This is a genomic window from Prosthecobacter sp., assembly GCF_044227185.1.
GTDB lineage: Bacteria > Verrucomicrobiota > Verrucomicrobiia > Verrucomicrobiales > Verrucomicrobiaceae > Prosthecobacter.
The window spans coordinates 515719-573389 of record NZ_JBGAFO010000004.1 but is presented as its reverse complement, the minus strand read 5'-3'; the positions used below and the strand labels follow the sequence as shown (position 1 = coordinate 573389).

Annotated in this window: 38 protein-coding genes, 1 tRNA gene and 2 pseudogenes (2 of these 41 only partly in view); 29 read left to right on the top strand and 12 right to left on the bottom strand. The window is 62.3% G+C overall.

The window, feature by feature from the left end:
- The 4 genes from ACILSQ_RS12820 to ACILSQ_RS12805 all read left to right on the top strand — a co-directional run.
- On the top strand, positions 1–2712 hold the 3' portion of the coding sequence (locus ACILSQ_RS12820) for a hypothetical protein (RefSeq protein ID WP_395744029.1). The gene continues 720 nt to the left of window position 1, outside the view; only the last 2712 of its 3432 coding nucleotides appear in the window; its start codon lies beyond the left edge, outside the window; the stop codon is at positions 2710–2712.
- 81 nt (positions 2713–2793) lie between these two features.
- Complete coding sequence (locus tag ACILSQ_RS12815; RefSeq protein WP_395744028.1) at positions 2794–3042, top strand: AbrB/MazE/SpoVT family DNA-binding domain-containing protein; 249 nt, start codon at positions 2794–2796, stop codon at positions 3040–3042.
- 41 nt (positions 3043–3083) lie between these two features.
- Positions 3084–5537, top strand: a complete 2454-nt coding sequence (locus tag ACILSQ_RS12810) for a DUF3656 domain-containing protein (protein WP_395744027.1) — start codon at positions 3084–3086, stop codon at positions 5535–5537.
- Positions 5538–5624: 87 nt separating this feature from the next.
- On the top strand, positions 5625–7394 hold the full coding sequence (locus ACILSQ_RS12805; protein WP_395744026.1) for a hypothetical protein: 1770 nt from the start codon (positions 5625–5627) through the stop codon (positions 7392–7394).
- 10 nt (positions 7395–7404) lie between these two features.
- Here the strand turns inward: ACILSQ_RS12805 and ACILSQ_RS12800 are convergent, their stop codons facing one another.
- Positions 7405–7974, bottom strand: coding sequence for a Maf family protein (locus ACILSQ_RS12800; protein WP_395744025.1), 570 nt, complete (start codon positions 7972–7974; stop codon positions 7405–7407).
- The gene (locus ACILSQ_RS12795) at positions 7971–8207 is read right to left on the bottom strand and encodes a YgdI/YgdR family lipoprotein (RefSeq protein ID WP_395744024.1); all 237 of its coding nucleotides are present in this window, start codon (positions 8205–8207) and stop codon (positions 7971–7973) included. The genes ACILSQ_RS12800 and ACILSQ_RS12795 overlap by 4 nt, the downstream gene beginning before the upstream one ends.
- Before the next feature lie 143 nt (positions 8208–8350).
- Between ACILSQ_RS12795 and mtnP the strand changes: the two genes are divergently transcribed.
- Together mtnP and ACILSQ_RS12785 are read left to right on the top strand one after the other, a co-directional pair.
- On the top strand, positions 8351–9223 hold the full coding sequence (mtnP, locus tag ACILSQ_RS12790) for an S-methyl-5'-thioadenosine phosphorylase (protein WP_395744023.1): 873 nt from the start codon (positions 8351–8353) through the stop codon (positions 9221–9223).
- Positions 9224–9286: 63 nt separating this feature from the next.
- Positions 9287–10636 carry a tetratricopeptide repeat protein gene (locus tag ACILSQ_RS12785; protein ID WP_395744022.1) on the top strand — a complete coding sequence of 450 codons (1350 nt, stop codon included), beginning with the start codon at positions 9287–9289 and terminating at the stop codon, positions 10634–10636.
- Here ACILSQ_RS12785 and ACILSQ_RS12780 read toward each other — a convergent pair.
- Positions 10633–11475: a transglutaminase-like domain-containing protein gene (locus tag ACILSQ_RS12780; protein WP_395744021.1), complete on the bottom strand. Its 843-nt coding sequence runs from the start codon at positions 11473–11475 to the stop codon at positions 10633–10635. The two genes, ACILSQ_RS12785 and ACILSQ_RS12780, sit on opposite strands and share 4 nt — an antisense overlap.
- A gap of 48 nt (positions 11476–11523) precedes the next feature.
- Positions 11524–12611: pseudogene (locus ACILSQ_RS12775) on the bottom strand (phosphoribosylglycinamide formyltransferase 2).
- A gap of 340 nt (positions 12612–12951) precedes the next feature.
- Between ACILSQ_RS12775 and ACILSQ_RS12770 the strand changes: the two are divergent.
- On the top strand, positions 12952–13704 hold the full coding sequence (locus tag ACILSQ_RS12770) for a double zinc ribbon domain-containing protein (protein WP_395744020.1): 753 nt from the start codon (positions 12952–12954) through the stop codon (positions 13702–13704).
- A 147-nt stretch (positions 13705–13851) separates the two neighbouring features.
- Entirely contained in the window at positions 13852–14688 is an 837-nt protein-coding gene (gene accD / locus ACILSQ_RS12765; RefSeq protein WP_395744019.1) for an acetyl-CoA carboxylase, carboxyltransferase subunit beta, read from the top strand.
- A gap of 121 nt (positions 14689–14809) precedes the next feature.
- Here the strand turns inward: accD and ACILSQ_RS12760 are convergent, their stop codons facing one another.
- Positions 14810–15946, bottom strand: a complete 1137-nt coding sequence (locus ACILSQ_RS12760) for a transposase (protein WP_395744018.1) — start codon at positions 15944–15946, stop codon at positions 14810–14812.
- Between the two features lie 606 nt (positions 15947–16552).
- On the opposite strand from ACILSQ_RS12760, the gene ACILSQ_RS12755 reads away from it, so the two are divergent.
- The 12 genes from ACILSQ_RS12755 (at position 16553) to ACILSQ_RS12700 (ending at position 31585) form a co-directional block, all read left to right on the top strand.
- Positions 16553–19321: a 2-oxoglutarate dehydrogenase E1 component gene (locus tag ACILSQ_RS12755; RefSeq protein WP_395744017.1), complete on the top strand. Its 2769-nt coding sequence runs from the start codon at positions 16553–16555 to the stop codon at positions 19319–19321.
- Between the two features lie 39 nt (positions 19322–19360).
- Positions 19361–20488, top strand: coding sequence for a dihydrolipoyllysine-residue succinyltransferase (gene sucB, locus ACILSQ_RS12750; protein ID WP_395744016.1), 1128 nt, complete (start codon positions 19361–19363; stop codon positions 20486–20488).
- Positions 20489–20701: 213 nt separating this feature from the next.
- A complete protein-coding gene (locus tag ACILSQ_RS12745) occupies positions 20702–21598 on the top strand; it encodes a DUF502 domain-containing protein (RefSeq protein WP_395744015.1) in 897 nt (298 codons plus the stop codon).
- Positions 21583–22092 carry an 8-oxo-dGTP diphosphatase gene (locus tag ACILSQ_RS12740; RefSeq protein ID WP_395744014.1) on the top strand — a complete coding sequence of 170 codons (510 nt, stop codon included), beginning with the start codon at positions 21583–21585 and terminating at the stop codon, positions 22090–22092. Before ACILSQ_RS12745 ends, ACILSQ_RS12740 begins: the two co-directional genes overlap by 16 nt.
- A 408-nt stretch (positions 22093–22500) precedes the next feature.
- The gene (locus ACILSQ_RS12735; protein WP_395744013.1) at positions 22501–23952 is read left to right on the top strand and encodes a sulfatase-like hydrolase/transferase; all 1452 of its coding nucleotides are present in this window, start codon (positions 22501–22503) and stop codon (positions 23950–23952) included.
- Between the two features lie 399 nt (positions 23953–24351).
- Positions 24352–24422 (top strand) — tRNA-Gly (locus ACILSQ_RS12730).
- 46 nt (positions 24423–24468) lie between these two features.
- Positions 24469–25032, top strand: a complete 564-nt coding sequence (locus tag ACILSQ_RS12725; RefSeq protein ID WP_395744012.1) for a hypothetical protein — start codon at positions 24469–24471, stop codon at positions 25030–25032.
- A gap of 66 nt (positions 25033–25098) precedes the next feature.
- Positions 25099–26304, top strand: coding sequence for an outer membrane beta-barrel protein (locus ACILSQ_RS12720; RefSeq protein ID WP_395744011.1), 1206 nt, complete (start codon positions 25099–25101; stop codon positions 26302–26304).
- 113 nt (positions 26305–26417) lie between these two features.
- Positions 26418–28616 (top strand): GumC family protein, encoded by a 2199-nt coding sequence (locus tag ACILSQ_RS12715; protein WP_395744010.1) that lies wholly within the window; start codon positions 26418–26420, stop codon positions 28614–28616.
- A 30-nt stretch (positions 28617–28646) separates the two neighbouring features.
- Positions 28647–29213, top strand: coding sequence for a polysaccharide biosynthesis/export family protein (locus tag ACILSQ_RS12710; protein ID WP_395744009.1), 567 nt, complete (start codon positions 28647–28649; stop codon positions 29211–29213).
- A gap of 42 nt (positions 29214–29255) precedes the next feature.
- The gene (locus tag ACILSQ_RS12705) at positions 29256–29822 is read left to right on the top strand and encodes a polysaccharide biosynthesis/export family protein (RefSeq protein WP_395744008.1); all 567 of its coding nucleotides are present in this window, start codon (positions 29256–29258) and stop codon (positions 29820–29822) included.
- A gap of 539 nt (positions 29823–30361) precedes the next feature.
- A complete protein-coding gene (locus tag ACILSQ_RS12700) occupies positions 30362–31585 on the top strand; it encodes an SGNH/GDSL hydrolase family protein (protein WP_395744007.1) in 1224 nt (407 codons plus the stop codon).
- Positions 31586–32131: 546 nt separating this feature from the next.
- Here the strand turns inward: ACILSQ_RS12700 and ilvD are convergent.
- A pseudogene (gene ilvD, locus ACILSQ_RS12695) lies at positions 32132–33788 on the bottom strand (dihydroxy-acid dehydratase).
- 165 nt (positions 33789–33953) lie between these two features.
- Between ilvD and ACILSQ_RS12690 the strand changes: the two are divergent.
- The 4 genes from ACILSQ_RS12690 to ACILSQ_RS12675 all read left to right on the top strand — a co-directional run bounded on the left by ACILSQ_RS12690 (position 33954) and on the right by ACILSQ_RS12675 (position 39193).
- The gene (locus ACILSQ_RS12690) at positions 33954–34697 is read left to right on the top strand and encodes a c-type cytochrome (RefSeq protein ID WP_395744006.1); all 744 of its coding nucleotides are present in this window, start codon (positions 33954–33956) and stop codon (positions 34695–34697) included.
- 95 nt (positions 34698–34792) lie between these two features.
- On the top strand, positions 34793–36229 hold the full coding sequence (locus ACILSQ_RS12685; protein WP_395744005.1) for a UTP--glucose-1-phosphate uridylyltransferase: 1437 nt from the start codon (positions 34793–34795) through the stop codon (positions 36227–36229).
- Between the two features lie 50 nt (positions 36230–36279).
- Positions 36280–37155, top strand: a complete 876-nt coding sequence (locus ACILSQ_RS12680; protein WP_395744004.1) for a hypothetical protein — start codon at positions 36280–36282, stop codon at positions 37153–37155.
- 601 nt (positions 37156–37756) lie between these two features.
- Positions 37757–39193, top strand: a complete 1437-nt coding sequence (locus ACILSQ_RS12675; RefSeq protein WP_395744003.1) for an alkaline phosphatase D family protein — start codon at positions 37757–37759, stop codon at positions 39191–39193.
- A gap of 300 nt (positions 39194–39493) precedes the next feature.
- Here ACILSQ_RS12675 and ACILSQ_RS12670 read toward each other — a convergent pair whose 3' ends face one another.
- Both ACILSQ_RS12670 and ACILSQ_RS12665 read right to left on the bottom strand, forming a co-directional pair.
- Positions 39494–40357, bottom strand: a complete 864-nt coding sequence (locus ACILSQ_RS12670) for a right-handed parallel beta-helix repeat-containing protein (RefSeq protein WP_395744002.1) — start codon at positions 40355–40357, stop codon at positions 39494–39496.
- Positions 40358–40608: 251 nt separating this feature from the next.
- Positions 40609–41973, bottom strand: coding sequence for a Gfo/Idh/MocA family oxidoreductase (locus ACILSQ_RS12665; protein WP_395744001.1), 1365 nt, complete (start codon positions 41971–41973; stop codon positions 40609–40611).
- A 95-nt stretch (positions 41974–42068) separates the two neighbouring features.
- On the opposite strand from ACILSQ_RS12665, the gene ACILSQ_RS12660 reads away from it, so the two are divergent.
- Both ACILSQ_RS12660 and ACILSQ_RS12655 read left to right on the top strand, forming a co-directional pair.
- Positions 42069–42812 carry a hypothetical protein gene (locus ACILSQ_RS12660; RefSeq protein WP_395744000.1) on the top strand — a complete coding sequence of 248 codons (744 nt, stop codon included), beginning with the start codon at positions 42069–42071 and terminating at the stop codon, positions 42810–42812.
- 7 nt (positions 42813–42819) lie between these two features.
- Positions 42820–45159 (top strand): DUF1592 domain-containing protein, encoded by a 2340-nt coding sequence (locus ACILSQ_RS12655; RefSeq protein ID WP_395743999.1) that lies wholly within the window; start codon positions 42820–42822, stop codon positions 45157–45159.
- Positions 45160–45161: 2 nt separating this feature from the next.
- Here the strand turns inward: ACILSQ_RS12655 and ACILSQ_RS12650 are convergent, their stop codons facing one another.
- Both ACILSQ_RS12650 and ACILSQ_RS12645 read right to left on the bottom strand, forming a co-directional pair.
- The gene (locus ACILSQ_RS12650; protein ID WP_395743998.1) at positions 45162–50528 is read right to left on the bottom strand and encodes a WGR domain-containing protein; all 5367 of its coding nucleotides are present in this window, start codon (positions 50526–50528) and stop codon (positions 45162–45164) included.
- The gene (locus ACILSQ_RS12645) at positions 50525–51682 is read right to left on the bottom strand and encodes a M48 family metalloprotease (RefSeq protein ID WP_395743997.1); all 1158 of its coding nucleotides are present in this window, start codon (positions 51680–51682) and stop codon (positions 50525–50527) included. Before ACILSQ_RS12645 ends, ACILSQ_RS12650 begins: the two co-directional genes overlap by 4 nt.
- 103 nt (positions 51683–51785) lie before the next feature.
- Here ACILSQ_RS12645 and ACILSQ_RS12640 point away from each other — a divergent pair, with 103 nt between their 5' ends.
- Both ACILSQ_RS12640 and ACILSQ_RS12635 read left to right on the top strand, forming a co-directional pair.
- Entirely contained in the window at positions 51786–53048 is a 1263-nt protein-coding gene (locus tag ACILSQ_RS12640) for a DUF1552 domain-containing protein (protein WP_395743996.1), read from the top strand.
- Positions 53049–53148: 100 nt separating this feature from the next.
- Positions 53149–53751, top strand: coding sequence for a peroxiredoxin (locus tag ACILSQ_RS12635; protein WP_395743995.1), 603 nt, complete (start codon positions 53149–53151; stop codon positions 53749–53751).
- A 446-nt stretch (positions 53752–54197) separates the two neighbouring features.
- Here ACILSQ_RS12635 and ACILSQ_RS12630 read toward each other — a convergent pair whose 3' ends face one another.
- Entirely contained in the window at positions 54198–55739 is a 1542-nt protein-coding gene (locus ACILSQ_RS12630; RefSeq protein WP_395743994.1) for a hypothetical protein, read from the bottom strand.
- A gap of 82 nt (positions 55740–55821) precedes the next feature.
- Here ACILSQ_RS12630 and ACILSQ_RS12625 point away from each other — a divergent pair, with 82 nt between their 5' ends.
- Positions 55822–57255 (top strand): PhoPQ-activated protein PqaA family protein, encoded by a 1434-nt coding sequence (locus tag ACILSQ_RS12625; protein ID WP_395743993.1) that lies wholly within the window; start codon positions 55822–55824, stop codon positions 57253–57255.
- A gap of 2 nt (positions 57256–57257) precedes the next feature.
- On the opposite strand, the gene ACILSQ_RS12620 is transcribed toward ACILSQ_RS12625, so the two are convergent.
- Positions 57258–57671 carry the 3' portion of a GntR family transcriptional regulator gene (locus tag ACILSQ_RS12620; RefSeq protein WP_395743992.1) on the bottom strand. The gene runs 345 nt beyond the window's last position, so only the last 414 of its 759 coding nucleotides appear in the window; its start codon lies beyond the right edge, outside the window; its stop codon occupies positions 57258–57260.

The window sequence follows — 57671 nt, the reverse complement described above, 5'->3', positions numbered from 1 at the left end:
TGGTCACGCGAGCGCGACACTGCCGCAGAGAGCCGGCTGGAAGACGCGGCGCGCCAGGCCATTGAACGCTACAATCAGCGCTATCCCCAGGGCCGTTTTGCCGCGGATGTCATCGGCTGGGAGGCGGGCATGGCGCGTGAGAACGGGTATCTGGGTGTCGCGCTGGAGGGCTTTTTGCGGCAGGCACAAACGGCGGGACATCCGGAAATCCGCCGCCGTGCCTTTCAGCAGATCGAGTGGTTGCTTCGAGATTTTGTGGAGCACCCCGACGAACTCAGTGAATATCATTTTCCGTGGGAAAAGGTCGCTGCCGAGCCCTGTGTGGCGCTGCGCCTGGGGTATTTCATGCTCGACTGCGAAAGTGAAGCTGACCTCGGTGCCATCATGCATCGCAGATCAGGGGGAGATCATCGTGTGCTGGAGTCCCTGGCCCCCCGGCTTGCCGCGGTGCGTGCGGCGGCGAAGCCGGTGTGGAAGAGCTTTGATGCGGCGCTGGCCGGCAAGGAGGACGCGTATCGTGGAAGCAAGGGCATCATTCGCGACGTGCTGCACGCGTGGTCCGCGGTTGTTCGCGGTGAGCCGGGAGTTGTGGCCGGGCTGGTAAAGGAGCAGAAAGAGGGCGCGGGCGCGGACGATGCGCTTCTGGTGCGGGCGATGGCGCGGCTGAAAATGGGGCATGTCAGCGAAGGGATTCGCGGTCTGGATCTGCTGGATGAATCCTGCCCGCAGTCACCGCTGCGGCGCGGTGGTGACCTGCGGCGCGTGGATGCGTGGCTGGAACTGCGCCAGCCCGCGATGGCGATCATCCTGCTGTGGAGTGCCGGCAAAGAAACGGCGGTGTGGAAGGAGGAGATCGAGGAGAGACCACCGCTGCATTTGGATGGAGAGGTGGAGCAGCGCCTCTCGGCCCTGCTGAGTTTCGCTCCCCTGGCCGAGCTTGAAAGAGCGGCGCTCACCGACGGGGTAACTCCAGGTTTGAAAGCCGCGCTGCGTGCCGCCTTGCGCGTGCGGCATCTGAGCGAAGGGCGCTTCGCTGAAGCTCTGCGCTTTGCGGAAGATGCCGATTTCGAAGGCTGGCAGGACAGGCACCGCAACTGGGATGAGACCGACCAGACGGCCGCAAGTGCGTGGAGGGCACGCGTCTCCGATTTGCAGAAACTGGGCGATGCGGTGGAGAAGGGCGAAGGCGAAGCCAAAGCAGCGGCGTGGGTGGCGCTGGGGGCTGCCTGGGAGCAGCGCTTGTGGCGGCTGCTGGATGGCGGGACGCTTTATGCGAAGGAGGGGCTGGGCAGCGCCACTCTGCCGCCGCCGTCTTATGAGCTGCGGCATCACGCACGCATCGTGGGGCTGAGCGATGCCACGGCGGCGGCCATGCTGGATTTAAGACAAGAAACGGCGCAGGCCATTCGCTGCTACGAAGAGGCGCTGAAGTTTGCCGGGAAGGGGGGCGCGACTTCACTCAAGGCGCTGCTGGCGCTTCACGCCGCGCTGCGCACACGGGCGGAGTTTTCCCCCTACTGCATGGACCGCTCGGTGGAAGTCAACGCGGCTGCGCGGTCCAAGGTGCTGCGTGACCGCATCATCGCCGAGCATCCTGGCACCGATGCCGCAAAGCAGGCTGTGTGGTGGACTTTCCGTCCGTCGCACACCCTGGGGGAATGGCAGCCCGGAGATTATGCCCTGTTTGACCGCGAAGTGAAGCTGGCGCAGATCCTTTCCGGTTACGAGCCGGGAGAAATGTGGCAGGAAAGACAAAGACGCGAGGAGGCACTGAGCAAGATCAAGGCGACGCTGAAGCCTCTCTTTGATGCGGAGGCTTCGCAAGCGGACTTGCGAAAAGCCATCGCTTCGCTGCGGCGGGAGATCCAGCGGGAAGCCACGGTGGCGAACTTCGGAGCGGCGTTCAACCACCTCGATGATCTGGATCTCATGGTCGCGGCTGCTGGTGTGAGCCCCGAAGCCCGCAAGGCCTACTTTGCGGGACGCATGAGCGGCCAGCCGATGGATGAAGCGGCCGCCCTGTTTGCTCCCATCCAGGACTTTGTGACCTTCTGGAACGCGGCCATCACACCTTCAACGACACCGCTGACGCCGGCCGAGCAAAAGCTCTGGGAAGAGGAGCCGGCACGCGGGACACGCCAGCGCATCGCCCAGGCCCAGGTGTGCCGCATGCAGGAGTTCCTGGTGAAGTTTCCGCAGAGCGTGAAGCGTGAGGCGGCGCTGGCCCGTCTGGCCATCAACACGCTGCGGCAGGCGCGCTGCCACTGCGGGATGAGCCGCATCGACCGGGTCGAAGACGCCACGACAGCCTACGTGGGTTTTGAGATTGAAAGAGGCGTTCCGTTTGATCGCGCGGCGGTGACGGCGGCGCTGGATGCGTATGACCGCGAATTTCCGCAGGGGCGGTATCACTGGGATGTGCGGCTCATGCGCGGAATCGCCGCCGCAGAAGCCAGGGACTGGTCCGCGGCCGTGGGCCATCTGGTGGCGGTATTGGAAAATCGGGAGCAGCGCGGCCTGCATCTGGATGCCAGCAACAACCTGGGCGCTCTTTTCCTGGAACTGCTCACACCCGACCAGCGGCTGGCTGTGATGGGTGCGGTCAAATCCACGCCGGGAGCGTGGGAGAAACTCCGGCTTTTCATTCACAGCCCCACCTGCGGCTGGCGGCTGCGGGTGCTGCAGGAATGGCTGGAGACGCAGCGTGGATGAGGTAATGAATGTCTCTCCTGGGCGGGTATTAAGGGGCCACGGGAGGCTTGCGGGCGAGGTTTTTGGATGGCATGATCCCGCATGACTGCAACGATCACCATGGACGAAGGCGGGCAGATCGTACTGCCGGCCGCGCTCAAGCGTGCTCTAGGTGTCGTTCCCGGCACCCGTCTGCGTGCTGAGGTGTCTGGAGGCCGGCTGCAGATCATGAAGGAAGACGAGCCTCCTGAAATCAAGGAGGGCGTGCTGGAGAATGGCGTGCTGGTGCTGCCCCATTTTGGCTTCACGGTGGATGTCGGTGCTGCGCTGCGTGCGTCGGTTTACCACTGATCCAGCAGCCCTGATATTTCCTTTTCTGGCCTAGGCTTCGCATGTCTGTTTCCCCTTCCATTCCCTTCTCCAAACCCGAACTTCTCTCTCCTGCCGGCAACTGGGACTGCGCCCGTGCGGCGGTGGCGAACGGGGCGGATGCGATCTTTTTTGGCATGCCTCGCTTCAATGCGCGGCTGCGCGCGGACAACTTCACCGAGGAGGATCTGCCGGAGCTGATGAAGTTTCTGCATGAGCATGGAGTGAAGGGTTATGTGGCCTTCAACACGCTCATCTTCACGCGGGAGCTGCCGGATGCGGAAACGCAGCTTCGTTATCTGGAGGACTGCGGAGTGGATGCGGTGATCGTGCAGGATCTGGGGCTGGCGCGCATGGTGAAGGAACTGACGCCGGGGCTGCGGCTGCATGCGAGCACGCAGATGACAATCACTTCGCCTGAGGGACTGGAGTTTGCGAAGCGGCTGAGCATCGACCAGGCGGTGCTGGCGCGGGAGCTTTCGCTGCGGGAACTGGAGCGCTTCAAGGCGGCGGGCGTTCCGCTGGAGGTGTTTGTGCACGGGGCGCTGTGCGTGGCCTATTCGGGGCAGTGCCTCACCAGCGAGTCGCTGGGGCGGCGCAGTGCGAACCGCGGCGAGTGCGCGCAGGCCTGCCGCATGCCGTATGAGATGATCGTGGACGGCGAGCCGCGTGATCTTGAAGACAAACGCTACCTGCTTTCACCGCAGGATCTGGCGGCGGTGGATGAGATTCCGCGGCTGATCGAGCTGGGGATCAAGAGCTTCAAGATTGAGGGACGGCTGAAGACGCCGGAGTACGTGGCGGCGGTGACGCAGGTGTATCGCAAGGCGATCGACCGTGCGCTGGCGAATCAACCGGCTCCGGCGAGCGAGGCGGACCGCTATGCGCTGGAGATGACCTTCTCGCGCGGGCTGTATCCCGGCTGGATGCATGGCGTGAATCATCAGGAGCTGGTGGGCGCCTACTACGGCAAGAAACGCGGGCCGTATGTGGGGCAGATCACGCGCATCCTGGGCGCGGACACACTGGAGCTCGATGAGCTGCACATCGCCATGAAGCCGGGCGATGGCGTGGTGTTTGAAAACCTGGCGGACACCAACAAGGAACAAGGCGGCAGCGTGTATGAGATGCGCGGGCGCGTGCTGAGTTTCCGGCATGGACATCTGCGGATGGAGGAGCTCTCTCCTGGCACCCGCGTTTTCAAGACGAGCGATCCGGCGCTGAACCGCGCGCTGCGGCAGTCGTTTGAAGGAGACATTCCCATCCGCAAGCAGCGGAAGCTGGATCTTCATGTGACGGGCCGGGTGGGCGAGCCTCTGCGCGTGCGATCAGGGGCGAACGAGGTGGCCTCCACCATGCCGCTGCAGGCCGCGATGAAACGGCCGCTCACGCCAGGGGCTTTTATCGAGCAGTTCAGCCGTCTCGGCGGCACGGAGTTTGAACTGGGTGAAGTGCAGTTTGATGTGGCCGGTGAGGTGATGCTGCCGATCAGCGAGCTGAACCGCATGCGGCGGGATCTGATTGCTTCCTGGAGCGGCGGCGATGATTCGGTGCCGAAAGCCGTTGCGAAGAGTACGGTGACGCTGGAGTCGCTGATGCCCTCGCGCGGGAAGGTGGAAGATTCAGCGGAGCTTCAGCTTCATGCGCTGTGCCGCACGCAGGCGCATGTGGATGCGGCGCTGGTGCTCGGAGTGCCGCGGCTGTATCTCGACTTTGAAGACATCCGGCTTTACGCGGATGCGGTGAAGCAGATCAAGGCGCGCAGCGACACGGCTCAGGTGTGGCTGGCCACGCCGCGCATTCAGAAATCGGGCGAGGCGGGATTCTTCAAGCTCATCCAGCGGGCGGAGCCGCATGGCGTGCTCATTCGCAATCTGGGAGCGATGTCGTTCTTCCAGGACGCGGGCATCCCGATGACGGGAGACTTTTCGCTCAACGTGGCCAATCCGATCACGGCGGAGATTTTGAAAAAGGTGGGGCTGGAGCGGCTGACGATCAGCTACGACCTCAACATCGAGCAGGTGGTGGATCTGCTGGCCGCGGCGCCGCCGGCGTGGTTTGAACTGACGCTGCACCAGCACATGCCCATGTTTCACATGGAGCACTGCGCGTTCGCGGCCTTCCTCAGCAAGGGCACCGACTTCACCAACTGCGGGCGGCCCTGCGACCGTCACCGCGTGCACCTGCGCGACCGCGTGGGCATGATGCACCCGCTGAAGGCGGACGTGGGCTGCCGCAACACACTCTTCAATGCGGTGGCGCAGACGGGCGCGCAGTTCTTTGATGAACTGCGCGAGCATGGGCTGCGCTGCTTCCGGGTGGAGCTGCTGGAGGAGAATGCAGACGAGGCGATGATCGTGCTGCGCACCTACCAGGAGCTCCTGGCCGGTCAGCGGGACGGCGATGAAATCTGGCGCGACCTCAAGGCGCACAGCCAGCTCGGGGTGACGCGGGGGACGTGGGCGGAGCTGGCTTGAGTCTGGCGGCTGTTGAACCAGGTTTGCTCCCCCCCGCAGGAACTTCCTTGAATGCAGAGGGTTTAACCGCCACATTCCCACCTCGCCATGCCCAGGCACGTCCCCGACGATTTCAGTTTCCTGCCGACCGTTGATTCGACGGACAACGAGATCGTGGCGAAGGAGACGCTGTGGAAGTCCAAGCCTCCTCCTTCTCCTCCGGAGATCCATGAGCCGGAGTACGAGCCGGCGGCGGAGCACTACCCCGTGGAAGAGCCGGTGTATGAGCAGCCGGTGCATGAAGAGCCGGCGCATGAAGAGGTGGCGGCGGCTCCGCCCGCGCCTGCACCGCCGGTATTCAGCCAGGAGCCGCAGCCTGCGAAAAAGGTCCGGGTGTTTGAGCCGGACGCCGCGCATTCTTCGGCGGAGGCTGAACAAAGCAGCCCCGCCTCTTTGAAGGAAACGGAAGCTCCTGTCCAGGCCGGGAAGGAGACTCCCCCGATCAAGATTCAGATGCCGCAGATGGCGGTGCCTCCGCCCCCTCCGGTGCTGCCGAAGCAGGAAGGGCCTGCGAGTACGCCGGCTCATCATACTCCGAAGGAGGTACGGCTGACCATCCTGCCACCCGTGGTCGCCCCGCCGGCACCCGCCGCCAAACGGCTGCCCACCATTGACGACGCCCTGGAGGAGGCGAAGAAAGAGGGCGCGGAGGGCAAGGCGGGGGACGATCCGAAACCCTTCACCGCCCCGAAGCCGCCAGCCGAAGAGCCGCTGGACCCGGATCAGCTCAAAAAGCTGCGCTGGAAAAAGCTGGCGGAAAAGATCGGCCTGCGGACGCTGGGCATGAGCGTGGGGGTGCACCTCTTCCTGCTGCTGGTGGCGGCGTTCATCACCGTGACCCAGGTCATGGACCGGCAGGTGGACTTTCTGCCGGGCGGCAGCTCACCGCAGTCACAGGCGGCTGCGGAGGCTCTGACGCACAAGGTGCAGAACAAGAAGAATCCCTGGCTGAAGGCGAAGCCGCAGCAGCGGAAGATCACGGTGCAGTCCCTGTCTGCGGACATGGTGCTGCCGGAGATGCCGCCGATGGACATGATGGATTTCTCCAGCCTCAACAGCCGGATGGACCTGAGCAAGGCGCCGAGCATGGGCGCGGGCCAGCCCATGGGCATGGGTGGCGCGGGAGGCGGCTTCGGCGCAGGAATCGGGCGCGGTGGCAAGTTCAGCTTCGTGGGGCAGACGGCCACCGGACGGCGGGTGGTGTTTGTGGTGGATGTCTCCGGCTCCATGTCCGCCATCGGGCGGGGGGAGACGATCTCCCGCTTTGACCTGCTGAAGAAGGAGCTCAACAAGACCCTGAGCCAGATGCCGATGGGGACGGCGTACCAGATTTTGTTTTTTTCCGACTTTGCCTGGCCTCACAACGAGGTGGACAGCCGGAACGGAACGGCCATGGAAAAGTATCGCTGGGAGATCGAGTCCAAAGACTACAAGAAGGTGAAGATCCCCACTTTTAAATACATTCTGGCCAGCCCGTTTACCGTGCAGGACAGCAAGAACATCATCCAAAATGCGGACAATCCAGGCGGGACAAACTGGGGTTCCGGGCTGCTGATGGCGCTGAATGCGAACCCGAAGCCGGATGTGATCTTTTTCATGACCGACGGCAACCGCTCCGACGAGATGGGCTGGATCGACGTCGTCACCGCTGAAAACAAACGCAAACTGCCGATGACGGCGATCTACACCAGCGCGATGCAGCAGCCGGACGCGGCGCGGGAGCTGGACACGCTGGCAAAGCGCAACAACGGGAGATTCACCGTGGTGATGGGTGAGGGCAAGGTCATCAAGGGCGAGGACTTCTTCAACATGAAGTAACCCCGGCGTCTCAGCGCTGCAGTTCACGCAGGGCGGCCCCCACCTCATCCACGGGCAGGCCGACCACATTGGTGAAGGATCCGGTCATGTGCTCGAGCAGCATGTCCGTGCATTCCTGAATGCCGTAGGCACCGGCTTTGTCGAGAGGGTTCACGCGGGCATGATAGGAGCGGATGAGGTCATCGGTGAGCGGCTTGAAGGTGACATGGGTGATGACATGCAGCTCCCGGCGCACAGCGGCATCCGCGGCAAACACGACTCCGGTGCAGACTTCATGGGTGCGGCCGGAAAGGCGGCGGACCATGTGCAGCGCCTCCTCCATGTCGCTGGGTTTTCCCAGAGGATGCCCGTCCACGTAAACGAGGGTGTCGGCGCCGATGACAAGGGCTTCAGGGCGGGCGCGGCTGACGGCCACGGCCTTGCGCCGGGCATTTTCGACGGTGAGCTCTTCGGGGGTCAGTGCCGGATCGTGAGCTTCCTCGACCTGGGAGAGGACGATCTCAAACGCAAACCCGGCACGGCGCAGAAGCTCCTCACGGCGTGGGGAGGCGGAGGCCAGCACGAGCGGTAGGCCGCTCACGCGCGTTTCTCCACGATGGTCGCGACATCATCCGCGCGGATGACGGCATCCCGCTTGTCCGGTGTGCGGTAGCGGTAGTAGCCGGTTTTTTCCTGGTACTGCGGCACGCCCTCGCAGGGCACCTCGCGCCCGTCCTTGAGCTTGATCTTGTGCGGCGTGGTGGAGGCAAACATGCTCGGCACGGAGCAGGAGACGGTGAAGAGAGCTGGCAGGAGCAGCAGGAGACGGCGCATGGCGTTCATCGCAGTAGATGTGGGAATAACGACTTTGTTAAGACATGACTTTCGGTGATTTTGTTCATCCCGCAGGGCGGCAAGATTTTCAAGCGTCACAAGGATGTCGGTTGAAGCAGCCTCCATGCCTTCTACCAGTCGGCATGAGTCAAAATCTTCCACCAGCCATCGGTATTATCGGCGGATCCGGCCTGTACGATCTTGAGGGATTTGAAAATCGGGAAGAAATCAGCGTGGAAACCCCCTTCGGCCCGCCGTCGGATGCGCTGGTGACGGGCACACTGGGCGGCCGCCGGGTGTACTTCCTGCCCCGCCATGCGAAGGGGCACCGCATCCTGCCCACGGAGCTGAACCACCGGGCGAACCTCTGGGCGCTGCGCAGCCTGAATGTGCGGTGGATCATCGCCGTGACGGCCGTGGGCAGCCTGCAGGAACAGTACCACCCCCGGGACATCGTGCTGCCGGACCAGTTCTTTGACCGCACCAGCCGGCGCGACCAGCACACCTTTTTTGGCAAAGGGATCGTGGCGCACGTGGCCTTTGGCGACCCGATCTCTGAGGGGCTGCGCGCGCTGCTGCATGAGGCCTGCGTGGCGCAGGGCCGGAAGGTGCACAACGGCGGCACCTACGTGTGCATGGACGGGCCCGCCTTCTCCACGCGCGCGGAATCCAACGCGCACCGGCAGCTCGGCTTTGACGTGATCGGCATGACGAACCTGCCCGAGGCGAAGCTGGCGCGGGAAGCAGAAATCGCCCTGGCGACGCTGGCGATGGTCACGGACTACGACTGCTGGAAGGTGGAGGAGGAGGCGGTGACGGCCGAGTCAGTGATCGGGCACCTGCACGCGAACGTGGCGGCGTCCAAGGCCATTCTGGCGCAGGTCATACCGAACATCCCGGCGGAGCCAGACTGGCCGGAGCACCGTGCGCTGGACAGCGCCCTGATGACGGACCGCAAGCTGTGGCCCGAGCAGACGGTGGAGAATCTCCTGCCGATTTTGCAGCGGTTTCTGTGACTTTTTAGGAACGGGGAAGAGACAGAGCTTGCCAGAGGGGAGCGGCCAGCGGCATGGTGAAACATGAATCCGCCGAATCTGCCGCCGCCCTTTCCGCAGTCCCCGCCGCCGATGGTCCCGCTGCCGCCGGTTCCTCCACGCAAAGGCATGGGCGCCGGCTGGATTGTGCTGATCATTGTGGGAGCCGTGGTGGCGGTGTGCGCGGTGCTGGCCGCGCTGGCGCTGCCCGCCTACCAGCGCATTCAGCGCATGGCCGAGGAGATGAAACAGAAGGAGTCCCAGGCAGTGCAGGCCCCGGTGCCGCTGACCGAAGCGCAAAAGACGGCCCTCGTGCAGTTTGGAAACGATCTGGCCGATGCGCTGAGCGAGAAAAATGGCGCCAGGGTGCTGGCCATGCAGGACGCCGAGGGATTTTGTGCACGCGTGTTTGAAAAAATTCCCTCCGGCATTCCCAACCGGGCAGACATGCGGCGCGGGTTTATGAACGGCATCCAGAAACGCGATGGCGGCTGGCTGTGGAGCGCGATGAGCGGTGATGTGCACTTCCTGCGCACGCGGGAGCGGCTCGGCTTTCCGGCCGTGCTGCTGCGCATCAAAACTCCCGAGGGGGCGGTGAGCTACGTGGACATCCTGGTCCGGCCGGAGGGCGGAGGCTTTCGCATCGTGGACATGTTCAACTACATCTTTGCCACGACGGCGTCCGAGGAGTCGCGCAACGTGCTCGCCGCGATGCTTTCCAAATCGGGAGGCAGCGGCCTGTCCGCGCTGCTGGGCACCCCGCATCTGGATGAAAAAACCGCCGGCTTCTTTGTCCGCATCAACGATGCCACACGGACGGGCAACATGGCCGAAGTGCTGCGCATTTGCGACAGCCTGCCGCCGGAGCTCAAAACCCAGCGCATTTTCTTCATCGTACGCCTGCAGGCGCTGATGGCGCTGAGCTCGACGGCCAAGCTGGACCAGCAGTACAAGGAGGCGCTGCGCGCCGCTCCGGACATCCTCGGCAAGGACAGCACGACGGACCTGCTCATGGTGGACCTGCTGTTCATGGAAAACGACTTCAAGGGGGCGGAGGAGTGCCTGAAACGCCTGGACAAGATCATCGGCGGCGACCCCTACGTGAAGTTCCTGCGCGCCGCCGCGCGCCTGCAGGCCAAGGACTACGCGGGGGCGCTGGAGATGGCGAACGAGGCTGGAAAAGAAGATCCGGAGATGGCGGATGTGGTGGATCTGCGGCTGGCGGTGTATCTGGCGCAGAAGGATTTCAAGGCGGTGGTGAACGAGCTGCGTGAGTTCAAACGGAACTTTGGGCAGGTGCTGGACCGCAAGGCACTCACCGGCGAACCCCAGTATGCGGAATTTCTCACCTCGCCTGAGTTTGCGGCGTGGGAGAAGGAGGCCGCGCAGCCCTAGTCTTCCATGAGTTTCACCGCGAGACGGCGCATGAACTGGCGCTCCTGCAGCAGGCCCAGGCGCTCGTAGGCTTCATCGAGATTGCGCAGGATGCGCAGGAGGGTGGCGTCGGCGGTGGCTGGCTCGTGAATGAGGTCTTCCATGCCCGGATTTGCGGCGGGGTGGTGCCGGGCCACATCGGCTGCCAGCATGAAGCGCCCGCGGTTGAAGCAGTCCACCAGCCAGGTCTTGTCGCGGTATTTCACGCGGGAGAGGAAGTGGCCGGGGAAATTGCAGCCTTCGATTTCGAGCCCGAAGCGGTGGCCCAGCAGACGGTAGAGGCAGCAGAGGCTGATGGGATTTCCCAGGCCGGTGTCCAGGACCCAGAAGAGATTGCTGTTGGCCGGAGAGTAGTAGTCCTTGCTGTTGCCACGGAAACGGGTCACGCCGTTGTGGGAGGCAAAGAGCCACTGCGCGAGCTCATGCGCATCCATGCGGCCTTTTTCGGCAAAGGCCTCCTCAGCCATGGCATCAAGGCGCCTGGCCAGATCGGCGGACTGGGTCTTCCACCCGTGCAGAAAGGCTGAAAGCTGGCTGAGGCCCTCTTCGAGCTGGGCGTCGGGGCCTTCCATCCATCGCCAGCGCATCCAGGTTTCCTCCAGCTCGGTGCGGCGGGCGGGGTCCAGCAACTGGGCGACGAGTTTTTCCTCGTCGGCGGAGAGGGGAGTCTCCAGCGTCTCAATGTGCTGCGGCAGCTCGCGGCGCATGCCGTTGAGCTCCTGCCGCACCGCATGGCGCACGACCTCAGAGTCGTCGTCGAGCAGTTTGATGAGATGGCTCAGGTGAGCGCTGGGAGGCATTTGGAGGTGATACCATGTTCCACACGCCAGATGCAATCACGATTTGTACTAGAGACGAATCTCCATCGCTTTGGCGGCGCGGTGGGCTTTGGCGCGGGCTTCGTTGATGGTTTCGGCGCGGGCGAGGGTGACGGCCATGCGGCGCTGGCCGGAGACGGAGGGCTTGCCGAAGAGGCGGACTTGTGTGTCGGATTCGGCAAGAACGTGGTCGAGGGCGCCGAACTGGACTTTGGCGGACTCGCCTTCGACCAAAACGGCGCAGCTGGCGCTGGGGCCGTGCTGGTGGATGTTGGGGATGGGGAGGCCGAGAATGGCGCGGACGTGGAGGGCGAACTCGGAGAGGTCCTGGGAGATAAGGGTGACGAGGCCGGTGTCGTGGGGGCGGGGGGAGACTTCGCTGAAGATGACGTCGTCGCCTTTGATGAACATTTCGACGCCGAAGAGGCCGCGGCCGCCGAGGGCTTCGGTGATGGCGCCGGCCATGTGCTCGGCGGAGGCGAGGGCTTTGGCGGACATGGGGTGGGGCTGCCAGGATTCGCGGTAGTCGCCTTTGATCTGATGACTTTGCCTTTGCCGGCGCGGCCGCCTTCCTGGGCGTACTGCCAGGAGTGGGGGATGTCGGCCTCGGTTTTGACGACGCTCTGGCCTTTGCCGGAGCTGCTCATAATGGGCTTCACGACGCAGGGCATGCCGATTTTGGCGATGGCGGCGCGGAATTCTTCTTCGGTGGAGGCGAAGATGTAGGGGGAGGTTTTGAGGCCGAGGTCTTCGGCGGCGAGGCGGCGGATGCCTTCGCGGTTCATGGTGAGCTTGGCGGCGCGGGCGGTGGGGACGACGCGGAAGCCTTCGGCTTCGAGCTCGAGGAGGGTGTCGGTGGCGATGGCTTCGATCTCGGGGACGATGCAGTCGGGTTTTTCCACCTCAACGAGGCGGCGGAGGGCTTCGCCATCGAGCATGGAGATGATGTGGCTGCGGTGGGCGACCTGCATGGCGGGGGCGTTGGCGTAGCGGTCGACGGCGATGACTTCGCAGCCGAGGCGCTGGAGCTCGATGACGACTTCTTTGCCGAGCTCGCCGGAGCCGAGAAGCATGACTTTGGTGGCGGAGGAGGAAAGGGGGGTGCCGATGCGGGACATGGGGCGGAGGGGGAGGGGGAGTTTGCGGTGGTTTACTGTTGTTGACGGTTGTTTACGATGGTTTGTCCGGAGTTCCAGAGGAGAGATGGCTGGGAGGGGAGATGAGTTCGGGGTTGTTGGCTATTGTTTGCGGGTGTTTGTCCGGAATTCCAGAGGAGCGATGGCCTAAGGGGGGACGGTGGCTGAACGGTTGTTGGGGAAGCTGGATGATGAGGCTGAGGAAGGTCGGGGGATTGAAAATTGAGAACTGAAAACTGAGAATTGGAAATTGCTGGAGGCGGGTGGGGAAGTTTAGGGTTGGTGGGTTATGGCGTTTCCGGGTCCTCCAGAACCTTCGCGGGTGCAGCGGCTGTTGAGGCCGGTGTGGGAGGCGTGGGCGGACCTGGTTTACCCGCGGCTGTGCTGTGTGTGCAAAGTGCCGGTGGGGGAGGGATGGTTTTGTGAGGGGTGCGAGGAGGGGCTGCCGCGGGTGGAGGCGCCGTACTGCCGGGTGTGCGGGGAGGTGTATGAGGGGGCGGTGACGGGGGAGTTTCGCTGCGGGAACTGCAGCGGGCGGCGGCTGGAATTTGAGTTTGCGGTGGCGGCCTGCCATGCGGAGGGGGCGGTGCGGGAGCTGATCCACCAGTTCAAGTATGAGCGCCGGCTTCATCTGCGGGGGGCGCTGGCGAGCCTGATGATGCGCACGCTGGCGGAGGAGCCGCGGCTGGCGGGGGAGAATCTGGCGGAGTGGCTGCTGGTGCCGGTGCCGCTGCACCGCAGCCGGGAGGTGGACCGGGAGTACAATCAGAGCTGGGAGCTGTGCCAGCGGCTGTCCCGCCTGACGGGGATCCCCGCGGCGAAGGCGCTGCTGCGCACGCGGGAGACGGAGCAGCAGGCGGGGCTGAGCCGGGAGGAGCGGCTGAAAAACCTGCGCGGGGCCTTTGCGGTGCGCCCGCCGGGGCGGTGGCGGGCGGAGACCAGGCTGCAGGGGCGGCGGATTCTGCTGGTGGACGATGTTTTCACCACGGGTGCGACGACGAGCGAGTGCGCGCGGGTGCTGCGGCGGGAGGGCGGGGCAGAAAAAGTGGTGGTCATCACGACAACACGCGGCTAGGATCGCCCCCGCGTCCGATTTCAAGCCGGGCTGACAGTGCGAACGCCGGGTGGTTTTCCCCATCCAGCCACTCCTGCGACATGCGATTCGGGGAGACGTATCTGCCAGGCCTGCCTGCCTCAAGACGCCCATACCGACTGACCTACCATGGGATTTTTCAAAAAACGCAACATTGACGATTTAGGCGAGAAGAAACGCGACATGCCGGAGGGGCTTTGGACGAAGTGCCCTTCATGCGGGGAGAGCCTGTTTGAGCAGGCGCTGGCCAAAAACCTGCGGGTCTGCACGAGCTGCGGCTACCATTTCACGATCGGCTCGGAAGAGCGCATCGCGAGCCTGGTGGACGAGGGCAGCTTTGCGGAGATGGACAAGGGGCTGGACTCCGTGAATGCGCTGGGCTTCAAGGGCTATCTGGACAAGGTGAAGGCCTACCAGGGCAAGACCGGCCTAACTGAGGCGGTGGTGACGGGGCGCGCCAATATCGAGGGTATTCCGGTGCTGCTGGCGATCATGGATTTCCGCTTTCTGGGCGCGAGCATGGGCAGCGTGGTGGGGGAGAAGATCACCCGCTCGATCGAAGTGGCCACGGCGGAACGCAAGCCGGTGATTGTGTTTTCGGCGTCGGGTGGTGCGCGCATGCATGAGGGGATTTTGAGCTTGATGCAGATGGCGAAGACGAGCGGGGCGCTGGCGAGGCACTCGGAGGCGAGGCTGCCGTATATTTCGGTGCTGACGCACCCGACGACCGGTGGTGTGACGGCGAGCTTTGCGACGCTGGGAGACCTGATTCTGGCGGAGCCGAAGTGCATGATCGGGTTTGCGGGGCCGCGTGTGGTGAAGGAGACGACGCATGCGGATCTGCCGCCGGGATTCCAGACGGCGGAGTTCATGATGCAGCACGGGCTGGTGGACATGATCGTGGACCGCAAGGACATGCGGGCGACGCTGGCGAAGGTGCTGAGGTATATGGGCGGGGGGAAGTGATCGGTGACTCGGCTGGGCTCATGGGCGGGAGCCGAGGGCTTGAGGTAAAGCGGCTCTCCGTGAGCCACTTTTCGCGAGTTGAATGAGTGGAATGGAGGCTGAGGAGGAGGAGGTCTGTTCTTCAGCCCACGGGTCGGACGCGGAGCTGGCGAAGGGAGTAGAAGGGGGAGCTGGATTGCGGGATGCGTTTGGCGCCGTGCTTGCGGCGTGGGCCAAAGTGGTCGCGGTGCGTGATGAAGATGTCTTCGACGAAGGCTTTGCTGCCGAGGACCAGGCCCTCGGTGAAATAGCGCACGCGGAGGCGGATGAGTTCGGAAGGAGTGAGTTTTCCCTTCGCAGCGAGCACGGCGCGGGCGGATTCGGGGGTGATGCCGCGACGAATGACCTTTTCGTTTTGGGCATCGCGTACCTCGCGGCCTTCGTCGTGGAGGAGGCAGCGGTAGGCTTCTGCAGTGCTGGCGCTCTTCCAGCCGTCCACGGGTTTGCCGAGCGCTTTGCACAGGCCACGCTGGGCTCGGCGGCTTCCACTCAGCGCCTCGGCGTAGCCGCACCAGCGGTAGTCCTTGGGATCTTGGCACAGGCCGGCGCGCACGGGGTTGAGATCGATGTAGGCAGCCATGGTGCGCAGGGGTTCGCCTTTGCCCTCGACGAGCACGCTTTTGAAACGGTCCATCCAGAGGGTGCCCTTGCGTTCATGGCGCTTGTTGTACCAGCGGCTGAAACGCTCTTTGATTTCTTTGACGAAGAGGGAGAGATCGCAGAAGCGCTTTTTGAGGGCGGCGATGCGCTGGGTGGCGAGGGCGTGCATTCCGCGGGAGCGGAGGTCGGAGAGTTCCTCGCGCAGGAGGCTGAGGTAGGCGCGGCTGTAGAGGATGGAGAGGTGATCGAAGAGTTTTGTTTCTCCATCGGGGTCGTCGAAGCGCTGCAGCCAGGTCTGGCGATGGGGGACTTCGGCGAGGAGGTGGAAGTGATTGCGCATGATGCAGTAGGTGACGACCTTGATGCCGGAGAATTCGGCCATGCGCCAGATGACGCGGCGGAGGGCTTCTTTTTCGACGTCATCGAAATGAACCTCGCCGCCGCAGGTGCGTGACATGACGTGATAGCAGTAGGACTCGAGGGGGCCTTTGCCGAGGATGCGATGCCTGCCGCCGGACCAGGAGCGCGCGCCGGGGTAGAGGCCGGTTTTGGCGTTGACGCCAACGAGCTGCTCTTCGAGCGGGAGAGGCTGAGGATGAGAGAGTTGGGCGGAGTCCATGGGAAGGAATGTGGAGGGGGATGTTGCGCGATCAACAACTAAATGCCTGGCATTATTTAGGTGATCGTCGACCGTGGGCCATGATACGGTGGCGAGATGCTGGATGCTGGGGCGAAGGGGGACGATGAAGACAGTGAGACAATGAGGCAATCCGAGGGGGAGATGGGAGGGGCGGGACTTTAGGATCGAGGGCGGGCCTCTTTCGTTAAAGCTACGGAGCCGAGGGTTCGAGTGGAGGGCGAGGGCGAGGGCGAGGGCGAGGGGGCTTGGGGTGTGGCGAGAGCGGCGCTGAAGGGCCGCAGTCCGGGACGCTGGCGCGGTGTTTGGGGGCGTTGGGGCTGGGGGATCGAGGACGAGTAGGGGGAACGAGAACGAGGACGAACGAGAACGAGGACGAGGACGAGGACGAGGACGAGGACGAGGACGAGGACGAGGACGAACGAGAACGAGGACGAACGAGGACAAGGACGGACGAGGACGAGGCAAAGATGGTGGGGGGTGGGCTAGCCTGGGGAGGGGATGGGGAGGGTAGAGCTAAAAAGGACGGGAAATGTGTCTTTCCGCATTTGCACTCGTAACGAATGGGAGCATTCTGCTCGCCCCCTCATGAGTGCTACATTGCCGTACCGCGCCAACGCGGATTTCCTCGAGTCCAAATATGTGGACTGGAAAAAAGACCCTGGTTCCGTGGAACCGCTGTGGTCGTCGTTTTTTGAAGGTTTCGAACTGGGCATGGCCCGGCTGCCGACGAAGGCCGGAGAAGCCGCCGGCGGTGGCGGTGGAGCGCCGCTGTCTGAGAAGACTCTCAATTTCCGCATGCGGGTGTCGAACGCGCTGCAGAGCTTCCGGGCGCTGGGCCATACGGCGGCGCATCTGGACCCGCTGGACAAGGAGGGGCCGGAGGTGCCCTCGCTGACGCCTGCGGGCCTGGGATTTACGGCCGAGGAGCTGGAGGAGGAGGTGCAGACGCACCTTTTCCGCAACGGGCAGCCGATGAAGCTCAAAACCATGCTGGCGGAGCTGCAGCGGATTTATTGCAGCAAGACGGGCTTTGAATTCATGCACATCCACCACCCGGAGGTGCGGGCGTGGCTGCTGGACCGCGTGGAGGGCCGAGACCTGGATGCGAAGCCGGTGGCGAAGGACCAGCTCAGCGCGCTGCGCTGGCTGCTGGAGGCGGAATCGTTTGAGCGCTTCCTGCACCGCAGGTTTGTGGGGCAGAAGCGGTTTTCCGTGGAAGGCGGGGAGAGCATGCTGGTGGCGCTGGAGACGCTGCTGGAGGCGATGCCGGCCGCCGGTGGCAAGGAGATCGTGCTGGGGATGGCGCACCGCGGACGCCTGAGCGTGCTGGCGAATTTCCTGCGCAAGCCGCTGGAGTACCTCTTTTATGAGTTCAGCGAGAACTATGTGCCGAACATGGTGTCCGGGGACGGTGACGTGAAGTACCACCTGGGCTTTGAAACGGTGCGGCAGACGAGCGGCGGGGACTCCGTGGGCGTGATGCTGGCGCCGAACCCGAGCCATCTGGAAGCTGTGGATCCTGTGGTGGAGGGCATGGCGCGCGCGCGCCAGCGTGCGCTGGGCGACACGAAGGACCGCAAGAAGGTGATCCCGGTGCTGATCCATGGCGATGCGGCGTTTGCCGGCCAGGGACTGGTGGCGGAGGTGCTGAACCTTTCCCAGCTTCCCGGCTACCGCACGGGCGGCACGGTGCACATCATCGTGAACAACCAGATCGGCTTCACGACGATGCCGGAAGATGCGCGCAGCTCGGACTATTGCACGGACGTGGCGAAGATGATCGAGGCGCCGGTGTTTCATGTGAACGGGGACTGCCCGCTGGAGGTGATGAATGCGACGAGGCTGGCGTTTGAATTCCGCCAGACTTTTGCGCGCGACGTGATCATCGACATCGTGTGCTACCGCCGTCATGGGCACAATGAGACGGACGAGCCGGGATTCACGCAGCCGAACATGGCGCGGTCGATCGCGGAGCATCCGTCCACGGCGACGCTGTTCCGGCTGGACCTGGCGGCGACGGGGGTGCTGGACGAGGCGGGCGCCGCCGCGCTGCAGCGCGAGCTGGACGATGAGCTGGAGGAAGGCGTGAAGACGCTGGCGGAGCGGGACAAGGGCAACGAAGGCGGCAACCCCTTTGAAGGCAGCATGGCGATGCCGCAGCCGGCGTATGACTACAACCCGGTGAAGACGGGCGTGAAGCTGACGACTTTGGAAACGATCGGCCAGCGGCTGCTGGAGGTGCCGGAGGAATTCAACCTGCACCCGACGATTGCGAAACGCTTCCTGGCGGCGCGCAAGAAAGCGATCGAGGCCGGGCAGGGGATCGACTGGGCATATGCGGAGTCGCTGGCGTTTGGCACGCTGCTGACCGAAGGGCACGGTGTGCGCCTGAGCGGGCAGGACGTGCGGCGCGGCACCTTCAGCCAGCGCCACAGTGTGTTTTATGATTCACAGACGCGCGAGCGGCACATCCCGCTGAACAATCTGGCGGCGGAGCAGGGACGGTACTGCGTGTACAACAGCCTGCTGTCTGAAGCGGCGGTGCTGGGCTTTGACTACGGGTACTCGCTGCTGGCGCAGAATCTGCTGGTGTGCTGGGAGGCGCAGTTTGGCGACTTCGTGAACGGTGCGCAGGTGATCATCGACCAGTTCATCGCCAGTGCGGAGAGCAAGTGGCAGCGGCCGAGCCACATCACGCTGCTGCTGCCGCACGGGTATGAAGGCCAGGGGCCGGAGCACTCGAGCGCGAGGCTGGAGCGGTTCCTGCAGCTGTGCGCCGGCGGGAACATGCAGGTGTGCAATTTCACGACGCCCGCGCAGTATTTCCACGCGCTGCGGCGGCAGATCAAGCGCAGCACGCGCAAGCCGCTGGTGGTGATGACGCCGAAGAGCCTGCTGCGGCATCCGAAGTGTGTTTCGAAGCTGAGCGACATGGCGGAGGACACCACCTTTAAAGAGGTGCTGGACGACGAGCATCTGCTGGCGGCGCCGGAGCGCATCACGCGACTGATCCTGTGCAGCGGCAAGGTGTACTATGACCTGCTGGAGTTCCGCGAGGAGCACAAGATCAAGAACGCGGCGATCATCCGCATCGAGCAGCTTTATCCGCTGAACTACGAGATGCTGAAGGAGATCGTGGCGAAGTATCCGAGAGCGCAGAAGAAGTGGATCTGGTGCCAGGAGGAGCCGCGCAACATGGGCGCCTTCTACTACATCCGCCCACGTCTCGAAGAGCTCTCCAACCACAAGGTGCGCTACGCGGGCCGCGAGCGCAGCTCCAGCCCGGCCGCGGGCTCCAAGGCGATCCACTCGCTCGAACAGGACAAGCTGGTCGAGTCCGCCTTCAGCGTGTGATTCATTCTGCCCCACTGATTTTTCTCCCTACATCCCGTCATGCCCTCAGACATCAAAATACCCGCACTCGGCGAATCCGTCGCCGGTGGTCAGATTGCGAAATGGCACTTCAAAGAAGGTGACCACGTGAAAACTGGCGACATCCTGCTCACGCTCGAAACCGACAAGGTGGCCGCTGAAGTAACCGCTGAAGCCAGCGGAGCGCTGCACATCGGCAAACAGGCGGGGGAAGATGTGGAAGTGGGAGCGGTGGTGGGCTCGATCGATGAAAGCGCCGCCGCACCGGCAGCGAAGGCCGAGGCGCCGAAACCGGCTCCGGCCGCTGCTGCCGCAGCACCTGCACCGGCAGCCGCTCCTGCCGCTGCACCAAAAGCGGAAGAGAAGCCGGCGAATGTGACGGAATTTAAAGTGGTGCCGAAGCCTGAGCCTGCTCCCGCTCCGGCGGCGAAGGCCGCACCGGCGCCGGAAGGCCGCGTGACGCGGAAGAAGATGACGCCGCTGCGCAAGAAGATCGCGGACCAACTGGTGAGCGCGCAGCGGACGGCGGCGATTTTGACGACTTTCAACGAGTGCGACATGACGAACGTGATGGCGCTGCGCTCGCAGCTGCAGGACGGCTTTGTGAAGAAGAACGGCGTGAAGCTGGGCTTCATGAGCTTCTTCATCAAGGCGGTGGTGGAGGCGCTGAAGGCGGTGCCGCAGATCAATGTGCGGGTGGAAGGCGAGGAGATCGTGCAGCAGCATTATTACGACATCGGTGTGGCGGTGGGCACGGAGCGCGGGCTGATCGTGCCGGTGCTGCGTGACGCGGACCAGAAGAGCTTTGCCGATCTGGAGAAGGACATTCTGGGCTACGCGGCGAAGGCGAAGGAAGGCAAGATCCAGGTGAGCGACCTGACGGGCGGCGTCTTCACGATTTCCAACGGCGGTGTGTACGGCTCCCTGCTGAGCACGCCGATCATCAACCCGCCGCAGAGCGCGATCCTGGGCATGCACAGCATCCAGCAGCGCCCGATGGCGGTTGACGGGCAGGTGGTGATCCGCCCGATGATGTACCTGGCGCTGAGCTATGACCACCGTGTGGTGGACGGCAAGGAAGCGGTGACGTTCCTCATTCGCGTGAAGGACTGCATTGAGAATCCTGCGCGCATGCTGGTGGGAGCGTAAGGGCGGGCTGAAGGCACGCCGATTTTGGAAGACCGCAGGGGAGGCTCTGCGGTCTTTTGTTTGTGAGATGGGAGATGGGAGAATGGGGCAAATCTTCAGGACAATCTTTTTGAGAAAGAGGTTAAATCTGAGATAATGTAAATTTTTGCTGAACGACGCCTTTGTCAGGCGTTCTCATTTCATCTTCAGGTTTGAAGAATTGTTTTGTTCGCCATGGCCCTTGAAACCCCCAGCACGATTCCAACGCCCGAGGCGCCTGCGCCGAAGGGGTGGGGTGTGTGGCTGCGGAACAAGTTTCTGGCGGGGCTGGCGCTGGCGCTGCCGCTGATTTTGACGCTGTGGATTTTGTTCACGATTTACGACCTGCTGCACGGGTGGAGCAAGCCGGTGCTGGCGCAGGTGGTGAATCTGGTGAACGAATTTAGCGACGAGCCGGTGCTGAACATCGAGGATCCGAAACTGGAGAGCCTGACGAACTTCATCGGTTTTTTGTTTTCGGTGCTGGCGATTCTGGGGCTGGGCTTCATGGCGACGAACGTGATCGGCGTGCACATCGTGACGGCGGTGGACAAGCTGCTGCTGCGGATTCCGCTGGTGGCGGTGATCTACAGGCCGCTGAAGCAGGTGATCGACGCGTTTCGCAGCCTGGGGGGCACGAAGCAGAACTTCAAACGGGTGGTGTACATTGACTATCCGGTGACGGGCATGCGCATGATTGGTTTTGCCACGGGGCAGTATTGTGATCCGCAAACGGGCAAGGCGATGACCTGCGTGCTGCTGCCCACGGCACCGAGCCCGATGACGGGGATTCTGCTGGTGGTGGATTCGGAGAAGATCACGGATGCGCCGATCACGATCGAAGAGGCGATGAAGATGATCATCTCCGGCGGGCTGGTGTCGCCGCCGAATGCGGTGGCGCCGCTGAACCAGAAGCCGCCGGTGGCTCCGACGCCGGAAGTGCTGCCGGTGCCGGAACCTGCGTACGACCTGCCTGCGGGACTGCCGCGGGCGGAGGATTTTGACGCGGGAGACACGGAGATCCTGGCGCAGTCCATGGACATCAAGAGTGGAAAACGCTGGCTGCGCGCCCTGCCATGGAAGAAACGCTGAAGCGCACGGTGACGGTTGACTGGAAGTCCTGGCAGCCCGGTGTCCGCGCGACGCTGATGTTCATCATTGATGAGGCGAAGCGCGAGGTGCTGCTGATCCGCAAAAAGAGAGGGCTGGGCGCGGGAAAGATCAACGGGCCTGGAGGGAAGATCGATCCGGGCGAGACTTCAGTGGAATGCGCGGTGCGCGAAACGCAGGAGGAGCTGGGAGTGACGGCGCTGAATCCAGCGCACCATGGGGAGCTTTGGTTTCAGTTTGTGGACGGGCTGCGCATGCATGTGGACGTGTATGTGGCGACGCGGCATGAGGGGGAGGCGGTGGAAACTCCCGAGGCAGTGCCGTTGTGGACTTCGCTGGAGGCGCTGCCGTTTGAGGAGATGTGGGCGGATGACATCCACTGGCTGGCGCAGACGCTGATCGAGCGGCGGCGCTTCATGGGGAGGTTTGTGTTTGATGACGACAGGATGCTGAGCCACGAAGTGGGCTGGCTGTGATGGGCGGCGTTTTCAATATGACGCCGACAGTTCTGGCAAGGTGTCTGTGGTGGTAAGTGGGTCCAGTTTTCCGGAAGGTTTGACCACGGATCACACGGATTGACACGGATGACTGAGGCTGAAGGATGAAAGGCATCCGATGACTGGAGTGAATGCGGTTAAGAACTGCCGAAGCAGAAACAGTGCGGGTGTGGCAACAGCCCATGCGCCAGCGAGCTTATCGCAAGCGTCTATGCGCAGGAGGGACCTCGCAGTCGGGCGGTTTGGCGGAGAGGAGTGCGGGTGTCTGAGGATGTGGCATTCGCCAAACACGCCCAACCTACGGTCCGGAACGCGGGCGATATTATTCTCGAAGGCAGGTCTATTTTTTGATTTCAGAGCGGTGGTGATCGTGGCTATCATCGTGGGATGAAATGCCTTTTGTTTTTGTGCGGGGTTCTGGGGTTTCCGATGGCGTGTGCGGCTGCAGGGGATGAGCCGCCGAACATTGTGCTGGTGATGGCGGACGACCAGGGGTGGGGGGACATGGGGTACAACGGGCACCCGCATTTAAAGACGCCGAATTTTGACGCGCTGGCGAAGGAGGGGCTGCGGTTTGACCAGTTTCATGCGGCGGCGCCGGTGTGCTCTCCAACACGAGGGAGTGTGATGACAGGGCGGACGCCGAACCGGTATGGCTGCTTTTCCTGGGGGCACTCGCTGCGGCCACAGGAGATCACGATCGCGGAGGCGCTGAAGACGGCGGGGTATGCGACGGGGCACTTTGGGAAGTGGCATCTGGGGGCGGTGCAGAAGGCGAGTCCGGTGAGCCCGGGGAACAGCGGGTTTGATGAGTGGGTGTCCGCGCCGAATTTTTTTGATCTGGATCCGGTGCTGAGCGTGGAGGGGAAGGCGACGCAGTTTCACGGAGACAGCTCGGACATCACGGTGGATGAGGCGCTGAAGTTCATCCGGCGCTGCGGTGAGAAGAAGCAGCGCTTTCTGGCGGTGGTGTGGTTTGGCTCGCCGCATGATCCGCACCGGGCGCTGGAGGCGGACCGGGCGCCGTATGCCGGGCTGACGGAGAAAGAGCAGAACTTTTATGGGGAGATCACGGCGATGGACCGGGCGTTTGGCAGGCTGCGGGCGGAGCTGAAGGAGCTGGATCTGCGGGAGAACACCTTATTATGGTACTGCAGCGACAACGGGGCGCTGCCAAAGGTGGGCTCCACGGGCGGGCGGCGGGGATTCAAGGGGCAGATTTACGAAGGAGGGCTGGCGGTGCCGGCGCTGATGGAGTGGCCGGCGGTGTTTCATGAGCCGAAGGTCATCAAGGTGCCGTGTGTGACGTCTGACATCTACCCGACGGTGCTGGAGATCGCGGGGGTGACCCTGCCGAAGCAGCCGCCGCTGGACGGGATGGACCTCATGCCGGTGCTGATGGGGGAGCAGCAGAAGCGGTCGCGGCCGATTGGGTTCTGGGAAACGGGGAACAAGGGGATCGGCACGCCGTCCAAGCAGTGGATGGAGGAGCTGCTGGCGGCGCAGGCGAAGGGAGAGGAGCCGAATGACCCGGCGCGGGTGCGGCCGGATGCGGGAGTGCTCGGCGCGCCGGTTTCACTGACGGAGTTTCCTGGCCACGCGGCGTGGCTGGACTGGCCGTGGAAGCTGCACCGGATCGAGAACCGAAAAACGCATGAGGTGACGTGGGAGCTGTACAACCTGGCGAGCGACCCGGATGAGAGCACGGTGCTGCTGGCGGAGCAGCCGGAACGGGTGCCGGAGATGCAGAAGAGCCTGGAAGACTGGCTGGAAAGCGTGGCGCGGAGTCTGAACGGGGAGGATTATGGTGCCGGGAAAGGAGGAGAGCAGGGGAGGTGAGTGTGTTTTGGAATGACGAAACCAGAATGAGGAATGAGGAATGACGGATGGGGGGACGCGGGGCTCTTCCCAGAACCGCCTAAAGGAGGGACTCCAATACGAAGAGGCTGGCGCAGGGGTGGAGGCAGCTTGTCACTTTAAGTTTGAATTTGAAACTGCACGCCGTGGTGGAGGACGAGCTCGAGTGTGGAGGATCCGCCCGCCGACAGATTCGGGCTTTTTGAGTACCTGCTTGCCAGGTTCTTATTGAGTGCTAATGAGTGGGCGGAGTTGAAAAGTGAAAAGGCCGAAAATCTAGGTTTGCGAGTTCTTCAAGGATTCTAGAATTTCAAAATTTTTCTTTAAATTCTAAAAATATCTTGCGGTAGTAGGATGTTTCGTGTTACTATAACTTCAATTGCGGGTATAGCTTAGTGGTAAAGTTCCAGCCTTCCACGCTGGCCATGTGGGTTCGATTCCCACTACCCGCTCTGAAGACACGTCAACATCTGTAAATCTCTCAATAATCTGCCGCTTATGAAATCTGCGTCTATTTCTCGCATTGCGGGTATTTCTGCCTGCGTTCTCATGCTGGCATGGGGTTCGACCGGTCTGGCGCAAACTGCCACGAACTGCACCGAAATCGCTAACGATGTGAAGGTTGCGGTGGAAAAGGACCCCTCGAAGGTTCTGATGGTTGTGGAAGATGCACTCGTGATCAACGAGGGGTGCGCGGCGGACATTGTGAAAACGGCGATCATTGCCTCCAAGGCCGACGCGGCTCTGGCGGGGCAGATCGTGCAGACGGGGGTGTCGGTGGCACCGAAAATGGCCGGAGTCATCAACGATGCGGCGAACTCGGTGGTGCCGGGTCTGGCCGTGGCCGCACCTGTGCCCGCGGCCCAAGTGGAGCGCCCAGTCACCGTTTCGGGGAAAAATCCCATCGTCATTGACAAGAATCCGGTCATTCCACCCTCGACACCGGATTTCTTCATCCCCTCGAACATTCGCGGGGTGTTTCTGCTGATGCCGCCGATCTCGGGCCCGCTGCCACCACGGATCATCACGAATCCGGTGTCTCCGTCCAACTCGATTCCGTGAGGTCCGCCCAGGGCCAGCCCCCTTCCTTTCTGATTATCGAAACTGCCTCTGCTTTTTCCATCCATCATGCGCTCAAAACTGGCAATGCTTATTCTGGCCGCGGCCGCTGTGCTCAGCCCGGCCGCGCTGCGCGCGCAGGGGCTGGTGGCGATCCAGAACTACTCGGCGGATTTTAGAAATGAGCAGCCTTTGAGCTTCTCCCTCAGCGGGAACACGGGGTATGACATGCTGAAGTACAAGGCGCCGTCATCGCAGTATGGGAATATTGAGTCCTGGTATGCGCAGCTCGGCGCGGGCACGTCCTACACGCATGCGGACCAGACGACGCCGTACAGCTTCAGCCTTGACGGGAGCGTGCTGGAATATGTGAAAGGCGTGCCGTCGTATGGGAACACGTTCTACAACGGCCGGGCCATCTTCAACATCGAGCACCGGTTTTCCGAACGTCTGAAGATGAGCAACAACTTCTACCTGACGTACGGGACCAATCCGAACACGGCGTTTGGGTACGGCGCCACGAGCGCGCTGTGGAACGGGCAGTTTCTCTACGGATACAACAATTTCAACGTGAGCTACGCGTGGTCTCCGCGCTTCTCCACCACGACGTCGTACACGATTGACGGCATCGACTACCAGAACGCGGCGGTGGCGACTTCACAGGACCGCTACTCGCACCTGTTTGCGCAGCAGATCGCGTACAAGATTTCGAAACAGACCAGCCTGACCGCGGAATACCGCTACCGCATGACGGACTACACGAAGAGCCCGTTCCAGAACTACCATTCGCATTACGCGCTGGGCGGGGTCGATCACGCGTGGAGCGAGAACCTTTCGGGCTCGGCGCGAGCGGGGGCGGAGTTCTACCAGAACGCCGCGGTGAGCAAAACGCGGCCGTATGCGGAAGCCGCGATCAACTATGCGGTGGCCCGGCAGACGCAACTGCGGTGGTTTTCGATGCTGGGCTTCAATGGAGCGGTGTTCAACGGATACACGAGCAGCTACGGGGTGAACACGGGGATCCAGGTGGACCATCAGGTGACCAAACGGTTCAGCGTGACGGGCGGGGCGAGCTATGCGCACTCGGTGCTTTCAGGCGGACCGCTCTCGGACCAGAGGCAGGACGCGGTGTTTCTCAACGCCGGCATCGGCTACCAGCTGATGGACAACGTGAATCTGAACGCGAACTACTCCTTCTCCACGCAGCTTTCCAACAATCCCTCCCTCGAATTCAACCGCAACCGAGTCTCCATCGGCGCGACGGCAACCTTTTAGTCCCAACAGCCAAAACAGCAATGCGCCGGCGGGCGGATTCGGACACGAGTCTCCCGCTGGCGGCATTTCAAGACCCCTTTCTTAACCTTTCTGAACTTTCAACCTGAGCAGTCATGAACGAGCCCGGCACCGAACTGCAGAAGCACGCGATGGACACCTGGCAGGTGGTTAAGAACCGGTTTGGCCTCATCTCGCTGTGCTTCATCCTGATCTTTGCGGCGGCGGCGGTGCTGACGTACATCATGCCGCGGAAGTATCGCGGGCATGTGGAGATGACGATTGAGCGCATCACGCAGGACATTGATGTGTTTGCCCGCAACCGCAGCGACGGACTGGCCTTCACGCAGGAGTACATCAAGACGCAGTTTGAAACGATCACGAAGCCCACGACGCTGTATCCGGTGATCGACAAGCTGGAGCTGGCGAAGAGGTGGGAGCTGCCAAGCCGCCAGGCGGCGCTGGGAAAGCTGCGCGGGAACCTGGAGACGCAGTCGATGCTGCGGTCGGACTTTGTGACGATCGACTACTACGACCAGGATGCGCAACTGGCGGCGACGATTGCAAACGAGGTGGCGCAGAGCTACATGACGCAGCGCACGAACATCGAGAGCAGCAAGAAGCAGAAGGCGCTGGCGGTGCTGGAGGAGAAGATTTCCGACCAGGAAGCGCTGAGGAGCCAGGCCCAACTGCGCGCGCAGGAGGCGAAGCGGAAGGCCGGCATCGTGGGGGAATGGTTCATGGGAGGCGGGAACTCGCTGAGTCCCGGCAGCGACCTGCGCACGACAGAGGAGACGATTCAGATGTCGCGGGAGCAACTGCTGATGGCGGCGGACCAGGACATCCTGACGCTGCAGTCTGAGATCGACCAGGTGGCGAAACTCAGCCCGGACGAACTGATCGAGCAGGCGTCCGGCCTGAAGCTGGAGAACCAGAACATCGCGATGATGACGGGCAAGCTGCAGGAGCTGAAGGTGGCGCGGGAGGGGCTGACGAATGAAGGCCGGGGCCGCATGCATCCGCAGGTGCTGAGCGTGGACAGCCAGATCGAGGAATACAAGAAGCTGATTCTGGCCGCCGCGAAAGCGCATGTCAGCGGCCTGCAAAACCGTCTGGACGGGGCGAAGAAGAAACGTGATTCGCTGCAGGCCTACAATGATGATGCGAAGAAGGAGATCCTGGGGATGCAGGCGCTCTACAACGAGTACAAGACCGCCAAGGACGAGGTCACGCAGCTCGACAACATCATTGTGAACCTGCGCTCGAGAAACCTGGAGGAAAAGGTGGGCAAGGAGCTGGAAAAAACGGCGGCCACGATCTACTCCGCAGCAGAGCCGGAAGGGAAGCCTGCCAAGCCAAACGTGGCGCTGCATCTGGCGCTGGGCGGGGTGCTGGGGCTGATGTTTGGCCTGGGGCTGGCCTTCTTCCTGGAATACATGGACACGACGGTGAAGAACCTGGATGACGTGGAGCGCTACCTGGGCGTGCCGGTGCTTTCCGTGGTGCCGAAGAATGTGGGCGTGCTGCACCGGAGCAGCGGGTTTAATCCGGATGCGGAGGCGTACCGCATTCTGCGCACGAACATTGAATTCAACCGGAAGACGCCGGACGCGAACTGCCTCAGCGTGGTGAGCGGCGGTGCGGGGGAGGGGAAATCGACGACGATGGTGAACCTGGCGTATGTGTGCGCGCAGGGCGGGTACAATGTGCTCTTGATTGATGCGGACCTGCGGCGGCCGAGCCTGCACACGCATTTCGATGTGAGCCATGCCACCGGGCTGACGAACTACCTGACCACGGACATCCGGCTGGAGGATGTGGTGCTGCGCACACCGGTGGAAAACCTGTTTTTCCTGCCGAGCGGACTGCTGCCGGCGGACAGCGCGGGGCTGCTGAACTCCCAGCGGATGGTGGACTTGATCGCGGATGTGAAGAGCCGCTTTGACCTGGTGCTGATCGACTCGCCGCCGATCCTCGGTGTGAGCGACGCCTCGGTGCTGTCGAACCTGGCGGACATGACGATGATCGTGGTGCAGCACCGCAAGCTGCCGCGGCAGATGCTGATGCGCGTGAAGCAGAGCGTGGAGAACGTGGGAGGGAAGGTGGTGGGAGTGGTGCTGAACAACGTGGACCTGCGGAGCGACGCCCAGTACCAGTACTACACGAGCTACTACACCTACTACTCGCCAACGAACTCGCCCAACGGGGGCCAGGGCGGCAAGTCGCGCCGCCGCAAGATCAAGGCGGAGACGACGGCGCCCGCGCTGGGCGGCGCCCATGCTGGCTCGCGGCTGGATGGCGACGATGTCTTTTAATTTTTTAACATTCAACGAAGCACCCCACCCATGAACACACGCATCCTTCTCTCCTGCATCGCCGCATGCCTCTGCGCCGTGGCCACTGCCAGCGCGCAGAACGGCGAGCTCGCGCTCAAGGCGAACGACCGGGTGACGATTTCCATCGGGGGCATCCCGGACAATGAAGTGCCGCAGATCAGCAAGGTGTACACGATCAGTGACAACGGGACGGTGAACCTGCTGCACATCGGCGAAGTGCGCGCGGCCGGACTGAAGCCTTCCACGCTGCAGCGCACGATCGAGCAGACGTATGTGGCGCGGGAGATCTACACGCGTCCCACGGTGACCGTTTCCACGGACGACAGCGCGATGACCGCGCGCATGGTTTATGTGATCAGCGGCTGCGCGAAGAACGGGCCGATTCCGTACAACACGGGAATGACGGTGCTCAAGGCGATCGGCTCGGCGGGGGGCTTTTCGCCCTTTGCGAAACCGAGCAAGACCAAGCTGATCCGCAACGGCACGACGACGGAGATCAATCTGAAGGACATCAGCGCGGATCCCTCGCGGGACATCAAGCTGCAGCCGGAAGACCAGATCATTGTGCCGGAATAGGAATGACGAAACCAGAATGAGGAATGAGGAATTCCTGAGGTCATGAACACCGGTTTTTTGCTTCCAGTGCTTGCTGTGGTGATGTGCCTGACCGGAATGGTGAAGGGGCAGAACACGGAGATGGCGCTGAAGGCGGGGGATCGGATCGCGCTTTCGATTGGCGGGATTCCGGCTGATGATGCGGCGCAGATCAGCAAGGTGTACACCATTGGCGACGGGGGCACGATCAATCTGGTGCATGTGGGAGAGGTGAAGGCTGTGGGATTCAAGCCTTCGGAGCTGCAGCGTGTGGTGGAGAAGGCCTATGTGCAGCAGGAGCTGTACAAAAGTCCGACCGTGACTGTGACGATTGACGGTGGGGAAGTGCCGGCGCGTTTGATCTACGTGGTGAGCGGCTGCAAAAAGAACGGGCCGGTGGCTTACAATGCGGGAATGACTCTACTGAAGGCCATCAGTGTGGCTGGAGGCTTTTCTGATTTCGCGAAACCCAGCCAAACAACGGTGATTCGGAATGGCAAAAGCATCGCGGTCAATCTCGGAAATGTGAGTACTGAACCGTCCCGCGACATCAGGCTGGAGCCGGAAGATCAGATCATTGTGAAGGAGTGAGGGATGGGAATGAGGAATGAGGAATGAGGAATCTGGAGGGGGGGTAGGGACGTTCGGTTTGGCCGCAGAGAGGCAGAGTTTTTTGACCACGAGCTTCACTGAACGGATGGGAGCCGGGATGGGGAGCGATCTCGAATGGGAATGGTCGCGGATTTAGGGATGGTGAACTCATGCCATGAGCGGTTAAAACGCGTCTGTTCGTATGCTCCGTATGCAGGTCGGCTGTGTTTGGCGTCGAGGGCATTTCAAGGTGCTCAGCCCACTCTGCCAAACCGACCCACTGTGAGGACGCTCGTACGTCACAGTGCTTGCGGCACGCTCGCAGACGGGCGGGCTGTCGCCACAACAGTCCTACGGTCCAGCATGCGCTGGGTGTTTGAAGTTTGCGTCCGAGAACAACGCCGACAGGCGTGGTATCAGGCGAAGTGTTTGTGGGTGGTCATAGACCGGTTTTCAACAGATGGTGATTGGTCGCTTGAATCGAAATGCATTAACTGAATGACGAAGGGGCGTTGCGCGTTTTAGGCTGGATGAAGATCATGCTGTTTGCTTTGTGCTTCGTTTGGGCGGCTGCTTCGGCATTGGCGGAGTTTGCGCTGAAGGATGGTGATACGGTGGTGTTTCTGGGGGACAGCATCACGGCGGCGAGGCGGTATGACCGGATCATTGAGAACTACACGCTGCTGCGGTTTCCACAGAGGACGGTGAAGTTCTTCAATGCGGGAAGAGGTGGGGACACGATGACGGGGGCGCTGGAGAGGCTGCAGCGGGAGGTGTTTGATCGCAAGGCCACGGTGCTGACGGTGGCGTTTGGGGTGAATGACATCGGCTGGGGGATGAAGGCGGATGCGGAGCACAAGGCGGCGTATCTGGAGTCTCTGCGAAAGCTGATCGGGCGCTGCAAGGAGCATGGGGTGCGGGTTTTCATCTGCTCTGCGGCGATCACGAGTGAGGAGCCGGACCGGGCGGAGAAGGGTTTCCTTCAGCAGATGTGTGACGAGGGGCTGGAGGTGGCGAAGGGGCTGGGGGCGGAGACGATCGATGTGCAGCGGTGGATGCGGAAGGTGCAGCGACGGGTTTTGGAGGTGAACGGGAAGCAGAAGGAAGGTGCGAAGCCGACGACGCTGCATGTGGAGGATGGGGTGCACCTCAATGACCTCGGTCAGTTGGCGATGGCGGTGGCGATTTTGAAGGGGCTGGGTGCGCCTGCGGAGGTTTCTTCGGCGGTGGTGGATGCGAAGGAGGGCAAGGTGGAGGCCGTGAGCGGGTGCGTGGTGTCAGGTGTGAAGGTGGACAAAGATGGTGTGGCGTTTGACCGGCTGGATGAGGGGCTGCCGATCAACTTTGGGGCGCTGGGTGCGCTGAATTTTTTGTTTGTGCCGATTCCGGCCGAGCTGAACGGCTACATGCTGGCGGTGAAGGGTCTGGCTGCGGGCAAGTATGAGCTGCGGGCGGGTGGGAGGCTGCTGGGGAAGTTTACCGCGGGGCAACTGGCGGCGGGGATGAACATCTCCTCAATGACGGCGAATGGGTGGGAGCCGGGCGGGCCGTGGGATGCGCAGGCGGCGGCGCTGAAGATGGTGACGGATGCGCGGATGGAGATCGTGGGATCGGAGACTTACCAGGAGATGTTTTTGAAGGAGCAGCCGGGAGTGGAGGAGTTGGGTGCGGAGACGAAGAAGATGCTGGAAGGACTGGAGGCGCTGCAGAGGAAGTATGCGGCGCCGGTGAAGGTGAGGTTTGAGGTGAGGCGGGTGGAGTGAGGGGGGCAGCCGGACCAACGGAGAGTGAAGGGACGCTTGTGCTGGCATCGCTACGCGATGCGACCTTGGGGGCGTGCGTGGGCGTGGCTTACGAGGGGTGTCGCTTCGCTCAACCCCTCGCTACAGGCTGCGATGGCTACGCCATCAGTGTGCCTCATACGCGCGTGGATATGCGAGCGTTCGCATGCTCACTTCGCGACGGGCTTTTTATGAGTGGAGGGGCCAACGAATGCGCATCGTAGGGCTTGGGATCCCTGACGAGGGGGCATTATCCCCTCACCCCAACCCTTTGACTCACTGCGTTCGCCCTTCGGGCTGCCTGCGGCAGTCTATTTGCCTTCCGGCGGTCTTCGACCCGCTTCGCTGCGGTTCCCCGAAGAAAGTTATGGTTGCTGTCGTATCTCAGGGGCGGGGAGAGGGAGACCCGTTTTGGCTGCCCTGGGGTGATCGAACTTATCTACACCACGAGAGATAAAAAAACCGCAGAGAAGACCTGTTGGATCAGGCTCTCTGCGGTCTTGTGGATTTATTCGGTGTTTGCTTTGCTTACAGCCCCAGATCGGTCACGGCGCCTTCGCTGGCGCTGGTGGTGAGTTTGGCGTATTTGGCGAGGACGCCGCGGGTGTAGCGGGGCTTGGGCTGCTTCCACTTGGAGAGGCGGGTCTTCAGTTCCTTGGCGGGGATGCCGAGGGTGATGGCGCGCTTTTCAGCGTCGATGGTGATGGGGTCGCCGTTTTTGATGACGGCGATGGGGCCGCCGACGAAGGCCTCCGGGGTGACATGGCCGACGACGAAGCCGTGGCTGCCGCCGCTGAAGCGACCGTCTGTGATGAAGGCGACGTCTTTGCCGAGGCCTTTGCCCATGATGGCGGAGGTGGGGGAGAGCATCTCGCGCATGCCGGGGCCGCCTTTGGGGCCTTCCATGCGGACGACGATGACGTGGCCTTTTTTGACCTTGTCATTGAGCCTTGCCGGAGATTTTGCCGACGGCACCGCCGGGGCAGAGGTTGCCTTTGAAGATGACGAGGTGGCTGTCCTTCTTGAGCGGATTGCTGAGGGGGCTGACGATCTTCTGGTCTTTGGGCCAGACGATCTTGGAGTTCTTCATGTTCTCCTTCATGGTCTTGCCGGTGACGGTGAGGCAGTCGCCGTGCATGAGGCCTTCGGCGACGAGCATGCGCATGAGGGGGACGGTGCCGCCGATCTTGACGAGGTCGTTCATGAAGTATTTGCCGCTGGGCTTGAGGTCGGCGAGGACGGGGGTCTTTTTGCCGATGCGGACGAAGTCTTCGATGCCGAGCTTCACGCCGGCGCTGTGGGCCATGGCGATGAGGTGGAGGACGGCATTGGTGGAGCCGCCGAGGGTGATGATGAGGGTGATGGCGTTTTCGAAGGCTTCCTTGGTCATGATGTCGCGAGGGGTGATGCCCTTTTTGATCATGTTCATGACGGCGGCGCCGGCGTCGAAGCAGTCGATGAGCTTGTCGGTGCCGACGGCGGACTGGGCGCCGGAATTGGGGAGGCTCATGCCGAGGGCCTCGATGGCGGAGGCCATGGTGTTGGCGGTGTACATGCCGCCGCAGGAGCCTTCGCCGGGGATGGCGTGCTCTTCGATGTCGATGAGCTCCTTGTCATTGATGAGGCAGTTGGCGTGCTTGCCGACGGCTTCGAAGACGGTGACGATGTCGGCGTCCTTTTTCTCGGGGCCGACGCAGCCGGGGAGGATGGTGCCGCCATAGACGAAGACGCTGGGGCGATTGAGGCGGGCCATGGCCATGAGGCAGCCGGGCATGTTTTTATCGCAGCCGCCGATGGCGACGAAGCCGTCCATGCCTTCGCAGCCGACGACGGTCTCGATGGAGTCGGCGATGACTTCGCGGGAGACGAGGGAGTATTTCATCCCTTCGGTGCCCATGGAGATGCCGTCTGAGATGGTGATGGTGTTGAAGATGATGCTCTTGCCACCGGCGGCGTCCACGCCTTTGGCGGACTCGAGGGCGAGGCGGTCGATGTGCATGTTGCACGGGGTGACCATGCTCCAGAGGGAGGCGATGCCGATCTGGGACTTCTGGAAGTCGGCGCGCTTGAAGCCGACGGCGTGCAGCATGGCGCGGGAGGCGGCGCGGTCCACTCCATCAACCACGATGGCGCTGTGCTTGCGGTGGAGGTCGGATTTGGCGGCGGCAGTGGCTTTCTTGGGCATGGCTGGGTAGGATTAAAAAGAGCCTGCAAAATGGCAGACATGACCGGGCACGCAAGCTGCCTTTGAAGCAGGAGAGGCGCAGGGTTTGGCAATAAGCGTGTGGCTTCCGGCCCCGCCGGGACGATATGGAGAGGTGTGAACTTGTATTTCCGATGCATCTTTATTTTGCTGACGCTGGCCTCAGCTCTGGCAGCGGCCGACCAGACGGCCCCGCAGGCGCTGGACTTCAATTTGTACATGCAGGGGAAGTATGTGTATGAGAGGAACTGCATCGTGTGCCATGGGGCGCGCGGGGATGGGAACGGGGAGCTGAGCGCGACGCTGAAACCGAAACCGAGGTCGTTTCGGGAGGGGATGTTTAAATTTCGCTCAACGCCGTATGGCATGCTGCCGACGGATGCGGATCTGCGGCGGACGATCACGCATGGGCTGAGCGGGACGGCGATGGGGATGTTCAGCCACCTGCAGGCGGAGGAGGTGGAGGCGGTGATGGTGTATGTGAAGTCGTTTTCGAGAAGGTGGCGGAAGCCGGAGAATTACGCGCCTGCGATGAAGTTTCCGCCGCCGCCGGAGTGGTTCAAGGAAGCGGGGGCCGTGAAGACGCATGCGGAAGCGGGGAAGAAGCTTTTCACGGCGAACTGTGCAGCGTGTCACGGAGAGAAGGCGGATGGAAAAGGGGCTGCGGCGGTGACTTTGAAGGACATCTGGGGACTGCCAGCGGCGCCGGCAGACCTGCGACAGCCGCATTTGAGATGCGGTGACGGTCCCGAGGATCTTTATCGCGTGCTGGCCACAGGTTTAAACGGCACGCCGATGGTGAGTTTTGAAGCGACGCTGAGCGCCGCGCAGCGCTGGGACATCATTGCCTATGTGTTGAGCATCAGGCTGCCATCAGGCCCCGTGCTGTAAAGAGGGTCGGGAGAAGGCGCAAGCAGGGGCGCTGCGGCTTGTCTTATGAATGATTGTTTGCCTCGGCTGATGGTTAACTTTAGCGTTGGAGCAGCATGAGCCAATCTTCCCGCACTCCTGAAAACATCGAGACTTCCTTCGCGCCTTTTCGGCAGAAAATGCAGGCTGAAGGGCTGAGTGAATCTGCGATCCGGGCGTTTCGCGGCAGCTATGCGGCGCTGCTGGCGGGGGAGACAGGAATGATTCCCGAGGCGACGATTTCTCCGGCGAAGGATCTGCCGCGGGCGGATGATCTGAAGGCTCCGGCGGCGGAGCGTGCGGCGGAGTTGCTGAAGCAGACGGTGATCCTGAAGCTGAACGGTGGGCTGGGCACGGGGATGGGCTTGGAGAAGGCGAAGTCGCTGCTGCCGGTGCGGGGTGAGGACACGTTTTTGGATTTGATTGCCAAGCAGATTTTGCTGCTGCGCTCGCAGACGGGAGGCGAGGTGCCGATGTTCATGCTGATGAACAGTTTTAGTACGTCAGCGGACACGGCGGCGCATCTGGCGAAACGGTTTCCGCAACTGGGCGGGACTGAGACGTGGGAGCTGATGCAGAACAAGGTGCCAAAGGTGCTGGCGAGCACGCTGGAGCCGGCGACGTGGGCGGCGAGCCCGGATGCGGAATGGTGCCCGCCGGGCCATGGGGACATCTATGCATGCCTCGCGGGCTCTGGCTGGCTGGAGCGGCTGCTGGGCAGTGGGGTGCGATATGCGTTTGTGTCGAACTCGGACAACCTCGGGGCGACGCTGGACCCGGCAATTTTGGCGTGGTTTGCGGACAGCGGCATGCCGTTTGTGATGGAGGTGACGCGGCGGACGGAGTCGGACAAAAAAGGCGGTCACCTGGCGGTGCGGCTGAGCGACGGGCGCTTTCTGCTGCGGGAGTCGGCGCAGTGCCCGAAGGAGGATGAGGGGCATTTTCAAAACATCGACCAGCACCGGTATTTCAACACGAACAACCTGTGGATTGACCTCCAGGCGCTGAAGGCGGCGCTGGAGGCGAATGACGGGCTGATCCCGCTGCCGCCGATCATGAACAAGAAGACGGTGGATCCGCGCGACAGTGGATCGCCCGCGGTGGTGCAACTGGAGACGGCAATGGGTGCGGCGATTGAGTGCTTTGAAGGCGCGGGGGCGATCGAGGTGTCACGGGTGCGGTTTGCACCGGTGAAGACGACGAGCGATCTGCTGGCGGTGCGTTCGGACGCGTATGAGCTGACGGAGGATTTTTGCCTGCGCCTGCACCCGAGCCGCAACGGGCAGCCGCCGCACCTGCATCTGGACCAGAAGCTGTGCAAGCTGGTGGATGGGCTGGAGCATAACTTTCCGCATACGCCGAGCCTGCTGCGCTGCCGGAGCCTTTTGGTGCACGGGCCGGTGGAATGCGGGCCGGGCGTTGTTTTCAAAGGGGACGCGGTGATTCACAACCACACGCATGCGCCGGTGAAGCTGAGGGCGGGGGTGCATGAGGGGCCGATCAGCGTGGGGTGAGGATGAAATTTATGATTTACGATTTTTGATTTATGATTTGAGATGGGGGCATGAAACTCTTTCTCGCTGTGTTTGGTTTGTGCTGTGGCGGTCTGTGGGCGGCTGATGTGGCTGCGCTGCGGAAGCTGGGGGCGAAGGTGACGGAGGCGGGGGGAGTGGTGACGCAGGTGGTGGTGAAGTGTGATGCGTTCACGGAGGCGGATTTTCGCACGCTGGGGAGTTTTGTGACGATCAAGAACCTGAGCATCAGCGGGAAGACGATCACGGACGAGACGATCGGATTGCTGACGGGACTGACGGAGCTGGAGATGCTGAGCACAAACGAGATTCAGCTGACGGATGCGGGATATAAACATTTTGCGGCGTTTCAGAAGCTGAAGTCGCTGGCGTTTTTTCACCCGGCGTTTCGGTCGAAGGATTTTACGGGGAGCGGTTTGGTGGAGCTGAAGAAGCTGCCGAACCTGGAGCGGCTGACGTTTGCGGGATCGACGACGGGGGATGCGGCGATGGAGGCGATCGGGCAGCTGACGCAGCTCAAGGAATTCCGCACGTGGCACACGGCGCAGACGCAGGCGGGGAACGTGGCGCTGCTGAAGCTGACGCGGCTGACGGGGTTGAGGATCGGGCAAAGGCTGCCGGAGTGGGGGAAGGACTCGCCGGCGAGTTTTGATGAATCGACGATGGGCGTGATTGCGCAGATGAAGACGCTGGAGTCGCTGGAACTGACGGAGGCGAGGCTGAGCGCGAAGATCATTCCGCAGCTTCAGGCGCTGTCGAAACTGGTGAAGCTGAAGATTGAGACGGTGGATATTTCGGAGGCGGATGTGGAGGCGATCAAGGGGGCGCTGCCGAAGTGCAAGGTGGAGTACAAGGCGATGAGTGCGGAGGAGAAGGAGAGCGGGCTGGTGAAGAAGCTGAGGCTGTGAGGGCGGGGGCGGTGGGTGTGGAGGGGGCGCATGCCTGTGGCGGGACTCTTTGCAGACGCTGCTGGGGCCAGACAGATGTGGCGGAGTGTTGGGTTTGCTTCCCGATTTTGTCCAGATAACCCAGGGCGGCGCTCGCTTAGGCTCGCTTGCCCTGGGCTGCGATAGGTCGCCCCTTTGGGGCTGGACGTTGCAAGGGGGCGGTGGGTGAAGAGGCAGATAGTTTGTCGGAGAGAAGTTGAACTCGAAGCGGCTGGATCGGGGGCGGGGAGTGAGTGGAGGGAGTTTATTTGGGGGCTGCTTGCGGGAAGAAAGGTTCCAGATTCCGGCTTCCTCCTTCGCTAAAGCTACGGAGGACGCGAAAGCCGGTACTGCAATACTTGAGATGGCTGGGTTCGAGTTTTGGGTGGGGCGGGGGTTCCGGAGCGGGCTAAAGCCCGAACTACGTACTTGGGATAGAAGGGTGCGGAGGTGTGGGGGGACTCGGGGTGGCTGAACTGATGACGGGCGGAGATTTGTGAGCCGGTGGGAAGGGAGAGAAGGGTGGGGTGAGAGGCAAAGGTGGGAGACAGAAATGTGAGAGGATGACGTTCATGGCAGGACCATGAGCCAGGCACCTTTTCTTGATCGTCGTCGTTTTATTCAAAACACTGCTGCGGTGGCGTTTGCCGCGCCGTGGATTTCGCAGGCGGCTGGGAGCGGGCCGTTTCAGGCGACGGGGACGCGGGTGGGGGAGGTGACGGATACGACGGCGATCGTGTGGACGCGGCTGACGCAGGGGGCGGTGCGGAACAATGCGGGGGTGAGGTTTGACAAGCAGAAGAAGGTCAAGGGTGTGAAGGAAAAAGTGCAGGAGGTGCCTGCGGTGCGTGAGATTGAGGGGGCGTGCCCAGCGGCCTCAGGCAAGGTGCGGGTGCGCTATGGGCTGAAGGAGGATCTGAGTGATGCGGTGGAGACGGCGTGGACGGAGGTGAGCGCGGAGAAGGATGGGATTCATCAGTTCAAGCTCAGCGGGCTGAAGGCGGGCAGCACGTATCATTATGTGAGCGAGACGGAGGGCGGCAGTTTCAAAGGGAAGTTTCATACGGCGCCCGATGGTGCGGCGCCGACGGCGCTGCGGTTTTGTGTGATGACGTGCCAGGGGTATCAGGATCGGGATCATGCGGACGGGCATCCGATCTACCCTTCGATGACGGCGCTGGATCCGAACTTCATCGTGATGACGGGGGACTTGGTTTATTACGACAGCAATCCGCCGCGTGCGGTGTCGCCTGCGCTGGCGCGGCTGCACTGGGAGCGGATGTTCAGCCTGCCACGGCTGATGGAGGCGACGCGCAATACTTCAACGTACTGGCTGAAGGATGATCATGACACGCTGACGAATGACTCGTGGCCGGGGATGAAGGCGGGGGAGCTGACGTTTGGTGAAGGGATCAAAATCTTTCGCGAGCAGACGCCGATTGGGGGGGGCGATTTTCGCACGATTCGCTGGGGGCGTGATCTGCAGGTGTGGTTTACGGACGGGCGGGACTATCGCTCTCCGAACACGATGAAGGACGGGCCGGAGAAGACGATCTGGGGCGCGGAGCAGAAGGAGTGGTTCAAGCGCACGGTGAAGGAGAGCACGGCGACGTGGAAGGTGCTGGTGAGTCCGACGCCGCTGGTGGGGCCGGATCGGGGCAACAAGAATGACAACCACAGCAATGAGGGCTTTGCGCATGAGGGGGATGAGATCCGCGCGTGGCTGAAGGCGAATGTGCCGGAGAATTTCTTTGTGGTGTGCGGTGACCGGCACTGGCAGTACCATTCGGTGCATCCGACGGCAGGCGTGCAGGAGTTCAGCGTGGGGCCGGCGAGCAACTCGCATGCGAGTGGTTCACCAGGGGAGGACAAGACGTATCACAAGTTTCACCGGGTGAAGGGCGGGTTTCTTTGTGTGGAGCTGACGCCGAGCGGGAAGGAGAGTGAGATCGCGTTTCAGCTTCGCGGGGTGGATGGGGCGGTGGGGTATGAGGCGAGGTTCAAGCGGGGGGTGGCGTGAGCTGGAAGGGGGGCAGCGGAGCGGTGCCAGCTTTTGCGGTGACGTGTCGCTGGAGTGCTGGCATCACTCCGTGATGCGCCCCTTTTTATGCACGAGGTGCCGCGTTTCGAGGGGTGTCGCTTCGCTCAACCCCTCGCTACAGGCTTTGATGGCTACGCCATCATGAATGCCGTGGGCCAAGGAAACAGTTTCGAGGGATGTCGGTTCGCTCAACTCCTCGCCACAAGCTTTGATGGCTATGCCATCATGAGTGACTCGGACCAACGAAGCAGAACTGCTTTGCAATGGCGCGTGGCATTGTCATTTCCGCCATTCGTTGTCTGACTGCTCCACCTGAGCATCTCCGCGAACCACGATGTCTTGTGACTGGTGATGGATGAGGCAGTGGGTGATGCGGTGGGATTTGCCTTCAAGGAAGAAGCCGGCGCCGAGGTTGTGATGCACCTCGCAGTTTGTGTAGGTGGTGGTGCAGTCGTTGACGTCGGCTACGCCGCCAGCATTGGAGCCGTTCCAGGCGATTTCGGAATCGAAGACGTCCATTTGCGTGGTTTCGTGGGCGCTGATGCCTTCGTCGCCGTTGGAGAAGGCTTTGACGTTTTCGAGACGGATGCCGAGGCGGTTGCCGTGGATGTTGAAGCCGTCATTGGCGGCATGCAGGGCGGTGATGTTTTTTACGGTGAGATAGGAGCAGGCGATGTTTACACAACTGGCGAGGCCGGCGGGTGGGAGGAAGATTTTGGCGGTGCCGGGGGCCTTGCCCTCAGGCCAGCGGAAGTAGATGGAGCCGTCGGCTTTGAAGCCCATCTGGCCGGGCTTGAGTGAATCAGGAGCGGCGAAGATGACTTTGCCTTTCTCACCGCTTTTCTGCTCGGCGGCGCGGTCGCGGGTGATGCGGATGGGGACTTCTTCGATGAAGAGGGCGGCGCGCTGCACGTCCTCCACGGGCGGGTGTTTTTCGAAGGGGCCGCGGGAGGTCCAGACGTCGCCCTGCTTTTCCCAGTCGTGGGAGGTGACATCGATGCCCAGATCGATGATCATGCCTTTGCCGTCGAAGACGGCGGGCTTTTCGGGGGTGCCGCCGTCTTTGAGAGTGAGGGGTGTGTGGCGGATTTCCTGCGCGTGAGCGGTGAAGGCGAGGGCGAGACAGATGAAGAGGCGGTGCATGGGGGGAAAGAAGGCACTTGGTTAAGTGTATCGATAAGGGTTTTGGGAGCGAGGAGAGGGCAGGCGGCGGCGTTGGGGCGGTGAAACGCTGCTGGCGCTCGCGGCGTGCAAAGAGGGGGCTGGGTTTGCTTTCCAGATGCTGCTGCAGGTACCCAGGGCGGCCTCGCCTAGGCTCGGCATGCCCTGGGCTGCGATAGGCCGCACCTTTGGTGCTGACGAGGCGGAGGCCATGCGAGCGAAGCGCCAACGATTCAGGCCTTCCAGAGGTCTTCGCCGTAGCTCCAGCCTTCGCGCACGGGTTCTTTGATCCAGGCGTCGAATTCGGGCGCGCCTTTGACTTTCATGTTCTCGGTGTCCCATTCGATGGTTTTGCCGGAGCGGATGGCCATGACGCCGGTGGCGACGAGCTCGGTGAGCGGGCAGGCGTAGTCGAAGTGGGAGCCTGCGTGCGGGATGGTGCCGCGGATGGCGGCGAAGAGTTCACCGATGGGTTCGCCGGCGACGGAGCGCGGCAGGGGCTTGCGGCGGAGGATGTCGATGATGGGCGTCATCCGCTCGCGCGGCCAGAGCTGCGGGCTTTGTACGCGCATACCTTCGGAGAAGAGCGTCTCCTTGCTGCCTTTCATGATCATGCCGTTGTCGGGCAGGCCTTTTTCCATGCCGGGGAGTTTTTCTGGGAGAAGGCCACCTTCGTACCAGTGGATCTGCACAGGTGGCATTTCACCGCGTGCGGCGAAGTGGAAGATGATGTGGGACTTGGGCGCGGTGTAGCCTTTGAAGTCGGCGGGCTGCTGCTCGACGACTTCGACTTTCTCCGGCATGCCGAGCTGAAGGGTCCAGAAGGGGGCATCAAGGCAATGGCAGCCGATGTCGCCGAGGCCGCCACAGCCGTAGTTCCACCAGCCGCGCCAGTACTGCGGCATGTATTGGGAGTTGTATTCAGCATTGGCCACGGGGCCCTGCCAGAGCTTCCAGTCCACGTCTTTGGGCACGGGTTCGCCTGCGGGGACTTGGGTGGGGAATTTTGGCAGGAAGCCGACCTTGCTGATGGGGCGGTCGGTCCAGCAGTGGACTTCGCGGACCTCGCCGAGGACACCGGCTTCGAACCATTCTTTGACGAGGCGGATGCCCTCCCAGCAGTGGCCTTGATTTCCCATCACGGTTTGCACGCCGTATTTTTTGGCGGCCTTTTGCAGGGTGCGCACCTGCCAGATATTGTGGGCGAGGGGCTTCTGTACGAAGACGTGTTTCTTGGCCTCCATGGCGGCCATGGCGGCGGCGAAATGGGTGTGGTCCGGGGTGGAGATGAGGACGGCGTCGATCTCGCTGCCTTTCTTGTCGAGCATCTCGCGGAAGTCGGTGAACTTGGGGACGGTGGGGTGCTTCTTGGCAAGTTCACCGGCGCTGCGGCCGCCGAGGTCGCGCCAGTCCACATCGCAGAAGGCCACGATCTCCTCATCGCGGGAGGCCTGCACGGCGCCACCGCCCATATTGCCGATGCCGACGCAGGCGACGCGGATTTTCTGCTTCGAGTCAGCGGCGCGGAGGATGTTTGGCGCGGCAAGGGCGCTGAGGGCGGCGGTCTTGAGAAAGTGGCGACGGGGGTGGCTGGTCATGGCAGAAGGAACGAAAAAAGGCGGCCCGCCTTGCCTCCGATTCGTTGATTTTCCGCAAGCTGCCGCGCCCGACCTCGTTCTATGCGCCGCTCGTTATGAAAACCGCTTTTTTGGTCCTCGCTCTCACTCTGTCCGGCGTCGCTGCCGCAGACCTGAAACCAATGCTGGCACAGCCGGATCAGGTGGTGCTGCAGGATGATTTTTCGAAGGCGGGTCCGCTGGAGAAGACGCACTGGGAGCCGCGGCAGGGGACGCAGTGGGTCATCGCGGACGGTGTGCTGCTGGGCAAGCCATCGCCGGCGGAATACCGGGCGACGCGCAAAAATCATTTTGGCTATGAACCGCGCATTTCCTCGCCCGCCACGCCGGCGCAGTGCATCGCGCAGTTTTCGGTGAGGTTCAGCGGCGGCAGCGAGACGGCCATCGCTCCTTTTATTGAGCTGGGGCACCACATCTGCCGGCTGCACCTGACGAAAAACGGGGTGGAGATGCTGGCGGATCATGAATCCGTGAAAGTGGCGGAGGCCAAAGAGTTCAAGTTTGAACCCGGCAAATGGTACCACGTGCTGGCCGAACTGAAGGGCGGGGAGGTGGTGGTGCAGTTTGCCGACGGGCCGGTGCTGTATGCGAAGCATGCGATCTTCGCGAAGCCGGTGGAAAGCGGAGGCAACGGGCTGGGCATTGCCGGGCCGAAGGACGGCAGCGTGGAGCTGGACAATGTGACGCTGTGGAGTGTGAAGGCCGAGGAACAGGTGTCCTGGGCGGCCAAACGTGATACTTTGCCGAAGCTGGAGCCGGTGCCGGTCGTGAAGACCAAGGGCAAGGCGAAAGCAGAATGACTGATACATGAAGCGCCCTTTCCTATGCCTTGCCGCCATCTCCACGATTCTAAGTGGGCGGGCGTTAGCCGCCCTGCCGCAGGGTGCTGCTGCGTTTCTCGACCAGCACTGCGCTGAGTGTCATGACGCGGACGTGAAGAAGGGCGGCCTCGACCTGAGCGCGCTGAAGTTTGACCTGATGAATGCGGATGCGTTTCAGGGGTGGCAGAAAGTCTTTGAGCGGGTGCGGGACGGAGAGATGCCGCCGAAGAAAAAGCCGCAGCCTGGGAAGGCGGAGGCGGAGAAGTTTCTCGCGAGCCTGAAGCCCGCGCTGGTGAAGGCGGATGCGGTGGACATCGCGGCCAATGGCCGTGTGCGCAGCCGAAGGCTGACGCGGACGGAGTATGAGAACACGCTGCACGATCTGCTGGGGATCGACATGCCGCTGAAGGTGCTGCTGCCGGAAGACCGGGCCTCGTATGGATTTGACACGGTGGCCGCAGGCCAGCAGCTTTCGCAGCATCTGCTGGCGCGGTATCTGGATGCGGCGGACATCGCGCTGACGGATGCGTTTCAGCGTGTGCTGAATGGAGACGAAACTTTTCAACGGCATTACACGCCGGAGATGCTGGCGAAGGAGCGCCGAGGGAACTATCGCGGACCGGACCTGCGGGATGGCAAAAGCATTTCGTGGCCGATGACGCTGCAGTTCTTTGGCCGGACACCGACTTATGTGCCGGATGACGGGTGGTATCGTGTGACCCTGCGCGGGGTGCATGCGATCAATCCTGGAGAGGACGGCACGGTGTGGGGTACGCTGCGCTCGGGCGAGTGTGAATCCAACGCGCCGATGCTGTACATGATCGGTCTGGTGGAGGCCACGAGTGCGCCGCGTGATCTGGTGTATGAGGCGTGGATTCAAAAGAGCCATCGGCTGGAGCTGAAGCCGAATGATGCCGCGCTGAAACATCCGCCCACGGGTGCGAAGGGCGGCAATGTGTCCTTCAAGGGACGCGATCTGACGAAGGAAGGTTATAAAGGCATCGCGCACACGGGGATCGACATTGAGCGCATCTATCCGAATGCGGATCATGCGACGGTGCAGAAGGATTTGTTTGGTGATGAGGATGTGAAGAAGCTGAACGCGGCGGCGGTGGACAAGCTGATCAACCGCTTTGCGCGGCGTGCCTTCCGGCGGCCGGTGACGGAGGAGCAGACGGCGGCGTATCGGGAGATCGCGCACAAGGCGCTGGCGGGTGGCGATGCGCCGACGGAAGCGCTGCGGATCGCGTATCGCGCCATCTTGTGCTCGCCGCGGTTTTTGACGTTTGTGGAGGCGCCCGGCGCGCTGGATGATTTCGCCATCGCCTCGCGGCTGAGCTACGCGCTGTACACTTCGATGCCGGACTACAAGCTGATGGAGGCGGCGAAGGAAGGAAAGCTGCATGAGCCGCAGGTGCTGGCAGAGCAGGTGGACCGCATGCTGGCGAATCCGAAGGCGCGGCGCTTCGTTGAAAGCTTCACGGACCAGTGGCTGAAACTGAAGGAAATTGATTTCACCACGCCGGACACGCGGCAGTTTCCCACCTTTGATTCGGTGGTGCAGGAGTCGATGCTGCAGGAGACGCGGACGTATTTCGCGGAGCTGATCAAGCGGGACCTGAGCGTGACGAATCTGGTGGAGTCGGACTTCGCGTTTCTCAATGGCAGGCTGGCGCGGCACTACCGCACGGAAGCGAGCGTGAAAGCGGGTGAGGGGCTGCAGAAGGTGAAGCTGGGGGCGAAGGACATTCGCGGCGGGCTCGTGACGCAGGGGGCGATTCTCAAGGTGACGGCGGATGGCACGAGCACCTCGCCGGTGGTGCGGGGGCTGTTCATCAACGAGCGCATTCTGGGCAACCGCATTCCGCCGCCGCCGCCGGGGATTCCTGCGATTGAGCCGGACATTCGCGGGGCGACTTCGATTCGTGATCAGCTGGCCAAGCACCGCAGCAACGAGAGCTGTGCGAGCTGCCACCAGACGATCGATCCGCCGGGCTTTGCGCTGGAGAACTTTGATCCTGTGGGTGTGTGGCGCACGGGCTACGGCAAGAATAACAAAGGTGCCAAGGTGGATCCCACGGGCACGACGCCTGAGGGGCAGACTTTCACGGACATCCATTCCTGGCAGCGACTCTACGCCGAGAATCCGGATCAGCTGGCGCGCGGATTTGCCACGCACTTTCTGACCTACGCCACCGGTGCGCCGCTGCGATTTAGCAATGACGAGGCGCTGGAGAAGGTGATTTCAACGACAACGCCCAACGGGCATGGAATGCGCTCCTTGATTCGTGCGGCTGTCTTGAGCGAGATGTTTCTGAGCAAGTGAGGTCAGGACACTTCGGTGTAGCCTTTGCGCACTTTTTCAGCGATGAGCTTCTGGACTTCACGCCGGGCGCGGGCTTCGTCAGAAAAGGTTTTGGTTTGTGTCTGGCCGTTCGTGCCAATGCGGCCATAACGAACGGTCATATCACAGCCGCTCTGCCCGATCTCCCAGAACTTTTTGGAGCCGCCTTCAGTGAACTCAAAACGCTGCATGCCCATGGGCGCTGAAGGGGTGGCGGGGGGTGCCGGTGGTGGTGGCGGCGGCGGAGGTGTGGGTTCCGCAATGGGCGGAAGCTCTTCCGCGGGCTCCTCCATGGTCTCTTCCTCGGTTTCATTGCGCAGCAGACGCTCGACGCGTTCAATGACGGACTGGGGATCATGCCACCAGTCTTTGGCGAGGATGACGAGCACCTGCCAGCCGAAGGCTTTCAGAATGGAAGGCTGCGTGTGGAAGCGCTCCAAAACGCCTGCGCCGCCGGTGACATCGAGAAGGAGGCCGACCTGATGCTGAGCGGCGCCGCTGGCGCGCGCGGCCACGTCGCAGCGGAAACGGCTCTGACCGACCTGCACCTCCGCCGACCAGCCGCGCTCACGCAATGCGGCGGCGATCTGCGCGGAGAGCGTGGCGGAGACTTGATCGAGGCTCAGCGACTTGCGTTTCAGAGGATTGAGACCGTCCAGCACCTGCCGGGCCAGCGCCGCATCTCCACGGGAGAGGTTTTCGGCGTAATGGAGGAAGTTTTTCAGTGCGTTGGCGCCGTCGTTGTAGTCGTTGGTAATGTCGCTGTGGCGCAGGCTGCTGAGAAGCACCATGTGATGGCGGGCACGGCTGAAGATGACGTTCAGACGTTTCTCTCCGCCGCGCTGATTGATGGGGCCGAAGTTCATCAAGATCCTGCCACCAGCATCGCGGCCGTAGCAGACGGACATGAGAATGATGTCGCGCTCGTCGCCCTGGATGTTTTCGAGATTTTTGACAAACAGGCCGCAGAACTGGTCGTCCTCCTCACGGGCATAGGCGGCCTCCAGCAGGGAGGCAAAGGCGGGGTCGGCCGCGGCCAGAGAATCGAGCGCGGATTCGATTTCATCCTGCTGCGCCTCGCTGAAGGCGGCGATGCCGATGCTGAGCTGTGTGGCGCCGGAGAGCAGGGTGCGGACGATTTGTGCGATGGAAGCGGCCTCGCCGACATTGCGGCGGTTTTCATACGGCATGCCTTCGCAGTGAATGAAGCTGATGGGCCGGCCCAGGATGCCCGGCACCAGTGCGGCGGCCTGCTCCGGTGATTTGATCCGTGTCTCCGCAGAGTCGCTCTGGGCGATCTGGCGGTCCGGGATGGTGTAGAGCTCACCGCCGTAGAAGGCGGCATTGCTGAAACTGATGAGCGCCTCATAGCGGCTGCGGTAATGCCAGGCAAGGAGGGTGCTGGGCAGATTGCGCGTGCTTTGAGCCAGGAAGCTGTCCGCATCCATGAGCACGCTGATTTTTTCGCCCTCCTCATCGAGGGTGATTTCGTCATCGTCAGCGTTGCTGGTGCTGAAGAAGCTTGTCGGCGGAAGCTGCATCTCATCGCCCACGACAATGACCTGCTGGGCGCGATAGGCGGCAGGCACGGCCTCCTCAACCGGGATCTGGCTGGCTTCATCGAAGATGACGACATCAAAGGTGTCGGCATCGAGAGGCAGTGTGTCGGAAACAGACAGCGGGCTCATGAGCCAGATGGGTTTCAGATCACGCACGACCTGGCCGCTGTCTCCGGCGGCGAGATCGCGGATGGATTTGAAGCGCATCGTTTTACCAAACTCATGCTCGAGCTCACGCCTGCCGGAACTGAAGGTCTTTTTGAAAAGCTTCTGCTCGGAGGTCAATGCCGCGGCGGACTGGCCGGCGAGCTGCACATCCTGCATGAAGCGCCGCCGGGTCTGGCTGCGAATCCAGCCTGCATTGTGGTCCAGCCACTGCCGGTGCGCAGCGGCCACGCGGTCGAGCTTCTGCTTGAGCACGTGTCCGTCGAAACGCTGCAATGTGCGGTCGGCACGATAAAGCTCGCCCAGCGACTTTGCGGCACAGGCGGACTCAAGCTGTGCCGCGGTGAGCTGCCGCGTGCGGACGGCGCGGGCCAGACGTGGCGGGCCGGTATTCAGATCCTGGAGGATGGAAACGAGTTCCGGCAGAGCGTCCATCTCCTCCTGCAGCTCACGGACGGCGGAGGCGAGCGTGGCGAGGCTGTGCTGCTCCGGCTCAAACAAGGTGCTGCCGAGCTCGCTGCGCAGCCGGTTGAAACCGGGAGCGAGCGCCGCGAGTTTTTCCACGAAGGCAGCTCCCTGTTGTGCGGCGAGGAGGCGCTCGCGCAGGGCCACAGCGGCGGGCGGTGCATCCTGGGCGGAGAGCGCCGCGAGCTGTTGGCGCAGAGCTTCGGGATCGGCGATGCCGAAGTCCTGGGCGCACTGCTCCTTCACGGTTTCGACTTCTGCATCGGCCGCGTGCTCGGCGGCGAGGTCTGCGAGCACCTGCGTCCAGGTGGGTTTCACAGCGTGGCGGCTGAAGTCATACGACGCATGGAGCACCTTGCGCAGACGCCACCACGCCGGATTCAGGAAGCCGAAGAAGCCCTTTAAATTTTCCGCCTGCGCCAGTGCGGAGGTGGTTTCACCCGCAGGCAGCTTCGTGCGCCAGTGGGCGGTCTTTTTCTGGGTGGCCGCTAGCGCCTTTTGTCTTTTTGAAAGTTCTGCGCAGAGGCTGCCAAAAGCGGCGCTGGTGGTGCTGTTCGCATCCAGCAGGCCGAGCAGGTTTTTGCGGGCCAGCGGGAGCAGCTGCGTGGTGAAATCGAGGAGCTGCGCGACCTCGCCGAGGGTGTCCCAGTGCTCCATGGGAAGATCCGTCTGCTGCAGGGCATCATCGAGATCGCTGAGACGCTGCTCCAGGTCTTCGAGACGAGCGGGCGGTGTTTCGAGATCATTGAGCCAGTGCAGCGGATGACTGGCAAAAACCGGGCCGGCACCCAGATCTTCGAGCGCATTGGCCAGGCGGATGACGCAGTCACCGCCCTGCTGCCATTCGCTGTAGTCTGGAAGGGCTTCATCCTGCGGTACATCGGCGGCCTGTGCGGAGCCGCGCAGTTCAATGAGGCGCAGCAGCAGCGGATTTGCAGCGGAGCTGGCGGACGTGAACTTTTCCAGCGCGCCGAGTTCAGCCTCCAGCGTGACCAGAGCGGCGTTGCGTTTTGCTTCACTTGAATCAGCGGCGTCGCCGGCGGCCAGCCACTGCTCATAGGTCTGCTTCAGATTGAGGATGAACTCCTTTTTGTCCGTCTGTGAATCATGAATGAGGCAGCAAAGCTCATCGAGGCCCTGCTGGCGCAGACGATGAAACACGACATCGATGGCGGCGCGCTTTTCGCAGACGAAGAGCACGCGTTTGCCCAAGGCCACGAAGTCGGCGATGAGATTGGTGATGGTCTGGGATTTGCCGGTGCCCGGAGGGCCCTGGATGATGAAGCTCTCGCCGGTGCGCGCGCGGGCGATGGCGCCAGTCTGTGTGGCATCCGCCGCGATGATGAGGTGCTGCTGCGAAGGCGGCAGGGCGGGGATCACGGGAGGATTGACCGCCCTGGGTTCGAGCGAGAAGACGCGATCAAAAGCCGCATTGGCCATGCCGCTGCTGATGAGCTGCGCGTAGTCGCGCACGAGGGTCATCTTGCGGTAGTTGAAATTCGCCAGAGTGAGGGAGCACAGATCAAACTCCCATGAGTAGGGATTGCCCAGGCCGTCCTCCACAAGGGCGAAGGTCTTTGCCTCCGCCACCATGTTGAGCTGCCGCGGCACCTGCGGCGCCCCGGCCAGGCTGCGCAGCGGCAGCGGTGCGGGAATGATCTTTTTTTGGAAAACCTGCAGGCCCAGGGGGCGGAAGTCTTCGCGGTCATAGCTGTAGTCCACCTTTGCGGCAGGGATGCCCTGGCCGCTGCGTTTCATGCGGCGGCGGTATTGATCCACCCGCTGCTTTGCCCGCTCGTGGATGAGCTGGATGCGCGGCTTGTCGCTCAGGGTGAGCTTCACGCCCGGCTCGGTGGCCTGGATCTGCGCCTGCAACTGCTCATGAAAAGCGAGCGGCGTGGTCGTGCGCAGGTCGATCGTTTCCGGCAGATCCAGATTGTAGATTTGCTTGAGGTAATGGCGCAGTGCGGGGTTCACCTCCGCCTCGGTGTCTCCGGGCGTGAGGGTGTAGTGGTCTTTGACACCCTTCTTCTTTGCCAGATCGACAGGAAGCAGAAGGAGAGGTGAGTGGATGCGCTCCTCCGGCGCTTCTTTGAGATTGTGCCAGCGCAGAAAGGCCAGCACGAGCCTGAGCTGCGAGAAGCCGTACTCCGCGCGGTCTCGCCGTGCCTCGCTGATGAGTTTGTCGAGCTGGCCTGGGAGATAGGGCGCCTCCTCCATGCGGAGCCAGCGGTTCAGCGGGAGCGCATTTCCCGCGCTGATCTCCTGCGCCAGGGACGTGTGCCAGTAGAGCAGGTCCTCCGGCTTCACATTTCGGTAATCCAGCACCAGGGGAACGCTGGCGACGGTGAGATTGAGCGTGGACTGAGTGCTTTTGAAATAGAGCAGCTTGTTACGGCGGGAGACTTCAAAGAGGCGGTCGCGCAGGTGGGCCTGAATGATGGCGCGCTTGTCTTTTTTGGTGCCATTTTCCAGCCCCGGCAGAGTGGCGATGTCCAGATCCACGGGCTGGTCGCGATAAGTTTCCAGCCGGCGAATGAGGGAGGGCAGGTCCTGCGCGCGCCTGCCTCGGTGCAGTTCCGTCATCTCGGTGATGACGCTGGCGAGCACGGGATGAAGCCGCCGGGCAAGAGAGAAGAGATTGGTGCGCGAATTTGCAAACAACTCCACGTCCTCCGCATCGGCGAAATCGAGCCCGCAGGCCAGGCTGGCCAGGATGAGGCCCAGGGAATGGACGTCTGTGAGCTCATCATGATGGCCGATTACATGCTCCCACGTCACAAAGCCGGGAATGAAGGCCGGGCGTGTGATTTCCGCATCTGCAGACGCGACATCGAGGCTGGTGATTTTTTGCGCAAACGAATCGAGGTCGGTTTCCCGCCTTGATTCTCCCATCACTTCCAGGCCGCGAGGCTGCGGCCCCTGCACTTCGCGAAGACGGCTGTCATTGTGCTGCCTGGGGAGACCGGCGGGCGAAGCGAAGCCGAGGGCGCGCCCATCATGCACCACAACCGCAGCGATGCCGCGCAGGGGTGCGACCTGGCCCGTGGCGTGAATGGCCACCGCCTCGCGCATCAGCGGCAGCACGGCGGCGAGCACATCCTCCGTTTCGAAGCCCCCGCGGTCAAAACCCTGGGCCAGAAAAGCCGCGAAATCACTCATGGCAGGGCCTCCTTGAGCTTTTTCAAATCCTTCGCCTTCACCTTCAACTCCTTGGCCAGCATCTTCTCAAAGCTGCCGAGACACTCCAGCTCCCGCGCGATTTCCAGGCAGCGGGAGAGCGGGGGATCGTGCAGATCGGGATCGACCGCGCAGAAGTCGAGCATGACCTGGGCGAAGTACTCGCGCTGGGGTGTCGGGAGATCGGCGAGCTCCGAGACGATGGTGACATCGGCCTGCGGCTTGAACTCGCGGAAGAACTGGCGCGCGTGAGCCATGACGGCCTCGGTTTGAAACCAGGCGGGCTCCAGCAGATGCGCCAGAAATCTGCGGGTGAGCGCGGCGAGCCCGGACTGCTGCGGGAGGGTCAATGTGTCCAGGCTGTCGTCGGAGTCGAGCATGCGGGAGATGGTTTCCTCCAGCGTGTCATCTTCCTCCACCCAAAGCTGCAATGCGCGGGCGCGGATGAAGGTTTCAGGATGGCTGAACTGCTCGGTTTTCGGCTTGGATTTGGAGAAAATCTCCTCCGCCTGCGCGAGGTAGCTTTTCGCGCTGACCTGAGCGAGGCCGGTGGTCGTTTTCACCAGACCACCGACGGCGGCTTCGAGGCTGCCGGTGGCCAGAAAGGCACCACGGTCTGCAAAGAGTTCCGTGGCGAGACGCCACACGCGGGCGCTGTGGGCATGGGCGGGCTCCGCTCCAGGGTGTGAGGCCGCCGAGTGCAGAATGCGGTCTGCGAGCAGAAAGGCGCCGTCCTCCATCCGCCAGAGCAGGTGATGCGCAAGCTCATGGCCGATGACAGCGCGCAGTTCATCGGCGGAAAGCAGGGAGAGGATCGGCCCGGAGAAAATGACGTGCGCCTCGCCCGGCAGGCAGCACACCGCGGCATTGGGCTCAGTCTGGTTCTGCGCCTGATAGACGTGTACGGCCGCCTTCAAATCAAGCGCGGTGCAGGCGGCCTCGATCTCGCGGAAGATTTCCGGGTGTGCCCCGGCATCCATGCGGTAGGTGTCCCGCAGCAGGGAGAGGCGCACCTGCTCGGCATCCGCGGCGGCTTTTTCTTTGTCTGCAAACCAGTCCCAGACTTCTTTTTCCTCCTGCTGCAGCCAGTCAACCAGGCTGCGGTGCTGTGGGAGGGGGGCGAAGGTCTCAGGCATCCGGCGGAATCAAGCGAGAGGCCGCAAATGAGTCAATCCCGTTGCTCAGAATCTTGCGAAAGACGCTGAAGGTGGAATCGTTCGTGAGACATTCCCCCCTGACATGAGCACCGTCACTTTTCAAAAACATCTCTCCCGCCGTGCCGTGCTGCGCGGGGCGGGAGTCGCGCTGGGGCTGCCGATGCTGGAGGCGATGACGCCGGCGTTTGCGGCGGTGAAGGAGACCAAGCGGGCGAAGCGCTTTGTGGGGGTGAGCATGGCGCTGGGGCTGCACAATCCGAACCTGGTGCCGGAGGGGGTGGGGCGCGGGTACAAGCCTTCGCGCTATTTGCAGAGCATCCAGGATCTGCGGGAGGATTTCACGGTGGTGTCGGGTTCGTCGCATCCAGGAGTGACGGGAGGGCATACGGCGGAGGGGAGCATTTATTCGGCGTGTCCGAACGCGCGGGGCGCCACCTCGCGCAACACGATCTCGCTGGATCAGCTGATGGCGAAGCAGCTGGGGCATGAGACGCGGTTTCCTTCGCTGGTGCTGAACACGAACAGCCAGACGAGCCCCTCCTACACGGAGAACGGCTCGATGATCCCGGCGGAGAACAGTGCGATGCGGCTGTTCACGCGGTTGTTTGTGAATGATTCGCCGGCTGAGCAGGAGCGGCAGGCGGAGCTGATCCGCAGCGGGCGCAGTGTGATGGACGTGGTGGGCGCGGAGGCGAAGACGCTGCAGCGTGAGCTGGGTGCGGGAGACCGCGACAAGCTGGATGCGTGGTTCACGAGTGTGCGCGATCTGGAAAAGCGGCTGGCTGCCAATGAAGCGTGGACGCACAAGCCGAAGCCGAAGGTGAAACTGCTGCCGCCGACGAAGATCCCGCGCGACAATGAGGTGGCGGTGGATGGCATCTTTCTGGACATCATCCACATGGCGCTGGCCACGGACAGCACGCGGTTTGTCACGCTGCACATCACGGGCAACAACGTGCAGGGGATCGAGGGCGTGGATGAGAGCTATCACAACCTGAGCCATCACGGCATGGATGAGGAGAAGCTGGCGCAGCTGGCCATCGTGGAGCAGGGGGTGATCAACCAGTGGGGGAACTTCCTGCGCAGGCTCAAGGGCGACAAGCTGCTGGAGGATACGATGGTGCTGCTGACCTCGAACCTGGGAAATGCATCCGCGCACGACAACAAGAACATGCCGGTGCTGTTTGCGGGCGGTGGATTCAAGCACGGGCAGCACCTGGCGTTTGACCAGAAGAACAATTACCCGCTGCCGAACCTGTACCTGAGCGCGCTGCACCGGCTGGGGCTGCAGGATGAACGATTTGCGACGAGCGAGGCGGAGATGGACGGACTTAGCGTGGCGTAAGCGGCGCACCTTTGTGTTTGACCGGGGAACTTTTGGGCGGCAAAGGTCGCGCCCCGGTGCTTTTTGAAAGCGCCGAACCCCTCACAATACCCGCATACTCATGGAAACAACTCTCGCCTCGGTCGGCTCGAACGTGCCTGACTTTGAAATGGAAACTTACGAGCCCGCTCATGGTGACTTCGGCAAGGTGTCCCTTGCTGACATCAAGAAGGCCGGCAAATGGACCGTGCTGGTGTTTTACCCGGCCGACTTCACCTTCGTGTGCCCCACGGAGCTGGCGGACCTGGCGGATCAGCAGGAGAAGCTGGCCAGCCTGGGCGCGCATGTGATCGCCGTTTCCACGGACACGAAGTTTGCCCACATGGTGTGGCGCAACACGGAAGGCCTCATGAAGAACGTGAAATACACGCTGGCCGCTGACACCACGGGCGCGGTGAGCCGCCTCTTTGGTGTGTATGACAGCGCCACCGGCCTGGCGCTGCGCGGCACCTTCATCATCAATCCTGAAGGCAAGCTGGTCTCCTCCGAGGTGAACTTCTACAACGTCGGCCGTGATGCCGCGGAGCTCGTGCGCAAGCTGGAAGCGAACGTGCACCTGATGGCAAACCCCAGCGAGGCCTGCCCCGCGAAGTGGACGCCCGGCGCGAAGACGCTGAAGCCCGGCAAGGACATCGTGGGCAATGTGGAAGCGGCGCTGAAGTAAGCAGAGTCCGACTGACGATTCATGCAGCCTAGCGGATAGAATCCGCAAGGCTGCTTTTTTTAGACCGGCTCTCAAAAAGCCTGGCATATTGCCCAGCAGCGGAGCGGTCCTATTGGCTGCGTCGGACGCATAGGCGATCTGGGAGGCAGAGGGCGCGAGGATGCGGCGGGGCGGCGATGCGACGCTGCTGGAGGACGCGGTATGATGGAGGGAGCGCTGGGTTTGCTCTCCGGATTGGGTGCGTGCTTTCCAGGGGTGGCGCTCGCTACGCGAGCTGACCCCTGGCTACCGGCTGTGACCCCTACGGGGTCATGGTGGCGCGTGGGTGATGCGTGAAAAGAGGGCGATGGAACGTTCGGTTTGCGGACAGGGAATTGAAGTAAGCTGTTGGGGTGGTTGAACCTGTTTGATGAAGAAGGTGCCACGATTGCTGAGCGGCAGTAGGGCTATTTCCACAGCTCCCAGTCGCGTTTGCCTTCGAGGTACATGAGCCACATGGAGGCGGCGGTGAGGAGGTGGGCGTAGCCGCCGGTGTCTGAAAAAACGTCCTTGGCCACACCGGGCAGGGCGGTCTGGCAGCCGATCCCGGTGGGGATGTAGCCGTGCTCCTTGAAAATGTTCTGCCAGGTGCGCAGGCCGCAGCCGAGCTCGCGCTCCAGCCAGGCTTTCACGTCGCTGTGCGGGCAGGGCTTGCCGGTGGTCTGCTCCACGGCGGTCTTTACCTGAGCCGCCAGGGTGGCAAAGTCGCCGCCGAGGTTCATGGCCTGTAGCGCCCAGCCGCAGACGGCCATGTTCTGCGGACCCATGCGTGAGCCGATGGGCAGGGGCTTTCCATGCGGGCCCTTGCCCTGGGAGGCGTAGTGCTCCGGCTTGCCGTCGATGAAATTGAACGTGGTGAGATCGAAGCGGTTGATGCCTGGCGGCACGGGGCCGTCATCGCGGTACATCTGCCAGAGGATGGGAAGCGAGAACGCGTCAAAGGCGAGCTTCAGCGCCAGCGGCCGGGTGAGCGTGCCATGCTTTGCGACACCGCCGTAGTAGAGATACATGTCGTCATCGGCAAAGGCGGGCGTGCTGTTCTTCTGCCCGGGTTTGAAATCACGCACCGCGCGGGTGAAATGATTTTCGGTGCAGAGCTTGGATTCCTTTTCCCAGGACTGCACCCGCTTCATCATCTCCGTGTCGCTGTTCGTCAGCGCGCAGGCGGCCACGACGTCAAAGATGTTTCCTGAGCCGTGGCGCACACGGCATTCCTGCAGGTTTTTTGCCGCCAGGGCGCACTCTGCGGCCAGCTCCTGCTCGGCGGGATCTTTCGATGTGTGCAGCATCACCCAGCCCTGCTGCACCAGGATGGCGAGATCCTGGGCGAGATGATTGGAGCTGCCGTGGGACCAGCCGCCAAGGCGGAATTCCGGATTCGGCTTTCCCGCAAACGTGTTGGTGCAGGGGTACCAGGGGCGCTCAGATTTTCCGCGCAGCATGTCCAGGCTGACGGAGGCGCCGTCGTCCCACCAGTAGGGGACGAAACCGTTTTCACGGCCCTGCAGGAGCCACTCCTTGCTGTTTTTCCAGGCGTCCCGCATGTCCTCTTTCACATCGACGACGTCGGATGAAAACAGCTCCGCGCTGTGGTTCAGCATCTTCAAATAAAACGGCAGCAGCCACTGCACCAGCACCTCCTTGTAGTGAGCGTCTCCGGTGGCGCGGTGGGCATTCACCATGGCGCTCGCGAACCAGGCGCCGTCGTGCATGGTGTCGAGCGCCTCGCCTTCCACAAACTGGTCCGCCTTTCCGCGCTTTTCCCACCACAGGTACTCATACATCATGCCGCGCTGCGGAGAGTCATCGCGTTTCATGTGGTGCTTCACCGCGAAATCGCAGAGCTCGCGGGTGAAGGCACGCGTCTCCTCGGCGGTGAAAGGCTTCAGATCGTCCGCTTTGAGAAAAGCGGGGATCAAACAGAAGAGCAGCAGGGCGCGGATGCACATAATGTCGATCAAACGTGCATGGGGCCCGCGCTTTGCACCTCAATCGTGGCAGAATCCTGCTTCGGGCGCCGTTCTGTGAGGAATGAAATCAGCCGCCTTTATCTTCGCCATCCTGTTTGCCACCCTTTCCGCCCGGGCGGACATCATCGTCAGCGGATTTGACATGGCCGCGGTGCGGGACACGAGAACGCTGGAGACGAAAGTCATCGCCGACTGGCATCCCAACCCCAAGGACGCCGCCATCCGGCAGAAGCTGGTGGAGATCACCGTATGCGAATGGTGGCCGGGCATGAAGGTGCGGCTGCCGGTGACGCTGCTCGCGCCCGCGACCGGTGTGTGCACGAATGTGATCATCGAAAACACGGGGCTGCAGTTGAAGCCAGCCGCTGCGAGCGGCGCCAAGCTGCGCCTGCTGAAGGAAAACGGCGTGGGCCTGGTGTTCATCGGCATGGTGCCCATCGATGCGATGGAGCCCGTGGGAAAACTCCACCTGATGATGGAGGAGCATTTCATTCAGACCAAAGACACGCGCTACACACCGGCGTGGATCTGGGGCATCAGCGACATGCGCGCGCTCACGGCGGCCATCGCTGAAAAGGAGGTGTTTCAGCCGAAGAAGGTGCTGGCCACCGGCGGCTCGAAGCGCGGCGTGGCCACGGCGGCGGCAGGCATCGCGGATGAGCGCATCACGGCGATCATGCCCGTGGTGGCGCCGGTGATCGAAAGCCCGGGAGGCCCCTATGTGGAGGGAATGATGCCCGCGGAAATCACGAAGATGAACGAGGAGTTCATCGCGGCCATGAGTGATCCTGTGGGCCGTGAAAAACTGCTGGTGCGGCAGAAGGCGCGGTCAGACGAGCGCATCACCGTCAAGATGGCGCGCGATGCGGGATGGAGTGATGCTGAGATGAAAACCGCATGCAATGCGGCCTGGGCGGCCTGCCGTACGACGAACCATCTCGATGCGCTGAAGCAACGCGGCACCGAGATTTTCTACAATCAGGGCTCCAACGACAACGTCAGCCCCGGTCTGGTGGAATTGGGCCGGCGCTTCCCCCAGCTTCCCGTTTACATTGTGCCTGGCGGGCAGCACGGCGGAGCGAAGGAGGCGGGCTTTGTGAAATCGGTCGGCGGTCTGCCGGAGGTGGATGAAAATCTGCGCGCCTTCGCGCTGCATCACTTCTTTGGTGCGCGCCACATGGTGGCGCCGCCGAAGGTCAAGGCGCAGTGGGACAAAGCCGCGCGCCGGGTCACGGTGAAGGTCGTTTTTCCTGACCACAGCGAGCCACAGGAAAATACTGTGTGGTGGTCCGTGAACCGCCATCCCGACTATTCCATTGCGATGGAGTTTGATGCGTGGAATTCCGCCCCGCTGAAAAAGACTGCTGATGACACCTTCAGCGGTGAAGTCACGATCGAGGGTGATGTGCGGACCCTTGATGTGATCACCGTGCACACACAGGAGGAAAACGGTTCGACGCTCACGCTGTCGAGTCCGGAGGTGCGGCTGGAATAGGCTCAGCGCATGCGGCCCTGGGCGGGCTTGGGGCCGGAGACACCGCCGAGCTGATTGCGAAACTCGTACACATCGCTGCGGTAAAGGGTTTCCTCGTACCACAGTGGTGTGCCGCCTTCGAGGAGGCCGGTGGCGATGACGAGGAGGCAGGCAGTGTTTGGAGCAATGCTGAGAGCGGCGGCCTGCGGCTTGGTGGCGTTCACGGCGCGGATGGATTCGTCCGCGCCGGAGATGGTGAGATGGCACGTCTTTGTCCAGAAGGCGTAGAGGGAGCCTTTGGCGGCGGCTTTGGTCATGCCGGGGCAGAAGCGCGCCACGATGTGCCTGCGCTCGTAGATGACAGGCTGCTCATCGGCAAGGCGGATGCGCTCGAGGTAGAGCAATGGCTCATCCGGCATCACGTTCAATGCTTGAAC

What these genes read in the sequence shown, in the direction of transcription:
- ACILSQ_RS12815 (WP_395744028.1), top strand. Translation starts at nt 2,794, where the DNA reads ATGACTGCAACGATCACCATGGACGAAGGCGGGCAGATCGTACTGCCG.
- ACILSQ_RS12810 (WP_395744027.1), top strand. Translation starts at nt 3,084, where the DNA reads ATGTCTGTTTCCCCTTCCATTCCCTTCTCCAAACCCGAACTTCTCTCT.
- ACILSQ_RS12805 (WP_395744026.1), top strand. Translation starts at nt 5,625, where the DNA reads ATGCCCAGGCACGTCCCCGACGATTTCAGTTTCCTGCCGACCGTTGAT.
- ACILSQ_RS12795 (WP_395744024.1), bottom strand. Translation starts at nt 8,207, where the DNA reads ATGCGCCGTCTCCTGCTGCTCCTGCCAGCTCTCTTCACCGTCTCCTGC.
- mtnP (WP_395744023.1), top strand. Translation starts at nt 8,351, where the DNA reads ATGAGTCAAAATCTTCCACCAGCCATCGGTATTATCGGCGGATCCGGC.
- ACILSQ_RS12785 (WP_395744022.1), top strand. Translation starts at nt 9,287, where the DNA reads ATGAATCCGCCGAATCTGCCGCCGCCCTTTCCGCAGTCCCCGCCGCCG.
- ACILSQ_RS12780 (WP_395744021.1), bottom strand. Translation starts at nt 11,475, where the DNA reads ATGCCTCCCAGCGCTCACCTGAGCCATCTCATCAAACTGCTCGACGAC.
- accD (WP_395744019.1), top strand. Translation starts at nt 13,852, where the DNA reads ATGGGATTTTTCAAAAAACGCAACATTGACGATTTAGGCGAGAAGAAA.
- ACILSQ_RS12760 (WP_395744018.1), bottom strand. Translation starts at nt 15,946, where the DNA reads ATGGACTCCGCCCAACTCTCTCATCCTCAGCCTCTCCCGCTCGAAGAG.
- ACILSQ_RS12755 (WP_395744017.1), top strand. Translation starts at nt 16,553, where the DNA reads ATGAGTGCTACATTGCCGTACCGCGCCAACGCGGATTTCCTCGAGTCC.
- sucB (WP_395744016.1), top strand. Translation starts at nt 19,361, where the DNA reads ATGCCCTCAGACATCAAAATACCCGCACTCGGCGAATCCGTCGCCGGT.
- ACILSQ_RS12745 (WP_395744015.1), top strand. Translation starts at nt 20,702, where the DNA reads ATGGCCCTTGAAACCCCCAGCACGATTCCAACGCCCGAGGCGCCTGCG.
- ACILSQ_RS12740 (WP_395744014.1), top strand. Translation starts at nt 21,583, where the DNA reads ATGGAAGAAACGCTGAAGCGCACGGTGACGGTTGACTGGAAGTCCTGG.
- ACILSQ_RS12735 (WP_395744013.1), top strand. Translation starts at nt 22,501, where the DNA reads ATGAAATGCCTTTTGTTTTTGTGCGGGGTTCTGGGGTTTCCGATGGCG.
- ACILSQ_RS12725 (WP_395744012.1), top strand. Translation starts at nt 24,469, where the DNA reads ATGAAATCTGCGTCTATTTCTCGCATTGCGGGTATTTCTGCCTGCGTT.
- ACILSQ_RS12720 (WP_395744011.1), top strand. Translation starts at nt 25,099, where the DNA reads ATGCGCTCAAAACTGGCAATGCTTATTCTGGCCGCGGCCGCTGTGCTC.
- ACILSQ_RS12715 (WP_395744010.1), top strand. Translation starts at nt 26,418, where the DNA reads ATGAACGAGCCCGGCACCGAACTGCAGAAGCACGCGATGGACACCTGG.
- ACILSQ_RS12710 (WP_395744009.1), top strand. Translation starts at nt 28,647, where the DNA reads ATGAACACACGCATCCTTCTCTCCTGCATCGCCGCATGCCTCTGCGCC.
- ACILSQ_RS12705 (WP_395744008.1), top strand. Translation starts at nt 29,256, where the DNA reads ATGAACACCGGTTTTTTGCTTCCAGTGCTTGCTGTGGTGATGTGCCTG.
- ACILSQ_RS12700 (WP_395744007.1), top strand. Translation starts at nt 30,362, where the DNA reads ATGCTGTTTGCTTTGTGCTTCGTTTGGGCGGCTGCTTCGGCATTGGCG.
- ACILSQ_RS12685 (WP_395744005.1), top strand. Translation starts at nt 34,793, where the DNA reads ATGAGCCAATCTTCCCGCACTCCTGAAAACATCGAGACTTCCTTCGCG.
- ACILSQ_RS12680 (WP_395744004.1), top strand. Translation starts at nt 36,280, where the DNA reads ATGAAACTCTTTCTCGCTGTGTTTGGTTTGTGCTGTGGCGGTCTGTGG.
- ACILSQ_RS12675 (WP_395744003.1), top strand. Translation starts at nt 37,757, where the DNA reads ATGAGCCAGGCACCTTTTCTTGATCGTCGTCGTTTTATTCAAAACACT.
- ACILSQ_RS12670 (WP_395744002.1), bottom strand. Translation starts at nt 40,357, where the DNA reads ATGCACCGCCTCTTCATCTGTCTCGCCCTCGCCTTCACCGCTCACGCG.
- ACILSQ_RS12665 (WP_395744001.1), bottom strand. Translation starts at nt 41,973, where the DNA reads ATGACCAGCCACCCCCGTCGCCACTTTCTCAAGACCGCCGCCCTCAGC.
- ACILSQ_RS12660 (WP_395744000.1), top strand. Translation starts at nt 42,069, where the DNA reads ATGAAAACCGCTTTTTTGGTCCTCGCTCTCACTCTGTCCGGCGTCGCT.
- ACILSQ_RS12655 (WP_395743999.1), top strand. Translation starts at nt 42,820, where the DNA reads ATGAAGCGCCCTTTCCTATGCCTTGCCGCCATCTCCACGATTCTAAGT.
- ACILSQ_RS12650 (WP_395743998.1), bottom strand. Translation starts at nt 50,528, where the DNA reads ATGAGTGATTTCGCGGCTTTTCTGGCCCAGGGTTTTGACCGCGGGGGC.
- ACILSQ_RS12645 (WP_395743997.1), bottom strand. Translation starts at nt 51,682, where the DNA reads ATGCCTGAGACCTTCGCCCCCCTCCCACAGCACCGCAGCCTGGTTGAC.
- ACILSQ_RS12640 (WP_395743996.1), top strand. Translation starts at nt 51,786, where the DNA reads ATGAGCACCGTCACTTTTCAAAAACATCTCTCCCGCCGTGCCGTGCTG.
- ACILSQ_RS12635 (WP_395743995.1), top strand. Translation starts at nt 53,149, where the DNA reads ATGGAAACAACTCTCGCCTCGGTCGGCTCGAACGTGCCTGACTTTGAA.
- ACILSQ_RS12630 (WP_395743994.1), bottom strand. Translation starts at nt 55,739, where the DNA reads ATGTGCATCCGCGCCCTGCTGCTCTTCTGTTTGATCCCCGCTTTTCTC.
- ACILSQ_RS12625 (WP_395743993.1), top strand. Translation starts at nt 55,822, where the DNA reads ATGAAATCAGCCGCCTTTATCTTCGCCATCCTGTTTGCCACCCTTTCC.